A 57,671-nucleotide genomic window follows, 5' to 3' on the forward strand; every position below is an offset into this window, starting at 1 on the left:
ATCGACCAGAAGGCCAAGTTCACCTTGGACGTGCGGCGGATCAGCCTGTGCGACATGGAAGAGTGGGACCGCGGCGCCGCCATCCGCCACCGCGACGACCGCTTCTTCCGGATTATCGGCCTGTCGATCACGGCCACCAGCCGCGAGGTCGACGCTTGGTCGCAGCCGATGCTCGCGCCGACGGGCGCCAACGTGGTCGGACTGGTCTGCCAGCGCCGCGACGGGGTGCTGCGGGTCCTCGTCCAGGCGATGGTGCAGCCCGGGCTCACCGACCGGCTGGAGCTGGCCGCGACGGTGCAGCTGACCCCGAGCAGCTACGACGGCCCGGAGGACGTCCCGCCGCTCGCGGAGTACCTGGACGCGCCCGCGGCTTGGATGCGGCTGAACGCCGTGCAGTCCGAGGACGGCGGGCGGTTCGCACGCGCGGACACGACGCACGTCGTGGTCGAGGTCCCCGAGGGGCGCCCGGTCGAGGCCCCGGACAACTACCGGTGGATGACCTTGGGCCTGCTCAACCGCCTGATCCACTCTGGCTACTACGTCAACGTCGAGGCCCGCAGCCTGATCACCTGCCTGCTCTGAGGGCAATGACAGAAGGGAGAGGCACCATGTCGGCCTCCACTATTGATTGTTCGCCGTTCCGAGAAGAGTTGGCCGAGCTCGCCTCGGCGCTGCCCGGGGTGCCGCGCGCAGACCTGGACGTCTTCTTCCAGGAGTCGGTGCGCCTTGCCGAGCGCCTGCCGAGCGAGCTGCGCGACCGCGTCGACGAGTTCAACGACAATGGCAATGTCGACGGCTACCTGCTGTTGCGCGGGCTGCCGGTGGAACCGGACGAGGACCTGCCCGCGACCCCGACGGCCAGCCCGCCGCCGCAGGACCGGCCGCTGTTGTCGATGGAGGCCATGCTCTGCCTTATCGGCAGCCAACTGGGCCTGCTCACCGCCTACGACCAGGGCTATGGCAACCGCCGCTCGATCACCGTGCTGCATGAGCTGTACCCCACGCCCGAGGCCCACCACCTCTCCGGCGGGACGTCCACGATCCAGCTGGAGTTTCACACGGACCTGTCCCACCACGCTCACCAGCCCAACTACATCCTGCTGTCCTGCTCCCGCGGCGACCATGAGGGCAAGGCCGCCACTCTCGTCGGCTCGATCCGCAAGGCGCTGCCTCTACTGAGTCCCGAGGTCCGCAGCCATCTGTTCGATCGGGTTTTCACCCGGCAGTTCGACGCGGCGGACCCGGGTGCCACGGCCAACGTCAAACCGCTCTACGGCGACCCGGACGACCCGTTCGTGAGCTTCAACCGGTCGTTCCTCACCGCCGAGACCGAGGAGGACGTCGCCGCCTTGGACGCGCTGTCGGCCGCGCTCACCGCTGTCACCGAGCCGGTGCTGCTCACCCGGGGCGACCTGCTCGTCATCGACAACTTTCGGATTGCCCACGGGCGGGCGCCGTTCAGCGCGCGCTGGGACGGCCGGGACCGCTGGCTGCACCGTGCCTATGTCCGCACCAAGCGCAACGGCCAGTTCGAGGGCGGCGAGCGGCCGGGCGCGATCATTCCCTTCATCCCCCGCCGTTGATCCGCCGTATGGACTTCCTGCTGATCGGCCTATCGCGATTCGCCCGCCGCCGCGTGCTCCCCGCCGCCGACGCGCTGCCAGGGATCACGCGGATCGATGTCGCCAGCGCGCACGCGGACGCCAGGGACCTCGCGGACGTGGCGAAGCTCGGCCGTCTGCATCGCGACTGGCGGGACGCGGTGACGGCGGCTCGGCCCGGCCTCGTCTATGTCTCCTCGGCCAACGGCGACCACGCCGAGGCCGTCCGCCTCGCGCTGCGAGCCGGGCACCACGTGGTGGTCGACAAGCCCGCCCTGCCCGACTTGGCGACCGCCGTCGAACTGGTCGAGCTGGCCCGCTCGTCGTCGCTTGTCCTCGCCGAGGCGACCTGCTACCCGTGGCACCCGGCGTTCGCGGTGGTCGAGTCAACCCTGGCCGACTTCGGCGCGGAGATCACCAAGGCGGTGGCGGTATTCACCCCGCCGGTGCCGCCGGACGACTGGCGGCACGACCGACTCCGGGGCGGCGGCGCACTGGCGGATAACGGTCCCTACGCGGTGTCTCTTGGCCGGGTGCTATGGGGCGTGGAGCCGGAGAGCGTGAACGCCGTCGTGGGTGATCGGGCCGCCGACGGGCTTCCGACGTCGTTCAGCCTGCTGGCGGGCTACCCCGGCGGCCGGACCGTGGTCGGCCAGTTCGGCTTCACCACGGCCTACCAGAACACCGTCCGGCTGCTGGGGCGCGGCTTCGCGATCGAGGTCCAACGCCCGTTCTCCGCGCCGCCAGGGATGACGGTCGAGGTGGTGGTCCAGGTGGGCGGTGACCGGCGCGTGCACACGGTCGAGCCCGCCGACAGCATGGCCGCCTTCCTGTCGGACGTTCTCGCGGCCATCGCCGCGGGATCGGGGGATTTGATGGAACCCCTGCTCAGCGACGCCCGGGTACTCGCGCGCCTGACGCGGGCCGCCTCCGGGGCCGGGAGCACCTGAGCCTCACATCCGCTCGACCACCAAGCTCGCCAGAGGAGGCGACAGCGTGCAGCAGTTGCACACCGACTTCCGAGACCCGCAGTGCGGAGGGCGCATCGCATTCCCCGACCGCGACGCGCCTGCGGCACTCACCCGCGCCACCGAGGAGCGTGGGTTCGCCGTGGCCGCGCTCGCGCCGTCGCAGCCGCCCGACGACGCGCTCGCGGCCGTGGCCGCCGCGCTGGGGCTGGGTACCCCCTACATCCCCGCTCTCTACCGGTACCCCGAGACCCGGGCGTACTCGGCCGCCTACAGCCACATCCGCAGCGACCCGGGCGACCGGCACCCCGGGTTCAGCACCACCGCGGGCCAGGCCTGGCACGTCGACGGCCTGCTCGACGAAATCGGCACCATCAAGACCACGATTCTCTACTGCGTCCGGGCGGCGCACCGCGGCGGCGACACCCTGCTGTTCAACTCGCTGGCCGCTTTCGCCGAGCTGCGCGCCTTGGACCCCGACGCGGCGCTGGCGATGCAGTCGCCGAAGGCGCTCAACCGCCGGTCGACCATCCCGGCCATCGGCGTCGACGCCGACGGCCCGGTCTTCGCGCGCGACAGCTTCGGTGCCTGGACCACCCGCTACACCGATAACGACACATGCACCTGGAACTTCGCCGAGGGCCCGCCGGGGGGCCTGCGCCGCGGGCTGGAGTTCCTGCGCGCCGCCGCGCGCGAACCGAGGTACCGCCTGGCTGTGTCGCTGCGCCCCGGGGAGGCTCTGATCTTCCGCAACGACCGCCTCTCCCACGGCAGACAGCCTTACGAGGACACCCCAGCCGCTCCCCGTCACCTGATCAGGGCGCTTTACGCCGACGGCCCCACCCCGCAGTGAGGAGTAGGACGTGACCAGAGGCGGATTCTCGGAGAAGCGGCTCAGCCGTGTGCGCGACGTACTGGAGCGCCACGTCGACACCGGGGCGGGGCCGGGTGCGGTGGCCGTGGTCGCCCGGCGCGGCGAGGTCTACGTCGAGGCGACCGGCATGCTGGCCTTCGACGGCCCGGGGTCGACCACGGCGATGGGGCCCGACACCCTGGTCCGCATCGCGTCGATGACCAAGTCGGTCGTCGCGGCCTGCGCGATGGCGCTCATCGAGGACGGCACGCTGCGCCTCGACGACCCGGTCGACCCACTGCTGCCGGAGTTGGCGGACATGACCGTGCTCGCCGACCCGGACGGGCCGCTGGAGGACACCGTCCCCGCTGAGCGCCCGATCACCGTGCGCGACCTGCTCACCTGTCGCCTTGGCACCGGGACGATCGTTGCGGAGCCGGGCACCGTGCCGGTCTGCGACGCGATCGAGGCCCTTGGCCAGGTTGAGCGGCCGGGCGACCCCGACCCGACCCCGGACGAGTGGATCCGACGGGTCGGGGACCTGCCCCTGGTCTGCCAGCCGGGCAGGCGCTGGCTCTACAATACCGGCCCCACCGCGATGGGCGTGCTCATCTCCCGGGCGACGGGGATGTCGCTGGGCGATGTGCTGCGCGAGCGGATCTGCGAACCGCTCGGGATGCGCGACACCGCCCTGACCGTCGACGAGGACCAGGTAGGCAGGCTTGCCACCCCGTACATCCACGACGCCGCGGGCGAACTGGTGGTCGAGCCGGGATCGGCGGGGGTGTGGAGGCAGCCTGCGGCGTTCAAGGCGGCGGCCAGCGGGCTGGTCTCCACCGCCGAGGACTGCCTGGCGTTCGCCTCCGCGCTGCTCGCAGGCGGTGCCCACCGCGGCCAGCGGGTCCTGTCCCGGCCTGCGGTCTCGCTGATGACCAGCGACCAGCTCACCTCGGCGCAGAAGGCGGCGTCGCGCTGGTTTTGGCCGGTCGACCACCACGACGACTACGGCTGGGGCTTCGGAATGGAGGTCCACACCCGGCGCGCGAACCTGGGCCCCTCGGCGGGCAGCTACGGCTGGTACGGCAAGTACGGAACGGCGTGGGCCAACGACCCTGCCGAGGACATGACGCTGATCCTCATGCTGCAGCGGCCATTCGACGTGGCGTTCCAGCAGGACTTCTGGACCGCCGCCTACCAGGCGATCGACGACTGACCGCGAGTAGGCCATGACCCCGACCCCCGCCCTGCGGCGCTCGGCCGCGCGCACTCTGCTGCGGCTGTGGCCGCTGATCCGACCCGTACGCGTGCACATGATCACGGCGGTGTGCGCTGCCGTCTTTGCAACGGGGGCCAGCCTGACCATCCCGTTGGTGCTCAAGTGGATGGTCGATGGGCCGGTGTCCACCGGCGACCTCGCCGGCGTGTGGGCGGGCGGCGCGGTGTTGCTGCTGATGGGCGGTGCGGAAGCGGTACTGGCCGGGCTGCGGCGCTGGGTGCTGGCCCGGCCGCTCGCACGGGTCGAGGCCTCGTTCCGCGCCCTGCTGCACGCGCGCCTGCAACGGGTGCCCATGGCCTTCCACGACCGGTGGTCGTCGGGCCAGCTGCTGTCCCGGGTCACCAGCGACCTCAACCAAATCCGAATGTTCCTGTCGTTCCCGCTGATGTACCTGGTGGTCAACGGCACAACCATCCTGGGCGGCTACGCGATCCTGCTGGCCCAGCGGTGGACTCTGGGCATGGTGCTGCTGGCCCCGGTGGTCCCGCTGCTGGTGCTCTGCGCCGTGTTCGAGTCCCGGTACCTGGTGGCCTCGCTGCGGGCGCAGGACCAGAGCGGGGACTTGGCCACCGCCGTAGAGGAGTCGGTCCTGGGCATTCGGATCATCAAGGGCTTCGGCCGCCAGCGCCATCAGATCGACACCCTGGTCGGATTGGCCGGTCGGATCCGCGACACCGAACTGGACAAGGCGCGGCAGCTGGCGGTGGTCCGCGCCGCCAGCGCCCTGCTCCCCGAACTCGCGCTCGGTGCGGCACTGGTGATCGGCGTGGCGCAGGTCGCGGGCGGCGACCTGTCAGCGGGCACGCTTGTCGCCTTCTTGACCACGGCCCTGGCACTGCGCTGGCCCGTCGAGTCGATCGGATCGCTGCTGGCGATGGGCAACGAGGCCGCCGCCGCGACCCAGCGCTGCTTCGAGGTGCTGGACGAGCCCGAGGAAGGGGAGCGGGAGCCGAAGCCGACTGCCGTCACCACCACCCGGACCGGACCCGGCGAGCTGGTGTTCGAGGGCGTTGAGTTCCGCTACCCGGATGCCCTCGCCGGTTCCCCGCCCGTCCTGCGCGGAGTGGACCTGCGCGTCCGGGCGGGTGAGACGGTGGCAGTCGTGGGCGCGACCGGCTGCGGCAAGACGACCCTCACCGCGCTCGTCACCCGGATGCACGACCCGACCGGCGGGCGGATCCTGCTCGACGGCGTCGACATCACCGACATGCCGCGCGAGCGGCTGCGGACCGAGGTCGCCGTCGCCTTCGAGGAGGCCACCCTGTTCGCCACCACCGTCGCCGACAACGTCCTGCTCGGCGGCGACGGGCTCGGCGAGGCAGACATGTGGTCCGCGCTGGAGGTGGCGCAGGCCGCCGCGTTCGTCGCCGCCCTCCCGCAGGGCGCGCGGACCGAGGTCGGGGAGCGGGGGTCTCGCCTGTCGGGCGGCCAGCGGCAACGGCTGGCGCTCTCCCGCGCCATCATCGCCCGCCCGCGCTACCTGGTCCTCGACGACTTCCTCTCGGCGCTCGACATCCGCACCGAGGTACTGGTCGAGGCAGCCCTGCACGACGTGCTGGCCGACACCACGGCCCTGGTTATCGCCCACCGCCCCTCGACGGTGCTGTTGGCCGACCGCGTGGCACTGCTCTCGGGAGGCCGGATCGCTGCGGTCGGGACCCACCGGCAGCTGCTCCGCGAGAACACCGAGTACGCCGACCTGATGGGGAGCGGCCCGCAACTGCGGGGAGGAGGCGACGACCGATGACGTCCAGGACGACCACCGGGCAGGCCACGGACCGGCCCCGGCGCGCAGCCCCCGAGCAAGCCGCGGCCAGCACCCTGGCCGACGACCAAGAGGCCCCCTTCGACCAGGACCGGCTACCGACGCCCCCGGGGTCCTCGCGCGCGCTGCTCGCGTCGCTGCTGCGTCCGCACTCCCGCAGGCTGTGGGCCTCGGCCCTGCTTGTCCTGCTCCAGCAGGGCGCGGTGCAGTCGGGCCCGCTGCTGGTGGTCGTCGCCATCGACACCGCGGTCCCGGCCCTGCGGGGCGGCGACCCGGTTCCACTGCTGTCTGTCGCGGTGGCCTACCTGCTGACCGCAGTGCTGGCGGGTGGGGCCCAGTACGCTTTCGTCCGGCAGTCCGGGCGGGTCAGCCAGGATGTGCTGTTGGGCCTGCGCACCCGGATTTTCCGGCAGTTGCAGGACCTCAGCGTCGACTTCCACGACCGCTACACCTCCGGCCGGGTCATCTCCCGGTCCACCGCCGACGTGGAGAACCTGCGCGGGCTGGTGCACAACGGCCTTCAAGACCTGGTTGAGATCGCGCTGTCCACCCTCTACATCTCCGCGGTGCTGCTCTACCTCGACTGGCAGCTGGGTGTGGCGGCGCTGGCATCCACTCCGGTGCTGGTCCGCCTCGTCCGGTCGCTGCAGCGGCGCTCGATGCGCGCCTACCGCCGGAAGTCGACCGCCACCGCCTCGGTCGTGGTGAAGCTCGCCGAGACCCTCAACGGCATCCGCACTGTGCGCGCATTCCGCCGCGAACGGGCCAATGACGCGGCGTTCGACGTCGTGAACCGGCGCCATGAGCTGGCGAGCGGGGACGCCTCCCTGGAGATGACCCGCTACATCGTCTTCTCCCGCCTGGTCGCCGACACCGCCGTGGCCGTGCTCATGCTGTGGAGCGCCTACCGGGTGGCCACGGGGATGCTGGAGCTCGGCGTGCTCGCCGGGGCGGTGCTGTACCTGCGCAGGCTCTACGACCCGATCGACCGGTTGGGGATGCTGCTCAACTCCTACCAGGCTGCGGCGGCCTCCCTGGAGAAGATCGCCGGGTTGCTACTGCAACGCCCCGGTGTCCCCCCGCCCGCGACCCCGGTCGAGCTGCCCGTGCCGCGCGGACCGGGACCGGGGCGCGCCTTGGTCGTTGAGGCTGCCTCCTTCGCCTACCGCACCGGCGGCGAGGTCCTCCCGCGCACTGACCTCGCACTCCGGCCGGGCAGCACGGTCGCCGTGGTCGGGGCCACCGGCGCGGGCAAGTCCACCCTGGCCAAGCTGCTCGCCCGCTTCCACGACCCGACCACCGGCAGGGTCCTGCTCGACGGCATCGACCTGCGCGACCTGACCGACGCGGACCTGCGCCGCGCCGTGGTCATCGTCGCCCAAGAACCCTTCCTGTTCTCCGGCACCGTCAGCGACAACATCGAGATCGGTCGCCCGGGGGCCACGAGGGAGCAGGTTGTGCGCGCCGCCGAAGCTGTCGGCGCGCACGCCTTCATCACTGCCCTGCCCGACGGCTACGACACCGACCTCCGCGCCCGCGGCGGTCGCATCTCCGCAGGCCAGCGTCAACTGGTCTCCTTCGCCCGCGTCCTGCTGGCCGACCCCGCCGTCCTCATCCTCGACGAGGCGACCGGCTCCCTTGACCTTCCCGGCGAACGCGCCGTCCAGTACGCCATGCGCACAGCGCTGCACGGCCGCACCGCCGTCGTCATCGCCCACCGCCTCTCCACCGCCGAGACTGCCGACCGCGTCTTGGTCATGGCCGACGGCCGCATCGTCGAAGACGGCGCCCCTGCCGACCTCGTCGCTGCGGGCGGCCGCTTCGCCGACATGTACCGCGCCTGGAACGAAAGCCTCCGCTGAGATGGTTTTCGCCGGCGCTGTGAGGTCGGGGCGCGTGTGGTCGCGCGCGGAGGGTCGTGGTGGGATCCGGTGTGTGAGCGTGGTCCCGAACCGGTGCCATAGTGGGGTGATGGGCGCAAGCGGTGCGGAAACGGCGTGGGAGTTCGCGCTGTCCAACCTGGCAGGGATTGGGGCGGTGGCGGAGACGGGGGTGCCGGTGCGCAGCGACTGCTCGCCGCTCAGTCGCGCCTTTACACCGACGCCCAACGCATCCACGACGCGCGCCTGATTACCGTGCTGGCTCTGGCATCGATCCGCGGTCGCCTCGTTCAGCGAGTGCGGCGGGGGACATGCTGATCAGGCGAAGTCCAGGATGGCCTTGAGTCAGCCGTCCTTGCGGCGGTCGAAGGTCTCGTAGGCCCTGACCGCGGATCGGTTTCTCGTGCTGGGTGATGAAGGCGGTGGGGTTGACCATGCCGCTGACCACGAGGTCGAGCAGTTCGGGCAGGTAGCGGCCGTGGTTGTAGTTGCCCATCTTCACGGTGAGGTTGCTGTTCATGGCCTCACCGGTGGGAAAGCTGTCGTTTGAAGCGAACCACGATCGAACTGCAGGCCACGGGATCAACTGGTCCGCCGTAGCTGCCGGAGGGAGCGAGGAACATCCGGCGCAGGCGGTGCTCCGATCAACGGGATGGGCAGGTTGTCCGGCTGGAGGCCGGTGACGGTGAAGAGGGCGTCGTTCCAGCGGCGTTGCAGGGAGTCGAGAAGGCGGGTTTCGACTTCGGGGGCGACGTGGCTGTAGAGGTGCTCGATCTTATCGGGGATGCGGTGGCCGAGGCGTTTGGCTTGGGCGATTTCGGGGATAAGGTCGGCGATGAGCCAGGTTTTGTGGCTGTGGCGCAAGCCGTGGACGGTGAGGCCGGGTTGGACGGGTGGGAGGGTGGGCCAGTGGTCGGGGTGGTTGCGGGTGCCGTCGGCGGCGGGGCGCATGACGCGGCGGGAGAAGTTGGAGCGGCGGGGGTGATCACCGTTGGGGGTGAGGAAGACGAAGTCGTGGTCGTGGGTGGCGAGGTGGTGTTGCAAGAGGACGACCAGGAACGGAGGCAGGCTGATGGTGCGGGCGGACTCGTCGGTCTTCGGGGGTCCGAAGAAGAACCTGCCGTCGATTTCGAGGAGGTTGCCCTCGTCGAGGTCGATGACCATGTGCCCGGTGACGAGGTGAAGGTCGTGGCGTTGCAGGCCGAGTAGTTCGCCCCAGCGGGCGCCGGTCCAGGCGGCGGTGATGAGGAGGATGGCGGCCCAGGGGCCTGCGAGGGTGGCGGCGTGCAGGGCGATGCGCAGGGCGCGGTCGGGGGTGGTGTGGACGCGTTCGCGGGGTGTGGCGCGGCGGCGGCGTCCGCGCCGGTTGGGGCGGTAGGGGTTGGCGTGGATGAGGCGCTCGTCGGCGGCGTCGGAGAGCATCATGGACAGGAGTTTGACCATGGCGGCGACGGTGGTGGGGGCGTAGCCGTCGTGGTGTTTGGTCTTCATCCAAGCGCGGATGGACAGGTTGGTGATGGAGTCGAGGCTGTGCTGGCCCCAGTGGGGTGTGAGATGGTTGTTCCAGAAGCTGCGGTACTGCCGTTCGGTGTTCGGGCCGACGTCGAGGGCGTCGAACCACTCCGTGGCCCACGCGGTGAGGGTGGTCTTCCCGCCGTCGGGGTCGATGAACTGTGCGCGTCGTTGGTCGACGGTGATCTCTTGTGCTGTGTTCTCGGCTTCGGTTTTGGTGGTGAAGCCGGACAGGGAGCCGAGGCTGCCGTCGGGTTTGGGGTAGCGCACACGCCAGGAGTCGGGTCCGGCGGGTTCGACGTAGGCCATCGTCGTTCGTCGCCCTTCGGTTGGGTCGGTTCGGGGGTACGGGTGTATGGACCCGTGGTGGGGCCGAGGAGGGCAAGCGGTGTCACCGAAGGTTCCCTGATCAGGGGACGCGGTGCCCGCGGGTGCGAGGGTCTCCGGTGGTGCCCGCGGCGCTCTGCTCGGCGATCGCGGTGAGGTCGGCGTGGGTGAAGCGCAGGTGCTTGCCCAGGTACCGGCAGGGGATCGCGCGGGCGGCTGCTTTGCGTCGCAGCCAGGACGGGCGGACTTGCAGCAGTGCGGCGGCCTGTTCCGGGGTCAGCAGCATTTGGGAGTCCACGGGCGCTGCGTTCGGTCGCGGTGGTGGTGTCGCCCGGTTGTGGGGGTGCGCTTCGGTGGTGGGCGGCGCTTCGCCGGTGAGAGGCCGCCGGGGCGCGACGGGGTCGCCGATGCCGGGCCGGCGGGTGCCGGCGATCCGCCTGGTGGGTGTTTTGCCGTGCTGCATGGGTCACTCCGTTCAGCCTGCGGCACTGTGCTGGTGCTGCTCGTGTCGGTGTGTGGGCTGGAGTCCAGGCGTTGGGTGACGCGCCGGTACCAGGACAGGGCGAAGCCCAGACAGTTCGATTCGCTGCGGTGGGTGGGGGAGCAGCCGGGCACGTACCGTCCGCTGAAGCTCCAGGACATCGAGTCGCTGGAGGTGATGGTGTCGCCGTAGCGGTCGAGGCCGAGGATCTTGGCGCCGAAGGTATGCAGCCGGTACCCGCGGGCGGTGAGGGCGCGGACGATGGCTTCGACCTCGGCGGTGTGCTGGCGGCGACACACGCTCCCAACCCCCACCAAAGGAAGCGTCGCCAGGTCGACGCCGTGGCGTTCGTAGAGGTCGGCGCAGTGGTGGTAATCGGTGATCGACTGGCCTTGCAGGACCGGGATGAACGGCAGGTCCGGGGCGAGGTCGCGCAGCCGCAGGTAGTCGGTGACGGTGCGACGCTGGTGGCTGCTCAGGCTCAGCCCGGTGCGGGCCAGCACCGAGCCCTCGGTCATCCAGTCGCGGGGTGCGGCCCAGTCGAGGTTGCCGATCTCGGTGGCGTAGCGGCGCACCGCTGTGGCGTAGGCGACCGCGTCGGTGCGCCACCGGCCGTGCAGGGACAGTTCGGTGAAGCCGCCCGAGTCCAGTGCCCACGGGCCGCTCGCCCGCGGGAGGCTGCGGCGCCCGGCGAGGCGCCGATGGCTGACCAGCAAGGGGACGCCGAGGTCGCGGGCGAGCCAGGCGGGTTGATGGGTTCCCAGGTAGAACCTCACGGCCGCACCATCCGACCCGCGGCGTGCAGGGCGAGCAGGGTGCACGCCGTGGCGGCTGTCTTGCCCAGGATCTGACCGGGCACGGCGGCCACGTCACCGAAGGCCAACGGGACGAACACCGCGCTGTCGACCACGAGTCCGACCACGTTCGACACCGCGACAGCTCCCAAGCGCGTGCGGTGTCGAACCCGCGTGTAGATGACGGCGTCAAGGGCTTCGGAGAGGACGAAGGCCACGACGCTGGCCACCGCGATCTGCGACGAGGCCAGCACCGCGGACACCCCGGTCCCGGCCACAATGCCCGCGGCCACGCCACGCGGTCCGCACACCTCGTGCACCAGGTCCCGGGCGGTCAAGCTCACCCCGGCGAATAATGTTCCCGCCGGGATGAGCAACCCACCACCGGCCAACGGCGACCAGTGCACCGAGACGACGTTGGCGGCGACGACCGAAAGCAGGTATCCGATCATCGCCGCCACACCGAGCACCACCGACGGCCTCGATGCCGCCGGACACAACACCGGCGTGGACGCTGCAATAGGGGCCTGCGTCGTCGTGGTCGCGGTGCTCACGCCGCACGCTTCCCGGAGCCGGGTACCGGTTCACCGGAGCGGCACGACCACGGCGAGCAGCCGTCCGGGTCGCCGTCCTCCTCGGTGTCCGCGCCAAGTGCCGCTTCGGCGGTGATCAGCCGCAGGTGCTTCTTGGTTCTCGTGGGCGCGTCGAGGTCGACCTGGTCGAGTGGGACGCAGGAGCGGTGCAGGAAGTACTGCCCGCGCAACTGCTGTCCCTGGGTGGTGGCGCGCGGGTAGCCGTGGCGGATGGCCCGGTCGAACTCGATCGCTTCGGCCCACCCGAGTGGGTCGTGGTCGCGGATCCACCGCCACCCGGCGTTGCCGTGGAACGGACACCCCACGCAAGCTGACTTCACCGTCGCGCCGAATCCGCGTTCAGTGAGGTAGTCCACGCACCGGGTGCGGTCGAAGCCGAGGTCGATCAGGGGGAAGGTGTTGCGCAGGAACCGCAGACCGGAGTCCTTGGCGCGGGTGAACTCGTCGGTGCTGATGCCGATGGCCTGCTCGGCGTACACCCCGCGCGGCACCCGCCGCGGGTGCGGATACCCCAGCAGCTCCCGGGCGGCCTTCTTCAACGGGACGAGCTTGTACTCCTTGGTGCATTGGCGGCGGGCGAGCCCGCGTGACCCGTCGGGGTTGAGGGTGTGCAGCGGCATGGACACGAACCGGTGGCGGGGGTCGAGGGCGTCGGCGCGGATGTCCCCGGCGGAGACCTGCCGCACCGGGATGCCTCGCTTGCCAGCGTGGATGGCCAGGCGCCGGAGGTTGGCGTAGACCGCGCGGGGTTCCCAGCCGGTGTCGGCGAACAGGGCCACGTCGAACGGGGGGATCTCGCCTTCACAGGCCAGCAGCAGGACCGTGGTGCTCTGCACTCCGGCACCCAGGGACAGCAGCCGCAGCGCGGGCCCGGTGTCGGGCGCGGTCGAAGTTGGTGTGCTCATGCCGCTGCCCTTTCCTGCCCGGTGCGGGGCTGGTGGTCGGTGTGGATGAGTGCGTCGAGGTCGGTCAGCAGCAGCGACACCGCGTGGGCCGCTTGCTGGGGGAGAACGCCGTTGCCCAACGCCCGCAGTTGCGCGGTGCGGGGCAGGGGGAGGTCGGTGACCCACCCGCTCGGTAGGCCCATGAGGTGCTCGACGAAGGCGGGGGCGAGCACGGGGCGACCGTGGTTACCGGGCTGGGTCGGGTACGGCGCCGGGCGCCCGAGCACCGCCTCCCAGCGGCGGACCGCGGCCTCATACGGGCCCCAGTTCACCGGCCCCGCGGGCGGCGGGCCGACCGGCTCGACGACCGGTCCGGGAACCGCTGCGAGGTGGCGCCGTCCGGCGCGTCCGGTGGTGGGGTGAACAGGCTGATGACCGCGGAGGGCAGCATCAGGTCGCCCTTGGACCCTCGCTGCGCCGGGCAGCCCTTCGTGCCGTCGGTGGCCCGCGGTGTCGGCAGCAGTCGCACCGTGTCCGGCAGTGACGACCCACCGGCCTGGGTTCGGTGCGTGCAGTTCTTCGCGTCGGAGGCTGTCGGCGTCGGCAGCAGCCGGAGCCGGTCGGGCAGCGGCGGGCCGCTGCTCGGCTCGGCGGCGCAGACACTGTTCGACGAGTCGTCGGGTGCGGTCCTCGATGACGCTGTTCCCGTGTCCTCGACCTGTGTGGGGTGGGCGCGGCCAGGCGAGGAGGAACACGCGTTCGCGGCGGTGGGCGGCGCCGATGTCGGCGGCGCGGACGCTACGCCATGCCGCGTCATACCCCGCTTCGGCCAGGTCGCCGAGTACACGGTGCAACCCGCCGTTGCGCCAGCGGAGGGCGGCGACGTTCTCCACGACGACGAGTGCGGGTCGTAGAAGGCGAAGGCCCGCCACGATGTCGGACCACAACCCACTGCGGGCCCCTTTCTCGATGCCCGCCCGGGTGCCCGCGGCGGAGATGTCCTGACACGGGAACCCGGCGACGAGCACATCGACCGGGGTCAGGCTCGCCCAGTCGATGTGCCGCAGGTCCCCGAGGTTGGGGACGGCGGGCATCCGGGCGGTGAGGATGGTGGTGATGTGCGGGTCGGGGTCGGCGCACCAGGCGACGCGGCCCTCGCCGAGCGCGGCGAGCACACCGAGGTCGAGGCCACCGTGCCCGGTGCACAGCGACCCGACAATCGGCTCCCGGCTGTCGGTGAACGGCGACGCTGGTGCCGTGGCCGGCCCCGCCCCCGCCGCCGTGGCGGCGGCGGGGACGCGGGCGCACCCGGACCGGCGCGGTGCGGTGTGCGCTCGGGTGTTCATGCCGCCCGACTCTCCGGCGCACTCGGCCTGCCGCTGGGGTCTGCGGTGTGTCGCGCTCGGTCGCGGGGGCGGTGCGCCTGCCGGCGGTCGGTCGCGGTGTCCGAGGTGGCGGTGCGGCGCAGAGGGGTGCGGAAGATGAGCACGTCCTCGTGGGCGATCAGGTGCAGGGGCAGCCCGGCTTCGCGCTGTTTGCGGATGAAGTCGCGTTGGAAGAACGACCCGCGGGCGACGAGGTCGGTGTCCGCGGCGCGGGCGAGGAGCGCGACGTTGCGTTCGATGGGGATCAGACCGGCGTGCAGGCCGCAGGTGAGGATCTGCGAGGGCAGGTCGATCAGTTCGGCGTGTTCGCGCCAGGGGCGGATGGTGATGGCGATGTGCCCGCCCGGCCGCAGGTAGCCGGTGAGTCCGGCGAGGATGCGGGTGAACCCGGTCAGCAGTCGGTGGTGGCCGATGTTGGCGAGGTTGCCGCGGTCGAGGGTGTTGCCGTAGAGGTGGTGGTATTTCTGCACCCCCGCCCCGGGGGCGACCGACACCTGCCCGTGCGTGGAGGGCCCGTACGGGGGTGAGGTGACCACCAGCGCCGCCTGCCCGTAGTACTCCGCCGGCAGCAACGAGGAGAGCCTGCGGGCGTCCCCGTGGAACACCCGGCCCTCATGGGTTGCTCCGGTGTCGTGGGCGAGGGCGAGGTTGGCGCGGGCGACGTCGACCCAGTGCGGTTCGTACTCGACCCCGACCGCACGCCGCCCGGCGTGCAGGGCTTCGACGAGGGTGGTGCCGATCCCGCACATCGGGTCGAGCACCAGGTCCCCGGGGCGGGTGTAGTGGGCGATGGCATGAGCGGCGACGGCCGGGAGCATCTTGGCCGGGTGCGCGGTCGAGCCGGGCACGTAGCGGCCCTTGCGCTGGGACACCGGGGCACGTTGCGCGGTCGTCCACACCGACACCGCCACGTCCCCCACCGAACCCCCCGTCGTGTCCTCGACCGTGCCCGCGGGCAGGACGGCGGTGGTGGTGTCGAGGTGGTCGATGACGGCGCGCGGGATGCGCCGGGTGGGCCCGTCGACGGGCCCCGGACCGGGGTCGGGCACGGGGGAGAGCGGGGTGCGGTCGTCGGCCACGGGGGTGCCTTCCTGGCGGTGGTGTCCGGGGTGGGTGGGGCCGGGAACCCGGGCGCGGCTCATCGGATGACTCCGCTCTCGTCCGCCTGCTCGGCCGGGGCGGGGCGAGGCGGCTCGTGCTCGTGCGGCTGGGCGAAGACGAGGACGTCGGAGTGGATGCGCTGGTGCGGGGCGGGCAGCCCGCGCACAACCGCCCGGTGCCGGGCCCGGTCCTCGGCCTCGGTGTCGTCGGGGGCGGTGGGCGGTTCGGTGGTGAACCGGCCGCCGTGGACGGGGGCGTGTAGGGCGACGATGTGCTGCAGGTAGAGCAGGTCGGCGTTCTGCGCCGAGGCCACCACCGCCCCGGTCGGGTCGATCAGCTCACCCGAGGTCCAGTCACAGTGGGTGAGTACGACGAGGATCCCGCCGACCCGCAGCAGCCGGGCCGCGACTGCGGCCAGCAGGTCTGCGGACCGCTCGTCGCCGTCCTCGGAACGCAGACTGGTGATGACCAGGTCCGTGTCCGCCGGTGCGTCCTCACCCGGGTCGAGGACACCGTCGTCGACACCCAGGTGCGCCTGCGGGAAGCCTGTGAATGGCGGGTGCTCGCCATCGTCGACGAGGTCGACCCGCGACGACCGCACGCGAGCGCCGAGGGCGGTCGGATCGACCGCGACGCGCACCACGCGCGCGGTCCGGTCGAGGCTGGCGACGGTGGCGAGCGCGGCGGCGAGTTCGTCGTCCGGACCGGTCACCGGGGAACGGTCGATCACCCCGCCCGAGTCGACCAGGGCGAGCCGCGGGCGGGCAGGGGAGACCGGCCAGGGCAGGAGCGCGACGCGTGCGCCGGGCTCGCTGAACGAGCCGACGACCGTGGTGATGATCGGTGTCGGCCACGGGGTGTGCAGGTCGATCGGAACCGGACCGGCGGTCCAGACCGTGGCCGGGGTGGGCGTCGTGGCCGACCCGCGCGACCGGGAGCCGGTGCCCGCCGGATCGGGCTTGGCCGGGCTGATGCGGGTGGTGGCCGCCGCGGTCGGATAGGGGCGGCGGTCCCCGCCGCGGCGGGCACCGGATCGGGTGCTCGCCGGGCGGGTGGCATCGCCGCGCCGCTTCGGTCCGCGGGAGGCGGAGTGCTCGGACTGGGGCATGGAATCCTCACAGGAACCCGGTGGGATGCGCCCCGTGACGGGGGCGCTCTCGGACACCCCCCGACTCCGAAAAACGACCCACTTTTCCAGTCCTGTTATCCAATCTTTATCAACGATTTTCGTGGGCCCGTGATGGGAAAACACCGGGACAAGGCTCGCGCGTCCACTCGCGCGGAACATGGCCCGCACCGACAAGGGGTGCCCTCACCGAACGGTTCCGACGATGTCCGGCAACAGGGCGGCGAGTGAGGTGCGCCCGGCACCGAACCGCGTCCCGCGGCCACTCGGCCGGCGCCACCACACCGCCACCGGGGCGCCATCGGCACACCGTCACAGCAGGTGAACCACTGTGGCCGTCGCTCAACAGGTGATCTCGGCCGGTCACCGTGGCGGGCATCGCACCCGACCGCGAACGATCTCCGTGGCGCCCGGGTTGATCATCCACAGATGTCGGTGGCGCTGGGGAGGCGGCGCGGATGCGGTGTCGTGGCGTTGCGGTGGAGGTGATCGGTCTTCCTTGTCCAGTCGTTGTTTCCTCTGACCGGACAAGGAGCCGACATGGCCTCGGATTCCCTTTCCAGTAACACGTCTTTCGATGTCGATTCGCTGCCGTTGGATTCCGTGCGGGCGGCGTTCGAGTGGTTGGTCACCGGACCGCGCCCGCTGTCGATCGAGGGCCGTCACTTCCCCGGCCTGCCCCGGCGGCGGGTGCCCCTCGACGAGCTGCGCGCCCTGCTGCTGAGCGCCGACCTTCCGATGCCGACGGTGGACTCGGTGTGGGTGCACCTGGTCACCCGCTCCCGCGACGAGGGCGACGCCTGGACCGTGGCCTGCGTCGGGCTCGCGCTGCCCGCCCTGTTCGCCATCGCCGCGGGCCTGTGCGCGCGCTTCGCCGACGACCACCGCGACGTCCACGGCGCGATCCTCACCGAGTTCCTGGCCGAGTTGGCGGGCATGGACCTGGGCAAGCCGTGGGTGATGTGGCGGCTGCGCTGCGCGGCACTGCGCGCGGGACACCTGTTCATCCGCGATGCACTGGCCCGCCCAGTGCCCTCCGACGAGGACTTCCACGGCCGCAAACCGGCACCGCCGTGGGGGCACCCGGACTTCGTCCTCGCCCGCGCCGTCGCCGCCGGTGCGATCACCGGCGAAGAAGCCGAACTGATCGGCTCCACCCGACTCGAAGACCGCACCCTCACCGCCGCCGCGGCCCAGCGCGGCGTCGGTGTCACCACCCTGCACTGGGCCCGCAGCCACGCCGAGGCACGCCTGCTCGCCTGGCTCACCGAACAGGCACCGCACGACGACCCCGCCGACCGCCGCGACCGCGACGTGGAGATCCGCGCGGTGCACTCCACAACCATCACCGCCGCCGCCGACACCCCACCTCGACCCGCCCGGCTGTCACCCACGGTGAGCAAGGGCGACGGGGAAACGTTGGTCACGGTTCGGCATCGCCACTGGAAAAAGACCCCCGAAAACGGAGTCGAGGATCGCGAGGCAACGGCACCGACCCCTACGCCGACCCCCGCGTCCACCACCTCGCCCGACCATCCCACCGGGACATCCCGGCGGCCGTCGAGCACGACCGCGGAGGTGCCCCGATGCGCCTGACCCACTCACCCACCCACCACCGGCCCGACCGCCGCGCCCACAGCCACCTGCTTCACCGCGGGCACGCCAACGCGTCGCGCACGGCAGCCCGCCGAACCGACCCCCGCACCGCAGAGCCGAACACCATCCCCGCGACCTCCACCGTCTCGGCGAGCCGCAGCGGCAGCGCCCTGCGCGCGATCGCGGTGCTCACGGGCGTGGCCGTCCTCGTGCCCGTGCTGTGCGCCTCCACCGCGCACGCCGACACCACGGTCCTCGCGCTCGCCGGCAGCGTGGAGGAAGTCCTCAACAACATCCGCAACTGGCTCATGGGCATCCTGGCCACCCTCGCCACGGTGTTCCTCACCATCGGCGGCGTGCGCCGGGTCTTCGGCGGCGGAGACCCCGGCGAACAGGAGAAGTCCAAGGAGGCGTTCAAAGCCGCCGGGATCGGCTACGCCCTGGCCGCCCTGGCGCCGCTGGTCGTCACCGTGCTCAAGGGCATCGTGGGGGCCTGAACGATGACCCCCTCAATCAGCCCCATCACGTCCCGCCCACCGGCAGGCGCGGGCCTCGACGCGGTGTCCTCCGGGCCGACATCAACGCAGGGCGATGCGGCGTCGGCGGACCATCGGAAGATGCTCGCGCCCCCGACGGCGAGCCCCCACCGAGCCCGCCGGGTGGTGCGAGGTGTTGCCCGCGGTCGGGTGCTGGCGGCGTTGGCGGCGAGCGTGCTCGTCGTGCTGGGCGGGGCCCTCACCGCCGCGGCTCTAGGCTCCGGCGCGGGTTCGCCTGCCGTGTCCGCCGCCGCGGCGCAGCCACCGCTGCCGACCGTGGACCCTGGCCCGTGCGCCCCTGGGACGCCGCTGCCGGTCTGCACCCCGCCCACCCCGCCCACCACGCCCCCGGTGAACGGGGTGCCGCTGCCCACCGTGGTCCCGACGCTGCCGCCGTGCGACCCGAGCCTGCCGTTGCAGCCATGTGCGCCGACCGGCACCACGGCCCTGCCGGTGCCGTCGACACCGTGTTCCGGTGTGGGCTGTCTCCCGCAGCCCGGCGCCACCACCCCGCCGCCGACCGGCCCCGGAACCGGGGCACCCGACCAGGGCGAGGAGCCGCAGGACGAGTGCGGGATCACCGACATCGGGGCGTGCGTCACCGAGGCCATCGACACCTTCTTCCGGGGCTTCGTCATCGAGGCGCTCAACCCGTTGCTGGACTTGCTGTCGGCGACGTTGTTGACCACCCCGGTACCGGGGGCGCTGCCGCGGCTGGGGGAGTTGTGGGACAACTCCTGGCAGATCCTGCTCGTCTGCTATGGGCTGCTCGTGCTCATCGCCGGGATCATCGCCATGGGGTATCAGAGTGTCCAGACCCGACACTCGGTCAAGGAACTCGCCCCGCGCCTGGTGTTCGGGTTCCTGGCCGGGGCATTGTCGTTGTGGGTGGCGGGTACGGGCATCGAGATCGCCAACGCCCTCGTCGCGGCCATCATGGGTGGTGGTGTCGATGTGAGCACCGCCGGGCGGGCCCTGCGCGAACTCGTGCTCGGGTCGGTCCACGGCGGCCTCTGGATCGTCTTCACGGGCCTCGTCCTGGCCGGGATGCTCATCGCCCTGCTGCTGACCTACATGGTGCGGGTGGCACTGACCATCGTCCTGATCGCCGGTGCCCCGGTGGCGTTGATGTTCCACGCCCTGCCGCAGACCGAGGGCATCGCCTACTGGTGGTGGAAAGCCTACGGCGCCTGCCTGGGCATCCAACTCGGCCAATCGCTGACGCTGATCACCGCGATCAAGGTATTCCTGACCCCCGGCGGGTTCGCCCTCTTCGGCCCGACCACATCCGGGTCGACCAACCTGCTCGTCGCCCTCGCACTGGTCTACATCCTGTTCAAGATCCCCTCCTGGATGCTGTCCTCGATCTGGGGCGGGGGCAGCCGAGGCGTGATCGGATCGATGGTGCGCGCCTTCGTCGCCTACAAAACTTTCGGGCTGCTCGGTGGCCGAGGCGGCGGTAAGGGCTCCAAGCCTCGTCCGCCTGGTGGTGGTCGAGGTGGAGGCGGGCGTCCCGGCGGGGGGTCGTCGGACCCGTACGCGAGCCCGCGCACCGCCGCAGGCGGGCAGTACGTGTTGCCGCTGCCCGGGGTGCGCCGCGCCCGCCCCGCACCGAAGCCGAAGTCTGCTCCGTCCCCGAAGTCCTCGGCGCGGCAGGGCCGCCAGTTGGCGTTGCCGTTGAGGGAGGACTGGCCGGAGAACAAGCCGGTCCTCGGCCGCGACGGGCAGTATCAGCTGCCCCTGGACGTGCAGCGCACCACACCGCCACCGGCCTCGCCCGCCGCCGAGACCGGTGCCCGACGCCCGGCACGCAAGGGCAGGCAGCCGCAGTTGCCGTTCGACCCCTACCAAGGCAACCGGGCGACCCGGACCGGGCAATACCCGCTGCCGTTGGACGGCGTGCGCCGGATGCCGCCCCCGACCGCTCCGTCACCGCCCGCAGCACCGCGCCCGCGCGGACGCCGGGTGGTCCAGCCGGAGTTGCCATTCGACTCCTACCAAGGCAACCGTGCAACCCGCGACGGGCAATACCCGCTGCCGCTGGACGGGGTGCGACGAGTACCGCCACCCAAGCCCACCCCCGTCCCGCCGCCCGCGGCACCGCTGCCGTCCGTCCCGCGCACGGGACGGCAACTGCGGCTGCCACTGGACCTGCCCACACCACCCAAGGCGCCGCCGACACCGGCCTCCGCTCCACCACCGCCACCACCGCCGCCGCGGCGGTCACCACGGAAACCCAAGCCTGGAGGTAAGTCCTCATGACCGCGCCTGTGCGTATCCCGGCTGATGTGGACATGGCCGACCGGGTGCTCGGCCCGTTGACCGCACGTCAACTGGGCATCCTCACCGCCGCCGGGGCGATGCTCTACCTGGCCTGGCTCGCCACCCGCGCGTTCCTGCCGCTGCCGGTGTTCCTGGCCTTCGCAGCCCCCGTCGGTGCGGGTGCGGCGATGCTCGCCCTGGGCCGCCGCGACGGCGTGCCGATGGACGCGCTGCTCGTCGCCGCGATTCGCCAGCGCCTCGCCCCACGTCACCGCGTCGCCGCACCCGAGGGGGTGCGCCCGGCCCCGGTGTGGCTGACCCCAGGCGGCGAACAGACCGCAGGCGCGGGCGGCAGGGGCCGGGTAGGGCAACCGGAGCAGGTCTCGCCCTCGGCGCTGCGGCTGCCCGCCGAGGCTGTCACCGAGACCGGGGTCATCGACCTGGGCGGCGACGGCCTGGCGGTTGTCGCGGTCGCCTCCACGGTGAACTTCGCGCTGCGGACCGCGAACGAGCAGGAGGCACTGGTCGCCTCGTTCGGCCGGTACCTGCATTCGTTGACCGCACCGGTGCAGGTGCTGGTGCGCACCGAGCGCCTCGACCTGTCGGGCCAGATCGCCGAGTTGCGTGAGCGCGCCGGTGGGTTGCCGCACCCGGCGCTGGAGGCCGCCGCGGTCGAGCACGCCGACTATCTGGCCCACCTCGGCGCCCAGTCTGACCTGCTGCGCCGCCAGGTGCTGCTCGTGCTGCGCGAACCCCGCGCCGCGGCGGCACCGACCGACGGCCTCGGTGGGCCCGGCCCGTTGGCGGTGCTCGCCTGGATGGCGGGCAAGCGCCGCACCCAGACCGGACAGGTCGACGCCGGGATCCGGCGGGCCGCGGAGTCGCGCCTGGTGCGCCGCCTCGGCGAGGCGATCGAGCTGCTGGCTCCGGCCGGGATCGTGATCACCCCGCTTGATGCCGGGCAGGCCACGGGGGTGCTGGCCTCGGCGTGCAACCCCGACAGCCTGCTGCCCCCGTCCGCGGGGCTGGCCGGGGCGGAGGAGGTCATCACCACCACCGGCCCACACCCGTCCGAAGACGACTACCCCACCGACACCACGTTCTCCACCACTCCGTCGCCTGGAGGGGATGAGGACTTCGACGACTGGGACTACGAGGACGACTACGACGACGAGGAGAGGGCGCGATCCTGATGGCCACCCGCACACGCAAAACCCGCGGCAACCACCGCCCAGCCGCCTCGGCGTCCTCAGCTGCCGCGGCGTTCACCCCCGATGCTCTGTCGGTGGCCGCCCGGCACTTGGAGGTGGGCGGCGAGTGGGTCGCCTCCTTCGCCGTGGTCGGCTTCCCGCGCGAGGTGCACCCCGGGTGGCTCGCGCCGCTGCTGACCTACCCCGGCCGCTTGGACGTCTCGGTGCACATCGAGCCCATCGACCCGGCCACTGCCGCCTCCCGGCTCAAGAAGCAGCTGGCGAAGCTGGAGGCCGGGCGACGGCACACCGCCGAGCACGGCCGGTTGTTCGACCCGCACGTCGAGGCCGCCACCGAGGACGCCTACGATCTGTCCTCCCGGGTGGCCCGGGGGGAGGGCAAACTGTTCCGGGTCGGGCTGTACCTGACCATCCACGCCGCCACCGAGAAGACCCTCGCCGACGAAGTGGCCGCGCTGCGGGGGTTGTGCGCGTCGTTGTTGCTCGACGCCAAACACACCACCTACCGGTCACTGCAGGGTTGGGTGTCGACGCTGCCGATGGGCTTGGACCTCATCGGCATGAGGCGCACCTTCGACACCAGCGCCCTGGCGGCGGCGTTCCCCTTCACCAGCCCGGACCTGCCCGCTCCCGACCCGACCAGTGTGGCCGCCCCGTCGGGGGTCCTCTACGGCTACAACATCGGCTCCCAGGGGCTGGTGCACTGGGACCGCTTCGGCAAGGGAATGCACAACCACAACTCGGTCATCCTGGGCCGCTCCGGTGCGGGCAAGTCGTATCTGGTGAAGCTGGAGTTGCTGCGGTCGCTGTACCGGGGCATCGAGGTCGCCGTCATCGATCCCGAGGACGAATACGCCCGCCTGGCCGCCGCGGTGGGCGGGGTCTACGTCCACCTCGGCGCCGCGGGGGTGCGGCTCAACCCGTTCGACCTGCCGATCCACACCCGTCCCGATGGTCGTCGCACCGCCCCGAAGGACGCACTCGTGCGCCGCAGCCTGTTCCTGCACACCGTCATCGCCGTCCTCATCGGCGGCGAACCCGATGCCGCCGGGCGAGCGGCGTTGGACCGGGCCATCGCGGCGACGTACCAGTCCGTGGGCATCACCGCCGACGCCCGCACCTGGACGAGGCCATCGCCGACTCTGCGCGTTCTGCGCGACCGGCTCGCGGACGCCGGGCAGGCCGGCGACCGGGCCGCCGCCGAGTTGGCGGCGCGGCTGCACCCGTTCGTCGAGGGCGCCTTCAAGCAACTCTTCGACGGGCCCAGCAGCGTCAACCCCGAAGGGCACCTGGTCGTGTTCAGCCTCCGGGACCTGCCCGATGAACTGAAGGCGATTGGGACGCTGCTGACCTTGGACGCGGTGTGGCGGCGGGTGTCCAACCCGGCCATCCGCCGCCCGCGGCTGGTCGTGGTGGACGAGGCGTGGCTGCTGATGAAGGACAAGGCCGGCGCGGAGTTCCTGTTCCGCATGGCCAAGGCGTCCCGCAAGCACTGGGGTGGTTTGACCGTGGCCAGCCAGGACACCCCTGACTTCCTCAGTAGCGATCTGGGCAAGGCGGTCGTGGCGAACGCGGCCACCCAGATCCTGTTGCGCCAGGCCTCGCAGGCCATCGACGAGATCACCCGCGTGTTCGACCTGTCCGCAGGCGAGCGGGCGTTCCTGCTCTCCGCCGACCGAGGGCAAGGGCTGCTGTCGGCGGGCACGCAGCGGGTGGCGTTCCAGAGCGTCGCCTCCCCGACTGAGCACCACCTGGTCACCAGCGACCCGGCTGAACTCGCCACCTACACCGACACCGCCGAGACCGGTGACGACGCCGCGTTCGTCGACCTGGGTTTCGACAGCGGCGACCTCACCGAGGGTGTCGATGGTGACGAGTTCGACTCCGATGACCAGATCCACCTCGACGCCGCCTGACCCATCGCGTCGCGCGCCCGCGCATCACTCGAAGGAACCGTCATGCTGCCCGGAATAGGTGCCTGGGTACCGGCTGCCCTCGACCAGCAGCTCCCGCTCACCGACGCGTCCTTTCCCCACTCCGCTGCCCCGGCCACCGCCGGGTGGTTGGAGGACTACCTGCGTGACCCCGGCGGCGCCCTGCTGGGGCTGCTGGACCGGTTGCGCGACCTCGTGTTCGACTGGGGCCTGATCGCGGCCCCGGCCCTCGCCGTCCTCATCACGGGGATCGTGGCCAGCAGGCGGTGGTGGGCGCGGCGCTGCCACGAGGCGCTGCTCGCCGACGCCCGGCAGGTCACCGTCCTCGCCCCACCACAGGTCGACCCCGCGGGCGGGGCGGCGCTGTGGTCCAACCTCGTCGGCCTGCTGCGACCCGGGTGGCGGCGGGCGTTCACCGGCCAACCGCACGTGGTGTGCGAGTACGTGTTCTCCGAGGCCGGGGTTGCCATCCGGTGGTGGGTTCCCGGCGTCATCCCACCCGGGCTCATCGAACGGGCGGTCGAGGCCGCGTGGCCCGGCGCGCACACCCGCGTCAGTAAGGCCACCCCGCCCCTGCCCGCACCGGGGCAGGGGCAGCGGCGGCTCGTGGTCGGCGGGGAGTTGCGGCTGGCCCGCCCCGAGGCGCTGCCCATCCGGTCGGTGTTCGACGCCGACCCGATCCGGGCGTTGCTCGGCGCCCCGGTCGGGCTCGGGCGCGAGGAGTACGCGTGCGTGCAGGTGCTGGCCCGCCCGGTCACCGGCCGCCGCGTGCAGAAGGCGCGCCGCGCCGCCCGGCACGTGCACACCGGCGGCTCGACCCGCTTGGTCGGGCGCCTGCTGGACATGGTCACGCCAGGTCCGTCACGGTCCCGGCGCTCAGCCGTGGCGCGGACGGCGACGGGGGCGTTGCACAGCGACCCGCGAACCTCCCTGGAGTACTCGGCGCAGAACCGGGCCATCGTCGGCAAGCAGCGCGCTGCCCAGTTCGAGACCGTCGTCCGTTACGCCGTGGCGACCCTGCTGCCCGCCGACGTCGGTGACGGCGAGGTCCGCCAGGCCCGCGATGTCGCCCGCGGCCGGGCCCACGCCCTGGCCGCCAGCTTCGCCTCCTACACCGAGCACAACCACTACACCCGCCACCGCCTGCGCCACCCCGGCCCCGTGCTCGACTCCCGCCGCCTCGCCGACGGGGACCTGCTGTCGGTGTCGGAGTTGGCGGCGATCGCGCACCTGCCCACCGACGAGGCCATCCCCGGCATCCAACGCGCCGGTGCCCGCGCCATCGCACCCCCACCCGGCATCGCCACCCCCGGCCCCGAGGCCAAACCACTCGGGGTCACCGACACCGGCCACCCACGCCCCGTCGCCCTGCGCGTCCCCGACGCCCGGCATCACCTGCACGTCATGGGCGCGACCGGCTCGGGCAAGTCCACCCTGCTGGGCAACATCATCCTCGCCGACGCCGAAGCCGGACGCGGGATCGTGCTCATCGACCCCAAGGGCGACCTCGTCACCGACGTCCTGTCCCGGCTGCCCCGTAGCGCGGCGGACAGGGTGGTCCTCTTCGACGCCGACAGCAAAGCCCGCCCACCCTGCCTCAACCCCCTCGACGGCGGAGAGACCGACCTGACCGTCGACAACCTCGTCAGCGTGTTCCGCCGGGTCTACTCGGCGTTCTGGGGCCCACGCACCGACGACGTCATGCGCGCCGCCTGCCTCACCTTGCGCACCCAGGAAGGCGTCGCCACACTCGCCGACTTGCCCAAACTCCTCACCGACGCGGCGTTCCGCGACCGGGTCACCGCCGGGGTCACCGACCCGGTCCTGCGCGGATTCTGGACCTGGTACGACGAACTCACCGACTCCTCCCGCTCCCAGGTCATCAGCCCACTGATGAACAAACTCCGCGCGTTCCTGCTGCGCCCGTTCGTCCGCGACGCCATCGCCGCCGGGCACTCCACCGTCGACATGGGCCAAATCCTCGACGGCGGGATCTGCCTGGTCCGCATCCCCAAAGGCTCACTCGGGGAGGAGACCACCCGGCTGGTCGGGTCGCTGGTCGTCGCCCGCACCTGGCAGGCCACCACCGCCCGCGCCCGCACCCCACAACGACTGCGCCGCGACGCTTCGATAGAGATCGACGAGTGTCACAACTTCCTGAACCTGCCCTACCCCATCGAGGACATGCTCGCCGAATCCCGTGCCTTCCGCGTATCCATGATCCTCGCCCACCAACACCTCGGCCAACTCACCCGCGAACTCCGCGAGGGCCTGTCCACCAACGCCCGCAACAAAATGTTCTTCAACGCCAGCCCCGAAGACGCCCGCGAACTTTCACGCCACACCGCGCCCAGGTTGTCCGAGCACGACCTCGCCCACCTCGGCGCCTACCACACCGCGGTCCGCTTGGTGCTCAACGGCGAAGAAGCCCAACCGTTCACCATGCGCACCCAACCCCTCCCACCCGCCATCCCCGGCCGAGCCCGGGAAATCCGCCGCGCCGCCCGCCGCAACACACAAACGCGCGCCGCCGGGGCGGTCACCGGTGCTGGCACCCCGCAGCCCGGCGCACGGCCACCCCGTGCCCCGTCAACTCCATCGCGACCGGCAAACCGGACCGGGCCCGACATACGCCCGCGCAACCCGGACCCACGTCGACGGTGACCCCGATGGCAGCACAAACCATTCGGCCCACTGACATTCGGAGGTTCCGGCATGATCACCGATCCCACCCGGCAGCGCGCCCTGCGCGGCCACAAGCCCACCCGTCCGAACCCGCGCGCCGCGAACACCGCCGAGCACCAGGCCGTGCTGGCGTGGCGGCTGACCGCACGGGACAAGTGGATCGCCCGGATGCTCTGGGAGCACCGGGTGCTCACCGCCCACCAGCTCACCGCGCTGGCGTTCCCGTCCTTCCGGTCCGGGCGGATGCGGCTGCGTGAGCTCTACACCTGGGGTGTGCTTGACCGGTTCCAGCCGTTCGTCACCGTCGGCACCGCCCCCATGCACTACGTCCTCGCCCCCGCCGGGGCCGCGGTGCTCGCCGCCGAGGACGGTGTGGACGTCAAGGAGATGGGCTACCGGCACGACCGGGTCTTCGGTGTCGCCCACAGCCTGCGCCTGGCCCACACCGTCGGGGTCAACGAGTGGTTCACCGCCCTGGTCGACCGCGCCCGCCACCCCCAACCCGGTGAACAGGCGACGTTGGCGGTGTGGTGGTCGGAGACCCGCTGCGCCCGCCACTTCGGCGACCTGGTCAAACCTGATGGCTACGGCCGCTGGCAGCACCGCGACCAGCACGGGGACCGGCAGGTCGAGTGGTTCCTGGAGTACGACTTCGGCACCGAGGTCCTGGGCAAGCTCGCCGGGAAACTCACCGGCTACGCCGCCCTCGCCCAGGCCACCGGCATCACCACCCCGCTGCTGGTGTGGCTGCCGACCGCACGACGCGAGGCCACCGCGAGGCGGCTGCTGGTACGAGCCTGGCGTGAGCTGGACGACCCGCGCGTTGTTCCGGTCGCCACCGCCGCGGCCGACCTGCTCAACCCCGACGCCGCCCATCCCAGCCCCGCCGACGAGGTCTGGCTGCCCCTGGACACCCATGCCGGTGGAGGACGGCGGGCGCTGCCGGGGCTACTCGACGCCTGGCCGCACCTGCCACCGCCGGTCACCCCCGATGACCCCACCGCGCTCGGCTTCGAAACCCACCCGCTCTCGCCCCCACCCCCGCCGATGCCGCCCACCGCCCCACCACACGCGCCCGGCCGACACGGGCGGAGGTGACCCGGTGCTCGACAAGGCCGGCATCGGCGCCGCCGCACTGCTGCTGCTCATCCCCGTCCTGTTCGGCATCGGGGTGGCGGCGGTGGTGGACTCGGTGCTCGGCGGTTCGCCGGGCACCGTCGACTGCACCACCCCCATCGCCGACATCCCACCCGAGTACTGCCTGCTCTACCGCACCGCCGCCCCGGACTGCCCCGGTCTGGACTGGACCGTGCTCGCCGCCATCGGCAAGATCGAAACCGACCACGGCCGACTTCAGGCCCCCGGTGTCACCGAGGGGGAGAACTTCGCCGGGGCCGCCGGGCCGATGCAGTTCCTCGCCCCCACCTTCGACAGCGTCACCGCCACCCACCCGTTGCCACCCGGCGGGGCATCACCACCCTCGCGGTACAACCCGCACGACGCCATCCACGCCGCAGCCCACTACCTCTGCGACAGCGGAGCCCGGAACGGGGACCTGCGAGCGGCGATCTTCGCCTACAACCACGCCGACTGGTACGTCGACGACGTCCTCGACCACGCCGCCCGCTACGCCCACGCCGCCGCCGCCAGCGTGGGCACCGGGGACTGCAACGCCATCCAGGCGCCCAACGCCGCCGCGTTCGCAGCGATCAACTACGCCTGCGGACAACGAGGACTGCCCTATGTCTGGGGCGGCAACGGCCCCGACAATGGGCACACCGGCTTCGACTGCTCCGGGCTGACCACAGCCGCCTACGCCGCCGCCGGAATCACCCTGCCCCGCACCGCGCAAACACAGTTCAACGCGGGCCCCCGTGTCCCGGCCGGACAGTCGCTGCTGCCGGGCGACCTGGTCTTCTACGGCACTCCCGACCACATCCACCACGTTGGCCTCTACCTCGGCGGCGGACTCATGATCAACGCCCCGACCTTCGGACAACCAGTGCAGATCGACGCCTACCGGTACACCGGCGACGACTACGCCGGAGCGACCCGCCCGGCTGCCTCCACCATGGTTGCGGCCTCCGCACCAACCTGAGCACCTTCCGGGACAGTGGTTCGGCTGGATCATGAGGGTGCTCCGCAGAATCACGATCAGCCCGTGGAGTGAGAGCGGACAACGGTCCGACCTCACCCCACGGGCATCATGTGGTGATCATGTGACAGAAGCTTCGCGACCACGCGCGACATCAGCGACGACAATCCACCACGGTCAGTCAGGGTGTGAGTCGTTCGGGTTCGCCCATGCCGGCGCCGATCTTCGCGGCGAACGGGTATCCGTGGGGGTCGACGAGGACGATGTGTTGGGTGAACAGCGGCGGCGAGGTGGGGTCGAGGGTGATGATGTTGTGGTCGCTGGCCAGTTCGAACAGCGTGTTCATGACGTCGCGGATGGTGGTGCGGTCCGGGTCGGTCTCGACCGAGAGGCCCTCGACCTGGATGTGCAGGACGCGGTGTTGGGGCAGGACGGTGATGAGGGTGCGGACATGGTCGGGGAGGCCGCCGTCCTCGCGCAGTTCGGCGATGTCGTCGCACAAGTGCACGGCGACGGCCTCCAGCCGGTGACCGCGCTCGATGTCGACCCGGGCACCCCACATGACCCGCAGGTCCGCTGGAACATCGGGTTCAGCCATGACGGATCTCCCTGAGGCGTGTCTTCAGGTTGAGCGGTCGGTGCGAACGAACAACGGCGGGGTCACCGGTCCCGCTGGGTGCGCAGGTCGGCGCGCAGGTCGTGCAGGGTGCGGCCGTCGCTGGTGCGGCGCCACGCGGTCCAGCCGTGGTGGTGGATGCCGCTCAGCGCGGTCGCGGCGGCTGCGGGGGTGGCGTACACGCTTTCCCCGTCGGCGAGCATGAGGGTGCCGTCGATGCGCAGGCGCGCGGTGTGGCGAACCGCGCCCGCGCGGCGCTCCCACACCAGTTCCTCCCCGTACTCGACCAGCTTGGTGGCGAGCAGGTCGCTCAGGACGGTGCCCTCCCACCGCAGCGGGGAAGAACCGGGGCGTTCGGAGGCCAGCACGACGGTGCGGCTGAGGGTCTCGGCGGCGTCGACGTAGAGGCTCATCGTGGCGGCGGCGGTGGGGGCGAGGGTCCACGACCAGCGTTCGTCGAGCCCGTGCCAGCGGCCCAGGGGCATCCACCGGCCCCGGTGGGCCAGCAGCATCTCCACGTCGGCGACGTGGTCATCGACGAGCGCCCCGGGCGCTTGGGTGGGTGGGAGCGGTCGGATGACGAGGTCGCCGTCGTGCAGGTCGGCGGGCGGCTGATCAGCCAGCCACGTTCCGGCGAACAACGCCACCTTCCCGGCGGTGTCGGGATCGACGTCGCCGTGGACGTCCACGGCGAGCACGAGCATCGCCCAAGCGCCATCCGGGACGCGCATCGGTGTCGGCCCCAACGACGGCACGAGGACCACCGCGTCATCGGGCAGCCCTTCCTGACACAGCAACGTTGTCTCATCGTCGCGTGGCGGCGTCGCGGTATGCGCACCGGGCAATGATGCGGCAGCGGTCGCCTGGAGGGACGCAACGGCGTCGGCATGGGTATTCATGGTCGTGTCCTTGGTGATCGAGGTGTCGTGGTGGTGTTCGTCGCCGCAAGCCCGCGAAGCGCGGTCGGGCATCGCGGGCTTGCGGCGACGGTGACGGTGTGAGCCCGTTCGGGGCGGGCCTTGTCGGCGGGAAGGCACCCGTGTGCCCGCACACCCGGGGCGTGGGCGGTACTACGTCGGACCGAAGTCACTTTTTCCTGCTGACATCGGTCGGGAGACTGAGTCGTGTTCGGAGCGTGGCGCGCAGATCACTCAGGCTGACTCCATCGGACGTCCTTTGCCAGGTGACCCACCCGTTCTGATGGTTGCCGCCGAGGGCGGTGGTGGCTCCGGAGGGGGTGCGGTAGATCCGCCCGTCTTCCAGCCGCAGCCTGCCGTCGGGTTCGATGCGGGCGGTGTGGCAGATGTCCAGGGCGGGGCGGTTCCAGCGGAATTCGTCGCCGGGGTGGAGCAGACCGGCGGCGAGCAGGTCGACGAGGTCGCCGTTGCCCGCGTAGTCACGCAAACCTGACGGTGACGGTGATGTTGTCCCCGACGGGAACGTGTCGGCCTCGGCCGCGTCGGTGTGCAGCTCGATGATCGCCGCGACGGTCGAGGCTGTGGTCCACGGCCAACGGACATCCAGCGACGCCCAGAATCCGACGCGTCGCCAGCGGTGGTGATGGGCCAGCAACAGCTCCACGTCGACCACGTCACTGTCAGGTGATTCATCCTCGGGCGCGGTCAGGACGACGACCAGGTCACCTTCGCAGAGTTCGGCGGATGGCTGCTCGGCAACCCAGGCCCCGGCGAACAGGGCGATGTCGTCTTCCCGGTCCGGGTCGGTGTGGTTGACAACGTCCACCGCCACAACGAGCATCGCCCACGTGCCCTCGGGCAACCGCATCGGCGTGCCCGTCAGGGACGGGGCGAGGATCACGGTGTCCGAAGGAAGTCCTTGGCGGCGAAGCAATCGACTTTCGTTATCGTCCCGTGTGGTGCTGGCAGCCGTTGGAGTCGGATCGGGTGGGGAATCGTTTTCGGAGGTGTTGGCGGGTGCGTCAGGGCTGGGGCTCGGTGATGCCGTCGGTGTGGTGTTCACGGTCATGGTTGCTGTGTCCCTTCGGATTCAGTGGTCGGGGATGAACGTCTGACATGTATGGACGCTTCGTCTCGGGCACATTGTCAACCCCACGTGCGAACAGATTGATGAGAACAACCCTTGTGGTGTAATGTTTTCCGTTTCTCGGGGGGACCATAGAAGACAGTTGTTCATCTTCCGGTTCCCACTTGACTTCACGGGGCGAAGGAAGCGTCCATAGTCGTGTGACCCGACATCACCGGACACGCGGTGGAAGCCACACCCGCTCCGGCCGGGACACAACCACCCATCCGATACAGCACCCATGCGAGGCAATCATGGTCATCGCCAGCATCCCCACCTTGAGCGCTGTCCCTGCCCCAGTGACCGAACCGGTGACACCGCGCACGGACACCGAGGAGAAACTGTGGCAGGCACTGCTGGACAACCCCGGCAGCGCGGCCGGTGTCCTGTCAACCGCCGCCGGGATCGGCAAATCGACCGCGCCGAAGATCCTCAACCGCTGGGAGAAGGACGGCCTCGTCTCCCGCATCGCCGGAACCGCTGACGGAGGCCCACGCCCTGCCGACCGCTGGTCCATCACCGCCGATGACGAGCCCGGCGGTGATGAGCCGAGCGGCGAGCAGTCGGCCGCTGTCCAACCCATCGGTGTCGAGCCCACCGGTGTCGAGCCCGATGGTGTGGAGACCGGCGTTGATGAGCCGGGCGGCAAGCAACCCATCAACGCGGAAACGGTGGTTTCGGAGGGGCGGGCTACGGGGGAACGGTTGGCGCCAGGGGCGTTGCGGGGAATGGTCGAGGATCACCTACGCGAGCACCCCGGCGAGGAATTCAGCCCGAGCACAATCGGCAAGGCATTGAACCGGTCCTCCGGTGCGGTGCACAACGCGCTGGAGAAGTTGGTCGACAACGGCTGTGCCGTGCGCACCAGCGACAAGCCGAAGAAGTACTCCCTTGCCGCCGCCCAACGGGAAGACGCCACGACGAAGTAGGCATACCTCGCAGACAGGCGCTTGTGCGGCTGTGTCCCCACGGGTTCACCTCACCCTGGGGGCACAGCCACATTCGGCGGTCTGACACGTGGAACGGGGTACTGGCTCGGGAGGGACACCACGGGGTTTCCAAGATCGACGTGGTCGAGGCGACACGAACTCCAAGGTGATCAGGTGTTGCGATCACCCGTAGAACCCAAGCTGCCCGCGTGGGGCCACAGCGAACCGCCAGAGCCAGGGGTCGACCACCGCAGGCCAAAGCCTCAGTCAACGGTGCTGTCCGCGTCGATCACCAGAGCGGTCGTGCGGCGAACACGAGGCGTTCACGGGGCGGCGCGCCGCCTGACCAGGGCTTTTCATTGTCCGAGCAGGTGAAGCAGTCCGGATGGGTGCCCGGCGGAGACGCCTCCGGTCGATCTGCGCGTTGACCGTGCGGGTACAGGGCGGTCATGAGGCAGTGATGGGGCGACACCGGGCATACGCTGCGGAAACAGGTGAGTACTGTGCGCAACGGAGGGGCCGGGAGGAGGGACGCGCGATGGGAGTACGAGCGCTCACCCCGCTGGCCGCTGCTCGTGAAACCGCCGGGTACACCCAGGAAACCCTGGCAGTGGCGTTGAAGGTCGAGCGCACCACCATCGGACGGTGGGAGCGTGGCGTTCAGTCGCCACAGCCCTGGCAGCGGCGCGGCCTCGCCACTGTCCTGCGGGTCTCCCTCGACGAGCTGGACGACCTGCTGCGCCGCACCACCCGATGCCCCGACACAGCCATCGGTCCCACCGTGGCCGCGGGGCGAGCACCGGCCAACGTCGAACTCGTCCCGGCAACATCCACCTCGGAGGACGCCCGCGAACAGACACCAGCGGCGGAGGTCGACGTTATCCACGCCGCCATCCCACGCCTGCGCCGCGCCCTGGACCGGCTGGATCTACCCGACGACGGGCCCACCAGAACCCCGGCCAACCTGCATGGTGACATCATCAGCGCCAGCGACGACCGGTTGCAGTCGCGCTACGAAAGCCTGGCTCGCCGCCTGCCCGATCTCATCGCTGAACTCGCCCGTGCTGGCCAGCTCGGCGACGCCACCGACCGTCGCCATGCTGCCGCGCTGCTGACCCTCGCGCTGCGCGCCGCGGACGGGATCGCGTTCAAGTTCGGCTACCTGGACCTGTCCGCGCGGCTGATCGACCTGATGCGCTCGGTCGCCCAGTTCGCCGAGGACCCGCTCCTGTTGGCCGCGGTGGCCTATGTGCGCACCGAGACGTTCTTCGCCACCGGCGATCTCGACACCGCCGCCCGCGCCCTTGAGCTCGCCACCGACGACCTGCCCGCGCTGGGCACCGCCTCGTCCTCGGCAGCGTTCGGCGCCCTGCACATGCGGGCCGCGGTCGTCGCCGGGCGGGCGGGCAAGCCCGGCCGTGCCGCCGAGCACCTGCGCGAAGCCCGCCGTGCCGCAACCGTTGTGCCTGAAGGCATCTACCAGGGCACCGCGTTCGGCCCGGCCTCCCTGCGCATTCACGAGCTTGCCGTCGCCGTCGAGCTACGGGATCCCCTGGGCATCGAACGTGCGGCGGCCTGGCAGCCGCCCGCCGAATTGCCGGCCGAACGCCGCTCCCACTACTTCATCGACCTCGCCCGCGCCCAGCTCACGCTCGGCAGGCACGAGGACGCCTACCTGTGCTTGCAAGCTGCGCGCCGGACCGCGCCCGAACACACCCGCACGCATCCGCAGGTACGCCAGTCCCTCTCGACATTGCTCCGTACCCACACCACCCCCAGCACCGGACTGCTCGACCTCGCCGCCTGGGCCTGCGCCCGCTGAGCCATTCCACCGATCGGTCAGCATGAGCCCAGCAGCCCTGACAGGTCGCGCAAGGAGTCAATCACCCAGTCCGCGTCACGCCGGACCAGCGGGTCCTCAGCCCAGAGGTAGCCCCACGGACCGCGCCGGATCAACGCCGTACGAAACCCCGCCGCCTTCGCCGCCACGACGTCGTTGTCACGGTGATCGCCCACGTACACCGTCGCGTCCGGTCGCCCGCCGGGCACCATCGAAGCGACGCGAGCGAAGAACTCCGCTGAAGGCTTGGCGACACCCCATTCGCCCGAGGTGGCGATCTCGTCGACAGGCAGGCCCAACGCGCGCAACAACTCGGCCGCACGGGCGGTCTGATTCCCAGCCACCCCGACCCAGAGGCCCCGCTCGCGCAGGTCGGCCAGAGCAGGCCGGACATCCGGGTAGAGGTCGGACTCCTCGATCCGCTCGCCCAGACCGGCATCTTCGCGCAGTTGGCGTTCGTGCCCGAGGTCGAAGCCCGGTCGGAAGTACTGGAAGGTCTCGGCGTTGTCCCGGCCAGCGGCGGTGACCGCCCCCAGCACGGTGGAGAAGGTATGGCGGGGGACGCCGATCCAGTCCGCCCACGCACCCCACTCGCGCGAGTCGTCTAGCAACGTCTCGCCCACGTCGAACACCACTGCGGTCACCATGCCCTACTCCTACGTCACCAGTTGGCCCGGCGCGACACAGGGGCCTCGTCCGCCTTGTCGAGGTGTTTGATGACCTTGGTTCGTGAGTGATCGCGAACTCGGGCGGCCTGCTACGGCCAGCGTGCAGGGGGCGGTTTCGACGATCAGGAGAAGCGGTCGAACTGGGCAGAGGCTCTACAGGCCCGCCGATCGGGTGAAGGCGGTTCATACTCGCTGGCATTTGCCCAGATCACGGTATGCGCCGCCTCACGAACGCCTCATCCTCGCCTCGTCAGCGCACTGGACGATCTTGCTTGCGGGAAGTTGACTGACTCGGGTTGGCCGACGAAGCACCCTGCGCACTCGGCATAGCCCACCGCCACATTTCGTGACCGATCCGGTGGCATAGGATCGGCTGGCCTTGTCTGGGAGAGTAACTGAGTGAGCACACTCCGACACCGCACATCCCGTCCGTACGACGAGTCGGAGGAGGCCGGGCCGCTGCGTGAGGCGATGGTCCGTGACCTCCGCGACTTGGGCGCACTCGACACCGACGAGGTGATCGCCGCCTTCCTCGCCGTGCCGCGACACCTGTTCGCGAAGGACGAGCCGCTGGAGACCGTCTACGCCGCCAACACACCGCTGGTCACGAAGAAGAACTCCGAGGGACAGGCCATCAGCTCGGTCTCGGCCGCGCACATCCAGGCCACCATGCTGGAGCAGGCCGAGATCAAGCCGGGGATGCGCGTGCTGGAGATCGGCTCGGGCGGCTACAACGCCGCGCTGTTGGCCGAACTCGTCGGTGACTCTGGGCAGGTCACCTCGGTCGACATCGATCCCGACATCGTCGCTCGTGCGCAGCAGTGCCTCACGGCGGCAGGCTACGACGAGGTCAACGTGGTCCTGGCCGACGCTGAGGGAGGTGTCGCCGAGCACGCACCCTACGACCGGGTGATCGTCACCGTCGGCGCGTGGGACATCCCGCCGGTGTGGATCGAGCAGTTGTCCACCGACGGGCAGATCGTCGTGCCGTTCCGGTTCCGTGGTCTGACGCGGTCGGTGGCCTTCGGCCGCCAAGACGCTCGCCTGGTGAGCAGGGACTACCGGTTGTGCGGGTTCGTGCCGATGCAGGGCGCCGGGGAACACACCGAGCGCCTTATCCGGCTCGACGGTGACGACGTGGTCCTGCGCACCGACGAGAACGGCCCCTTCGACGAGGACCTGTTGCGGGCCGCCCTGCACGGACCCAAGGTCGAGCGCTGGTCCGGCGTGGTATTCGACCAGGTCGACCAGTTGGACTTGTGGCTCGGTACCTCGATCCCCGTATTTGGGCTGCTCAAGGCGACGAAGGCCGCGATCGAGAAGGGGCCTGTCGGCCGGTCGGCGTTGCTGCCGGTCCCGACCTCGGTCCGGGAAGGCAGCTTTGCGTACCGGATGAAGCGGCCGATCGAGGGCACGGACGAGTTCGAGACCGGCGTGTACGCCCACGGCCCGGACGCCGAGGCCCTCGTCGAGGAGTATGTCGAGCTGATCCGCACTTGGGACCGCGAGCACCGCGACGGTTCGCGCGCGCGGATCGAGGTGTTCTCCGCCGGGACGCCGGACGACAAGCTGCCGCACGGACGGCTCGTGGACAAGAAGCACACCCGCGTCGTCATCACCTGGCCCTGACGCCGGGGCACGCCTGACCGACACGGCCGGGCATTCGCAAGAAGCACCACCACCGAGGAGGAACCTTGACCGTTCAGCTGGAAGACAAGCCGGAAACGACCGCCACGGCAGTCGTGGATTCCGAGTTCGATCTCGACGTCAGCATCGTGGAATCCGGACCGGTCGTCGACGAGCTGCTGCGCCTGACCGACGACGGCTGCGGCGCCACCTGTGAGAGCGCCTGCAACAGCTGCCCTTGAGCGCAGCAGCTCCACGATCCACCATTCGACGACCGCGGCCCGGTGGGCGGGGACACCCCGCCCACCGGGCCGCGGTCGCTGGCAGAAAGGTATTGCCGTTGTACCGAGTGGTCGATGCCGCACTTCTGCGAGCAGTGGCGTATACCCCGAGCTGGATCGGCACCGCGTGGCCGGATGTGCCGGCGGACACCGACGAGCACTTGGCCCGGTGGCGCGAGTGGCTGGACCAGGTGTGGGCGGACGATCACATCGTGGCTGCCATCGAGATGGCCAGCCCGGTCCTCGCCGAGCAAGTCCGCCGAGTGTTCGACGGGAACTCCATTACGCCACGCGACCTGCGGCGGCTGGTGTTGTCGCTGGCACGCTACCTGGTGCGCGGCACCGGTCGGGCAACCCCGTTCGGCCTGTTCGCAGGAGTGGCACCGATCCACTTCGGTCCCGCGACCACCGCACGCTCGGGCGGGCGGCATAAGACGATCGCGCGGGTCGACGCGGAGTGGCTGGCGCGCGTTGTCGAGCGCTTGGAGGCGTCGGTCGAACTCCGGCGGAGTCTTACGGTCGTGGTGAACGATCTGGCGTTTGTCCGTGACGGTCGCTTGGTGGTGGGTTGTGAGCGGCACGCGGGCGCCTCAAGCAAGACCTCGGCGGCCGAGGTGTCGGTCAAGCTGACCAAAGCTGTGGACATCGTGGTGCGGGCCGCGAGGACGCCCATCGCGGTCGTGGACTTGGCTGACGCTCTCGCGGCCGAGTTTCCGGCAACGAGGGCTTCCGTGATCGAGGGCATGGTCGCCGAGTTGGTGACCCGGCGCATCCTCGTGACGAGTTTGCGTCCGCCCATGTCGGCCGCCGATCCGCTCGGTCAGGTGATCGAGCAAGCCACCGCCTGCGGTGGTGACGCCTTGCCGGATGTTGCCGATCTACTCGGTTTGCTTCGCGACGTCCGACGTGACCTGGCTGCCCACAACCAGAGCACCACCTCCCACACCCGGCAGCGCGTGCTGCGCGCCCAAGTGTCGGCGGCGATGAACAACATCGCGGCCACCGGCAAGCCGCTCGCCGTCGACTTGCGCGTTGACGACCGCGTGGTCTTGTCCGAGCAGGTTGCCCAGGAGGCGCAGGTTGCCGCTGACGCCTTGGCGCGCCTGGCCGTGCATCCTGCGGGCAGCCCGGCGTGGCGGGACTACCACTCGCGTTTCCTCGAACGGTACGGAATGGGCGCGATGGTCGCCGTGGCCGACCTCGTCAACGCTGATACGGGGTTGGGCTTCCCCGCTGGGTACCGCGACACCCGCCTGGCACCACCTGCCGCGCCGTCCCTGTCCGAGCGGGACGTGATGCTGCTGGCCTTGGCCCAGAAGGCCGCGTTGGACCGCAGTACCGAGGTCGTGCTCGACGACAATGCCATCGGGCGCCTGGCCGTCGACGACCTCACCGCCGTCCAACCACACACCGAGCTGCGGTTCCGCATTCAGGCACCGACCCGCGAGGCTCTCGACCGAGGCGAGTTCGAGCTGGTGGTCGCCAGCGTGTCCCGCGCGGCCGGAACCACCACCGGCCGGTTCCTGGACGTGCTGGACCTCGACGACCGCGAGCGTATGACCACCGCCTACCAGAGCCTGCCCACACTGCACGACGACGCCTTCGCGGCCCAAGTCAGCGGTCCCACCCTCTACCCGCGGGCGGAGAACGTCGCCCGCAGCCCACAGGTCTTGGCGACCCTCGTGTCCTTCGCCGAACACCGGGCGCCCGACGAGCAGACGGTGGTGGTGGACGACCTCGCCGTGACCGCGGACGCCCACCACCTGTACCTGGTCTCGCGGTCCCGCCACCGGCTCGTGGAGCCGACGGTCTTCAGCGCTGTGGAGTTCGCCCACGCCGCACATCCACTGCTGCGTTTCCTCTGCGAGATCACCACCGCGCGCGCCGCCGTGTGTGCCCCGTTTTCCTGGGGAGCGGCCAACCAGCTGCCCTACCTGCCGCGCATCCGCTACCGCCGCACGGTCCTGACCCCAGCCCGATGGACAGTGGACGCCTCCGACCTACCCGGCCCGACCTCCTCCTCGGCGGCCTGGATCGAGCAGCTGGCGGCCTGGCGACGTCGCTACGCGCTGCCCGAATCCGTCTATCTCGGCGAGGACGACCGACGGCTCCACCTGAACCTGAACCGTCCCGCGCACCTGCACCTGCTGCGGGTCGAGCTTGACCGCGCCGGCAAAGTCCAGCTCCGCGAAGCACCCGAGGGCGACGCCTTCGGGTGGTTCGACGGGCGCGCCCACGAGATCGTCGTTCCTCTCGCCGCCGACCAGCCCGCGCCTGCACGGAGACGGCGACGCCCCTGGTCGCTACCCACAGTCGAGCCTGCACTTGGCCACCTACCAGGCAGCGACGAATGGCTCTACCTGAAGCTCTACGGGCATCCGGACCGCCACGACGCCATCCTCACCGGTCACCTTCCACGCCTGGTCCGGACCGGCCACGAGCCGATGCAGTGGTGGTTCCTCCGTTACCAGGACCCCGAGCCACACCTTCGGCTGCGGTTCCGCCTGCCCGAAGGCGTCGACTACGTCGAGACCGCCCGCCAGGTGGCCACTTGGACGGCCGGCCTGCGCGAACGTGGCCTGATCGGACACGCGCAACTGGACACCTACTACCCCGAAGTCGGACGCTTCGGCCCCGGCCCGACGATGACGGCCGCCGAAGCGGTGTTCGCTGCCGACTCCGAGGCCGTGCTCGCGCAGCTCGCCTCACTGGCCGGCACCGGCGCCCCGCACAAGCAGGCGCTCATCGCCGCGAGCACGGTCGACCTCGCCATAGCCGCCACCGGAGACTCTGGCGCAGGACTGCGCTGGCTGCTCGACCATGTCGACCGGACCGCCATCGAGGCACCAGCCCGCCAAGTGCACGACCAGGCGATCACGCTGGCAGACCCGGACAACCAGCGCGCCGCCCTCCGCGCGATCCCCGGCGGCGACGCCATCGCCGACGCCTGGGAACACCGCCGTACCGTCCTGGCCGCTTATCGCGACAAGCTCGTTGCCACAGACATCACGGCACTGGACGTCCTGCCTGACCTCACCCACCTGCACTTCGTCCGCATGACGGGCCTGGACCCGCACGGCGAGCGAGCCTGTGCCCGCTTGGCTCGTACCGCCGCGTTGAGCTGGACCAGCCGCACCCGAGGAGCCCGGTGAACCGATATCCCCTGAACGCGATGGCCGCCTCGACCGAGCTGGCCGCCCGGCTCAACGATCCGCGCCTCGTCCGCTTCGTCAAGAACTCGACGACCGGCGGCCGTCCCCGTCCGCAGTCTCTTGGCGGTGGAGCTGCTGGCGTCGCCCTGCTGCACATCGAACGTGCCCGCGGCGGTGCAGGCCCTTGGGTCACCGCACACACCTGGCTCGCAGCCGCGACTGATGACGAACTCAGCGCCGGAGCCAACGCGGGGCTGTTCTTCGGCGCTCCGACCCTGGCCTTCCTGACGCACGCCGCCGCCGACCAGCCCGGCAAACTCGCCCGCGCGCTCGCCACCCTCGACACCGCTACCAGCAACCTCACCCGGACCCGCCTTGCCACCGCGCACACCCGCATCGACCGTGGCGGGCGACCGGCACTGGCCGAGTTCGACCTCATTCGCGGCCTCACCGGACTGGGCGCCTACCACCTGCGCCACGACCCGGCAGGCGAGCTCACGAAGGCGGTCTTGTCCTACCTCGTACGGCTCACCCAACCCTTACCCGATGCCAACGACGGCCTGCCCGGCTGGTGGACAGACCTGGCTCCCAACGGAGCACGGTCACCCGACTTCCCCGACGGGCACGGCAACCTCGGCATGTCCCACGGCATCGCCGCCTCACTCGCCTTGTTGTCACTGGCGATGCTGCGCGGCATCGTTGTGGACGACCACGCCGCCGCCATCGGCCGCATCTGCACGTGGATGGACACCTGGCAACAGGACACGCCCTCCGGCCCGTGGTGGCCGGGGTTCATCACCTGGGAGCAGGCCAACGCAGGCCGAGTCCCGTTTTCCAGCCGTCAACGTCCGTCCTGGTGCTACGGCACTCCTGGGATCGCCCGAGCACAGCAACTCGCGGCCCTGGCAACCGGAGACACGGACAGGCAACACATCGCCGAAGCCGCGATGCTGGGCTGCCTGCGCGACCTCGCCCAGCTCGACCGGCTCACCGACAGCGGGCTGTGCCACGGCCTGGCCGGCGTGCTGCAAGCCACCTGGCGCATGGCCGCCGCTTCACCAGAACCCGATCTCGCAGCCGAACTGCCGAACCTGGTCGACCGGCTACTCACCCGATCACCGCAGGACCCCGAGTTCCTCGACGGCCACGCCGGGATCGCCCTCGCCCTGCGCACCGTCGGCGCCGACACCGCCCCGCTCAGCCACTGGGACACCTGCCTCCTCCTCGGCTGACACCACCCACCACGGAACTGAAGGACATGGACCACGACGATCCGAACGCGCCCGAGCAGGCATGGCAGCAGGTGTTCGTCCACTTCGACGACTACACCACCGCCGAACGGATCGGCGCTGGCCACCTCGGGCCCGCGATGACCGACCTTGAGCGCTCCGGCGTGATCACGTCGTGGTTCTTCATCAGGAAGAACCCCTGCTGGCGACTGCGGTTCCTGCCTGCCCGTGCCGTCACCGGCTCCAACACGACGTCCGGAGTTCATCGTCGGCTCGAGGCCCTCACCGCAGGAGGACACATCAAGGGCTGGACCGGCACGATCTACGAGCCCGAGGTGCACGCCTTCGGCGGCCCCGAGGGGATGGCCACGGCCCACGACCTGTTCCACCTCGACAGCGTGCATGTCCTCGGCCATCTCGCCGAGTTGGCTGCGGCCTCACCGAAGAATCGCCGAGATCGACGTCGCGAGCTGTCGGTCCTGCTGTGCCGAAACCTCCTGCACGGCGCGCACCAGGACTGGTACGAACAGGGAGATATCTGGGCGCGCGTCGCCGACATGCGACCAGCACCACCCGCCACAGCAGGCGAGCGGGCGAACAACCTCCACGCTCAACTACGACGGCTCATGACCGTGGACGCCGACCCCGCCGGACCCCTTCTCGGCCCCACCGGCTCCCTCGCGAACCTCGGAGACTGGGCAGCCGGCTTCGCCGCCTGCGGCCAAGTCCTGGGCGATCTCGCCCATACCGGGGCCCTCCGCCGCGGCACCCGGGCTGTCCTCGCTCACCACGTGATCTTCCATTGGAACCGGCTCGGGCTCTCCCACACCACCCAAAGCGTGCTCGCCCACACCGCCAAGGCCGTCGTCTTCGACCCACAGGAGCCCGCCGAGTGAATGCAGCCACCGACCAGGCGCCTACCCCGGCGATCCCGGCGCGGCCCGCCGTTCCGGCGACGAGGTTCCCGCTCCTCCCACGCCCGAAGCCACCGGGACGTGCACTCATCCTCCGCGTTGCCGAAGTACACGACCTGGCACTCGCAGCCGTCGAAGAAAATCAAGACGACGAACGGTTGGCCAACGCCGCCGAAGCATTCAACAAAGCCGCACTGATCGCCAGCGACTGCGGCCTGCCCGACCTCGCCCGCCAGTTGTGCTGGCAACAGTTCGACCGGTTCGCCGCAGCGGCCCCGCTGACCGCCAAGGCCGCCAAGCTGGCGCTCCAGCCGATCGTCAACCTCGGACGCCTCGCCAGCCGCAACGGTGACGGTGACGGCGCCTACGGGATCTACGAAACCGCCTACCATGCTCTGAACAGTCAAGAATCGGTGATGATCAACGGCCGACAGGTCGACCTAGGACATCTCGCCACGACTACCCAAGACCGTCAAGTCCTGCGCAAATTCCTCTGGACGGTGCTGCTCGCCGACGGCACCCGCGCACTCACTCAAGCCGGTCGATGGCAGGACGCGCTCCAGCACATCAAGCACCACAAGGGCTTGGGACGGCGAATGCTGGACGGCCGTCAGGTCGTCATCCTGGCCCGATCCAACCTCGGGCAGACCGACACCGCCCTCGCCATGCTCGATGACAGCACGCCGGTCGAACCCTGGGAAGAAGCGGTCCTCACCTGCTTGCGCACCCTCTGCCTGCGCTCGGCGAACCGAACAGCGGATACCTCGTCGGCCATGATGGTCACGGCTTACCTGCGCCTTCCCGCGCAACCGGAGCACGCCGCGTTCCGGTCCCAGCTTGGCCTGGCGGTCGTTGACCTCGCGGTCACCCCCGCCCAGCGGGCACAGGTCGCTGGTGAAGTCATCCGCGAGGCGCTCAGCATCGCCGATGCCAATGTCGCTTCCGAGGTGCTCGGCTTCGCGCCATGCCGTTCGGCGATGACCACCGCCGACGCACGCGTCCTGACCTCTGTGATGCAGGAGTCCGGATTCAGGCAGGGAATGCCGGACGAATTGCTGCACAAGCTACAGGCATCAATAGCCACGAGCAGCGAACAACTCGACCTACTCCTCGCCGCGCAGTACAGGAGTCGATGTTCAATGGACGACTCGCACCGTGTTTGACCAGCAACGATAGCTCTATCGAGGTGGTAGTCCGAACGGGTGTAGCTCGTCAAGCGGGTGATCGGCCTTGACCGATGGCTGGTTATCGTGGCAGGCGACCGACGGGGGTGATGTTCATGGGTGATCGGCGAGACGCCTTCGCTGCGCGGCGTGAGCAGATGGGCTACACCCAGGAAAGCTTCGGGTCAACGGTGGGGGTGGAGTTCTCCACGGTTGGCCGCTGGGAGCGAGGCGACCTCACCCCACAGCCGTACCGCAGACCGCGCATCGCGAAGGCGCTCGGTGTGAGCTTGGACGAGCTGGGTGCGTTGCTCACGCCGACCCGGCAAGCTTCCACCGTTGCCGTTGCACGACCCGACCTTGCGGAGGCCGACGATATGAACCGTCGCGATCTGCTGCGCTTGTTCAGCGTGACGGGCGCGTTGCTCGCGCTGCCTGCTGGCGAGGCAGCTCTCGGTGATGCTGACCGGTTCGTCGCGGCAGCGCACACCGGTGTGGTGGACGCGGCGGGAGTGGCCGAGTTCGCCCAACTCAACTCCCACCTGTGGCGTGTGTTCGCGTTGTCGCCGAGCAAAGGCCACGTGCTGCCGCTGGTGCGGGCCCAGCTCGACGTGCTCACCGATTCCCTGCGACGGTCGCAGACACCGACCACTCGGCAGCGGCTCTGCGAGCTGACGGCCGACCTCTTCCAGTTATCGGGCGAGATCTTCTTCGACGGCGACCGGTACACCGACGCCGCCCACTGCTACGCGCTGGCAGGGACAGCAAGCAAAGAGGCCACGGCCTCGGATCTGTGGGCGTGCGCGTTGACAAGGCACGCCTTCATCGCCGTCTACGAACGCAGGTTCGCCGAGGCCGCGCCCATGCTCGATATGGCCGCCACCCTCGCCCGCCGCGGCGACCCCAGCCTGTCGACTCGGCACTGGATCGCGGTCGTGCAGGCCGAGACCTTCGCCGGCCTCGGCGACCTCGACTCCTGCCAACGCGCACTTGACACCGCCGCTGAGGTCCAGCACTTGCGGGGGCCGGTGCACAACGGCGGCTGGCTCCGGTTCGACGGCTCCCGCCTGGACGAGGAACGCGGCACCTGCTACATCACGCTGGGTCGCCCCGACCTCGCCGAAGTCGCTTTGATCGAAGCCTTGAGCGGCACGTTGACCGCCCGGCGAAAGGCGAGTGTCTTGACCGACCTGGCGATGATCGGTGTGCACCGGCGCGATCCGGACCAGGTCGTCGCCTACACCGATGCTGTCCTGGCCACCGCGCGCCAGACTGATTCCGGGGTTGTCGCCCGCAAGCTGCGCGGACTTCAACCGCACCTCGCCCCCCTACTCGCCGACCGGCAGATCCGGCGACTCGACGCCGAACTCACCGACCTCGTCGGTACCCGCGCCACGTGATGGAGGAGAACAAGATGCAGGACGACCGGGGCCGTGTGTTCCGTGAAGCGTGGATCGCCGGAGTCGGCAAGTACTACCCCGGTGAGCCCAAGCCCGGCTACGTCTCGCCGTGGGAGGACACGCCCGATTGGGAGCGCAGCGCCGCCGCCGCCGTCTACGGTCAGGTCCTCGATTTCGTCAAGGCCACCGACGGTGCCACCGCCAAGCTCACCCGCGACCAGAAGAGCCGGTTCGTGGCACTGTGCTGGACCGGTCAGATCTTCACGCACTTTCCCGAGCCGAAACCATCCTATGTGGCGGATTGGGACCAACTTCCCGACTGGCAGAAGGCCACCGACGCTGACATCTTCGAGCGCATCGAACACGACTTCCATGCGGCACGGCTGAACGACAGGAAAAGGCCTGGGGATTAGCGGCGCTGTGTATCCGTCAGTCGGAGGGCGGTTGCGGGGTGGGGCGGTGATGCCCCAATTCGTAGGCGACCATCGCGTCGATCATTGCGCCGATTCTGGTCATGGTGGCCGATGGGATGTTCCGCTCGCGGCTGATGTGGTCGATCGCTTTACGGACGTGCTTGCCGAGGTCTGTGCTGGCGTCATCGGTGGAGGTGAACATGGTGTCGGGCGGTACGCCGATGCTTTGACACATGATGTACATGGATGCGCGGAGGGCGGCCGAATGTGCGATGGCGGCGGTCAGGTCCAGGTCATTGGCGAGTGTACGGGGAGACATGTTTTCAGTGTTGTCCACTGTGGTCCTTTCCGCTAGTTTTGCATGATTTGGGGGATGGTCTGGAAATTTTTTCCTTGATCAGGTTCGGTCGCGGTGTCGACCGCTGGATCGTTCGATGGCGTGGCGCAGAGCGTCGTAAGTGGCTTTAGTCGTCAGTGAGAAAGTTTCGGCGTGCTGGAGGAACGCTGTGTGGGCTGTTGTTGTTGCCGTTTTCTCCAACAGAATGTCGATGTTGTGGTTTCTGATGTGGATAATCGGGTGGAAGTTTTCGACCTCCAGGCAGCGGAACCCTGGGTGAGGTGAGGTGGTGGCGGGCAGGAGTCGGATCTTGTTCAGATAGCCGCGCAGGTGTAGCAGTTGCTCGTGGATCACTTCCCTGGGAAGGCCGGGGTGTTGCAGTGCTTGGGGATGGATGAGGAACCGGCTGATGGGCAGGGAGAGTCGAGCGGCTTTCGATTCGGTGTCCGGGCTCTCCTCGGTGAAGTCGGTGATCGCTTGGTGATAGTTGTCGGTGCGGAGCGGGAGCGGGATCAGGGCAGGTTCGTAGTGAGTGATCTCAGCAGCGATCTTTTCGACGTCGCCGATCGGGTTGTCGGCGTCGTCGGGGTAGAGGACCCAGTCGGTGAGGTCGGCGTTCATGACGAGCCGGTAGAGGGTGTGACGGTGGTCGGTCGGAATGTCAAGCAAGGCGCAGAGTCCGCCGATCTCAAGGCGGTCGGGGACGCGGCGGCCGGTCATTGTGCGGTTGAGCATCGCCGGACTCATCGCCATGGCGGTGGCCAGGGCGCGGGTGGTGAATCCCCGGCGAATCCTGGCGGCATCGAGTGTTCGGGCGAGGATGAGTCCCCGGAGGGTCTTGGCGCGGACGGTGTCGGTGACGTCGGCGGTGTCGGGTTTTGTTGTGGGCGCGGACATGATCGTTTCCTCAGTGGTGTCGGATCGGGGTCAACCGGGGAAGGACCGACGGGCTGCTCCGACCACAGCGGTCCAAGGCGGTAGCGAGGACAACGGCAGGGGTGGTGTCACCCAGTGCGCCCCGTCCACGGGTGAAATCTGTTCAGGAAGGTCGAGAGGGCCGGGGGGCAGTGTGGTGATGTTCATGTTCGTGAGGGCGTTCATGGTTCGTGGGCTGGCGGTCTCCCGGCGACGGGTGAGGAAGATCCACTTGGTGGGAGCATCGGGAATGGTGAGGATCGAGGCGGTCAGCAGACAGAGCGTGAGGTGATGGTTGACCTGGGCGCCGAACCAAGCGGGCATGGACAGGGCATCCACGTTGTCACCGACCAGCAGTCGCGGACGGGCGCTGTTCGACGTGAACGTCACCGGCCACAGCAAGTCCTCGTACAGGGTGGGGGGTTTCTGGACGGTGGTCATGGGTGTCTCCCGGATCAAGATGCCCGTGGCGACGAGGGAATTCGTCATCGGGGTGCGGATGTCGGGTGCGTGGGGTGAGTCCGAGGCCTTGGCGACCGGCTCCGGCCAGGGCGCGAGCGAGCACGGCGCTGGGAGGGTGTGCGGTGTCGCGTATGTGTCTGCCATGCCCGGTGGGATGGTGGGCAAGGCGGACCAGCAGCACGACGGTGGCCACTCTCGCGATCGCGGTAAGCCACAGTCCGTTCATGGTCCCCGCCTTCGGGTTGTGGTGCCCGCAGAACCGTGGTGGTGATGAGTCGCGGCCCGTTCGTGTTCGCGAGCGACCAGCGTGAGGAGATCGATGCTCTCGGCCCTGCTGAGTGCGAGCGCGAGCAGTTCAGCGGTGGTCGTCTCGAACTCTTCTACGACCGTGGGATTGCTGAGCAGTCCGCAGATGTGGTGGTCGAGTGTGTGGACGACCTTGACCGTCGAGTCGACCATGTACAGGGTGAATGCCGTGACCGAGGGGTGGGCGCCCCGATGGAACGGGATCACACGCAGGCGAACCATTCCCCCGTGTACGAGGGTGAGCAGATGTCGCAACTGCTGAACCATCGTCAGCGCCCCACCCACCGCGCGTCGCACCACAGCTTCGTCCAGCACCACGGTGTACATCGGCCCCTGGCCGGTGATCAACCGCATCCGCCTATCCATCGTCGCGGGGCCCAGGGCGGTCCGTCTCCGCACGGCTGCGCTGTATGCGGGTGTTTGCAATAGATCCGGCAGCACCGTCGCGGTGTACTCCATGATCGACATCGCCATGTTCCGCAACGTCGACACTGCCTGTTCGCTGCCGCTGTCGGACTCGCTGGACAACTCGAACCAACCCGGGGGCTCGACCTCGCCCATCAGTCGTCGCAACCGTCCCCAGTCCTCCAGGGAAGCATTGCAGGTGGCCAGCAGCGCGCCGACCTCCTCTTGGTCGGGAATTCGCTTCGCGTTCTCCGCTCGATTCAACGACGCGGATGAGGTCGCCATTCGAAGCGCGGCCTGCCGAGTGGACAAGCCGCTGCGGTGACGCAGACGGGCCAACTCCATCCCGATGATCCGGTGCCGGGGCGCATCCGAGTTCATCGTCGACACGCCCCCACCTGCGAAACCCACCGCCAGGCGACCGCTGTCAGCATCTCCCCGTCAGCCCAGTCCAATTTGTCCGGCTTCGGTATCGTCACTCCGATCGCCAACGGCCCCTCCCGTACCGGTCCGGGAAACGGCACATCCGCCCGGATGAAGACCCGGTGTTGTTCGATGCACACACCCGGCCAGATGGCGATCCGGGTGTCTCCCTTGGCCAAGCGGAAGGTGAAACCGCCGACGAAGACCCGCGTGCAAGCGCGCATCGCGATCTGCGAGCTGGGTGTGACGCCCATCGTTATCACCGTTTTGTTCCACACTTGGCGGTGCTTTGAAAACCAGCTGTGAGAACAGCAGACTGACTCCGGTCACCGCCGCACTCGAAAGTCATGCCGTGGCGGGCACGGTGGGGTAGGTGGCGGCCACCAGTGCGATCGCGCATTCGGGACACACTGCGGCTCCTGCCGGGCGTGCGGGAGAACAAGCCTGCACCGGTGTGCCGCACATGGCGAACACCTGGAACCCTTCTCCTGATCGGTGAACGTCCAAGACGACGTGGGCGCGAAATCGCCAGTACTTGCTGATTCCCCAATGGACCTGCGGAAGCGCGTACATCGCTGTCACCTCGCGTCTTGGGCTCCGAACCAAAGATCACTGCCCCGGCATTCACCGGTCATCACCGCACGCGCACCACGCCGCCAGCAGTCGGGCACCGGCCGATGTCAAACGCGCCACCCGGCTCCCGTCCTTCGCCGCGGGCAACCCCATCGCCACACAGCGATCGCGACACAGAATCCCGAAAGCGGAAGCCAAACCGGCGGACAAGCGTTCAGATCGGTGCCGTACGGTGCCCCCGAAACCATCAGTGCAAATCTCGCCTCGCTCGACCTTCCGCAGCGCTGACAGCAACAAACCCTCCCGGAGAGGGAACTGTGGCTCTGACGGTTCCGGTGGCGCCCAACGGGATGCGAACTCGCGACTGCTCATCGGTGATCCCTTGAAGTGTGCAGTGAGGGGCCGGTCCGCGCCCGGGCGCAGGCGCGGGCGATTCGCACGGGCGCGGACCGGCCTTGGGAGGTGACCATCAATTGCCGGGTGCGCGACCGCCGGGAGGCGGGCGGTGCGCGACGTCCGGCTGACAGCCACCGAGCTGGTGAAAATGGAGCCCGGCAGGCGGGCGGTCTGTCCGTCGCACCCGCCTGCCGGGAGTTTGGAGTCGCCACGTTGAGAACCAGCGACGACGGGAAACCCGGCGAACGCAACCAGCGACTTCCAGGCTGACGGTGAGAAATTCGGTCGGCAGCCCAACAGCTCGATTTCCATGACAGTCCTCCTTGCCTGGTGGTATCGGCTGGTGGCTCGGATTTTGGGAATTCGTTGTTTCACCCGCAGATACATGGTTCAGTCTTGATATCAGATCCGGCTCCGTCACGAAGCGTGGGCGGAGCCCCCCGGCCGTCATGGTGATCGTTTTATCTGCGGTGATCGGGTGCTGCTGAGTTTGGGACGTGGCCTGCGGTTCTGTACACGACACGCACCCGACAGGCGACAGGCCACACGACTACCGTCCACAGAATCGCTCATTGCTGGCGACAACGCGGTTCCTATGGGTTACGGTGGATGTCTGATTGACAGCGAGAGGTGGTGGACCGCGTGGTCGGACTTGGAGATCTGCGCAATTCAGTCGGGATGCAGCAGCGCGACATCGCTGCCCTTCTCAAGGTCTCGGTCCGCACTGTGCAGCGATGGGAATCGGGAAAGTCCAGGCCAGCGGATTCAGCACGGGCGATGCTGGCGAAGATATTGAAGGTCACCGTGGGGCAACTCGCCGACGCGGTGGAAGGTCGGCTCGCTCTGCCTGCGGAATCCGCCGTCATGGCACCGGTCGACGTCCACGCCTTGGTCTCGGCAGCCGCCCGGCGTGCTGCGGACTTCGGGTCCACCCTGGTCAACGCCATAGTCGACGAACCCGAACTGGACTGGCTGGGTGTGTCGCTGATGAAGTTGGCCACCGCCTACGTCCATACACCAGTGATCAACTTGCTGCCTGACATGGTCTCGCTGTGCGACACCGCGTTCGCGTTGATCCGGCGAGGCGTACGTCCACGCCAAGTTCGCGACGCTTACCTCATCGCCGGTATCGGATCCCTGCTGCTGGCCGCGGCCTCGCAGAACCTGGGACACCCTGCGGACGCCCATATTCAACTGCTCAACGCGCAGCGGTGCGCCGAGGCCGCCGACAGCGAGGCGTTGCGCGTATGGGCGCGCGGCAGCGCCGCCCTCACCCTGGAGTGGAGTGCCACGCCCTCCGCCGCGGTGCGGTTCCTGGGTTCAGTTGCTCCGCACGCTGTCGGTCCTGAGACGGTGCGTCGTAACACGGCTCTGGAAGCCCGGATCTGTGCTCGGGTGGGCAACCCGGTTCGTGCCCGCGACGCCTTGCAGCGCCTCGACGGACTCAACTCCCTACCTGATCGGCCTGATGAGGTCAGCACGTTCGGGGGCATCTTCAGCTTCCCAGCAACCAAGCAGACCTATTACCAGGCGGGGGCACATGACCTACTCGGTGACCACGCCTCCGCCCGACACCATGCCCAGAACGCACTTGCCGCCTACGCCGCCGCACCCAAACAGGAACACTCCTACGGCGACATCTCACTGGCCAGGACAATTCTCGCGTACAACCACCTGCGCCTCGGTGACCTCGACGCCGCCGACGCTACCCTCGCGCACGTGCGGGCACTGCCCCCTGGGCAGCGCATCGCCCAACTCGCCCCCGCGGTCCACCGCATCCACCGCCTCCTGCTCGCCACTGGCACCGGCGCCCACCGCGCGACCACGCTTCTCGGTGATCTGGTCACCACCGCCGCCCCGACTCGATCACTAGAATCGCCTGGTGACCGTTCCACCCAGTGATTTCGCCTCCCACCACGCTGCTGTCGTCGTCCGCGCCGCGCATAAGCGCGGTCTCGACACCGGCAACTTGCGGTTGCTGCACCAGCACGCCACCGCGGTGTACTTGCTTCCCCATTGCGACGTCGTTGCTCGCCTGCACACCGGCGACCCCGCACCCGCACTGCGCGCGGTGGCCATCACTCGCTGGCTAAACGACCAGGACTTCCCCGCTGTTGCACCTCTGCCCGGCGTAGACCCAGTCATCGACGAGGAGCACGTCACGACCTTCTGGCACCACTACCCCGCATCCCACCCACCAGCACACGCGGACCCCGCCGACCTCGGGCGACTGTTGCGCCGACTACACGGCCTTCCACCAGCACCCCTGGAACTTCCTGCCTATCACCCGCTGGTTTCGCTGCGTGCGGCCCTCGCCAACTGCACTTGCCTGACGGACACGGACCGGACCTGGCTCACTGACACCGCCGCCACCCTTCTCGCCGACTTCGAGCGCCTCGACTTCCCTCTCGGTCGCGGCCAACTGCATGGCGACGCCTACCCCGGCAACATGCTTCACGACCCAAGCACCGGTACCTGGTTACTCAGCGATTGGGATGAAACAGCCACCGGCCCCCGCGAACTCGACCTCGCCAACACCTACCAGGGCGTTCGCGTCGGCCGCACCACCGCCGACCTCGACCGTTTCGCCACCGCCTACGGCCACGACCTGCGCACCTGGCCTGGACTGGCCACCCTGATACGCATTCGCGACCTCCATACCCTCGGCAGCTTCATTCACCGAGCCGACCAGGGCGACCAGGATGCGGCTACTGAACTGCGACACCGCCTGCACGTGCTGCGCCATGCGGGCTTTCTCATTCCATGGCATCACATCTGACCTGAGATACGACCACATCATCACCATGCCGGTGTTCGCTGCCGCCGACGACCTGGTTTCATTAGTTTGCCGAGCACGAATTGGCAAGATACGTCGAACGCAGTCGGATCTGGAGACTGCCCAAAAGGCGGAAGAACACCACCGGCAGCCGGGTACGTGGCAGCGCATACTGAGGGCTGGTTGGCGGAACCAGGGCTTCGCGTCCATCAGCCCGGCTGTTCGAGACCACGGTCACCAGGGCGCCGAGCTGCGGCTGGTCGAGTTGGCCACGGCACTCGATGACGCCCTGGAAACCCATCCCCTCAGCCCCGACCTGCTCCCCGGCCCGCAGCGCAGCCATCGGCTGCTGGGAGTGCGGCGCGCGTTGGTCGCCGACCGCGGATTCGGTGATCAGCCGCCGCTGTGGCAGCTGCTGGCCCAGTTCGTGTGCGGCTACCGGGACTTGGACCTGCGCGACGCCACCGGCCTGGGCCACGGCGGGCTCATCGCCCGCCACGGCGCCGACCGGACCCGCACTCGGTGGCTGCCGCGGCTGGCCGCCGGTGAGCTGGCCGGTGTCGCGATCACCGAACCGCACGGCGGCACCCGCGTCGGGCAGACCCGTACCCACGCCATCGTCTCCACGGATGGGACGTTGCTGCTCAGCGGCCGCAAGTGCTGGATCAGTCGCCTGAGCGAGGCCATGGTGTTCGTGGTGTTCTTCCGCAACCCGCACGGATGCCTCGCCGCGGCAACCGTCGATGCCGCCGCGACACGCCGATCGCGAAAACCCGCCGCGACCTGGCCGAGCTGCTGTTCGCCGACGGCATCCACGACAGCCTCTACCGCAGCGCGGGCCGCGCCCACACCTCGACACCGATCGCCATGCCCGTGCAGCGTGAGAACGCGCAGGTGGCCTCGGCCGCACGCGTCGAGGCCGCCGGGTAGGTCAGGCGACGCGGACCCCGTGCTCGCACAGGACGGTGACGCCTTGACGGGCCGCGTCCACCGCCACGGCGAGCCGGTCGGCCAGCAGCGGTTTGACCTTCTCCCGCGCCTGCTCGATCGTGTGGAACCCGGCGGAGAGGACCTCGCCGTCGGAGAAGGTCAATCCGGTCAGGTCGGCCTCGTCCAGGACACCGCCGTCGAAGACGAACACCACCCCTCGGGCCTGCTGTCCTGCGGGCGCACGTAGTCGACCACCAGCAGCCCACCCGACGACCGGTGCAGCCCCAACTCCTCGACCAGTTCCCGCGACGCCGTCGCCCACGGCGACTCATCCGCCTCCACCGCACCACCCGGGATCTCCCAGTTCGGCTTGTACGACGGCTCGACCAGCAACACCCGGTCATCCTGGTCACGCACCAGCACCCCGGCGGCCATCCGCTTGCGGGCCAGCCCGGCAACGTAGTCTTGGACCGGTAGAACCCCAGCAGGTCGCGGCGATACATCCATCCGCAGCACCCTAACCACCCGGCCCCACCCCGACTCATCGGGTGCGACCACGTCGGACCGGTGGAGCCCACACCTAACCGCCTGATCCGAGGACCGCGATCAGCGTCCCGGCCAGTAGGCTAGGTCCGGCTGGTACTTCTTCTCCGCGTTCCACTGCTCCCAGCCGGAACACCAGCAACAGCATCACCCATCCGAGCACCGTGCCCACCGCCAGCACTGGCCAGCCCACCCACGCCGAGGTCATCCCGAGCAACCCGCCGAGCTTGACATCTCCGCTCCCGAGCCCACCGGTGCACACTGCCAAACCGAGATACATCGCGGTCATCACCGCGCACCCGACGGCAGCCCGTCCCAACCCGGTGCATTCGTTACGTGCCACTGCGGCGGCGACCGCACAGGCCCCCACGCCCAGGTAACCGGCAGCCAGAAGGGGGTTTGGGAGTCTCATCTCGACCATGTCGATGACGGCCAGCGGGATTGCAACCACCACCAAGCAGCTCACGAGGACGAGGTTCTCGGTCGACGATGTCTGCCAGCCGAGCGCGCCGAAGAGGATCGCGGTCATCAGTGCGCCGATCCACGTCGAGAACAGCTCGGCGTCGTCGCTGCTCGCCGCCAGCATGCGGGTGCCGCGGCTGCCGACGGCCCCGGCCATGGCGCCCAGCAGGCCCCAGATCAGCGGGTGAGTCCAGTGGTCCATGCTCTTGCCACTAACGCGAACGCAGCCGATTGGTCGTATCCAAGAGCTTGTGCATGGCTTGGTGGTAGTGGGAACCGCCCTTTGTCTCGACCACCGCGCCGGGCGCAGGCGCGGTGGTCAGGAGCGGGGGAGTGGACCGAGGTAGATCGTGCCGTCGTTGTCGGTGACGACCCGGTCCAGGGTGTGGTTAATCTCGATCATGTCGGTTCCGGACACGGGTGCGGCGGGCACGGCGGTGCGCAGCAGGGCGAAGAGGTGGAAGACGGCACTCGTCGGCAGCTGCATCGCGGGGGTGCGCATGCGGTGGCGGGTGAAGGGGTAGGTGAGGACGGTGCCGCGTTCGCCGATCTGGTCGAGGGTGGTGGTGTCGAGGATCCGGTGAATGATGGTGTCTGTTGTGGATTCAGGGAGGAAGTAGTTCACCCAGGGGTGTGGGCACAGCCAGTCCCCGATTTCGCGCATCCGCCGCTCACCGTCGCGCAGGCGGGTGGCGAAGGCGTTGTAGTCGAGCTCTTCGTACTCCCGGTCGTCGAAGCTCAACGAGGTGAGATCCGCCGGAGCATCGGTTGCCTTCCCGGGGTACTGCACGAACTCCAGTTCGTAGCGCCAACCGTTGCCGGTCCACTTCGCCTGGCCTTCGAGGTAGTCGGCGTCCGGGAGGGTCATCGCGCGGCGCTGGTCGGCCAGGAACGCCGTCAGCGAGGTGTAGTGCAGGACGTGCCGCCGGATGGTGTCCGGGGTGGGTGTGAGGGGCAGGACGGCGGTGGTGATCACACCGTGGCGGCCACGGCCCGCGCGGATCGAGTCAAAGACCGCGCTGTTCCGTTGAGGTGAACACGTCACCAGGTCGGCGTCCGGCGTGACGGCGTCGAGCGCGGTCACGTTGTCGGTCTGGGCACCGTACTTGTGGCTTGCGCCGCCGATGCCGCCGACGGAGAGCGTGCCACCCACCGACAGGCCGAGGTAGTCGGTCAGGACGGGCGGTGTCATGCCGACGCTGAGCGCGGTGTCGAGCACGGTGTACCAGGTTGCCCCTGCCTCGACGACCATGCTGTTGCCGTCGACGTCGCGCACCTGCGACATCTTCTCCATGTCGAGGATGAAACCGCCCTCGACCTGTGCTTGTCCTGCGGTCGAGTGCCCCTGCCCTCGTGCCAGCAGCGGCAATCCGAGCTGGTGTGCCTCGCGTACCGCTTCGGTCACCTCGTGCTCATCGGTCGGGGTGAACACCGCCTCGGGGATGTCGTGGATCCTGTGCCCGAAGTCGTCTGCCGCCCGTGCGAACACCGGGCCGTCGGTGATCGGTTCCAGTGCCATTCAGCCACCCCCTGGGATCGACACCTGCTCCTCCCGCAGCCGTTCCAGCTTGCCACGGACAGTGCTCGCGCGGGGGTCCTGCAACTCCTCGAAAGCGTTTGCCGCGTCCTGCCACGCCGCACTCGCCAGGTCTGGGCTCCCTTTGCGCTGTTGGAGGTCGCCCAGCGTGGTCATCGTTTGGGCGTAGCCCCAGCGGTCGCCTATCTCGCCGAGGATGGTTCCCGCGTGGTGCAGGGATTCGATGGCGCTGGGCCAGTCCTCCAGGTCGGAGTACACCGCGCCCAGCTTCTCCAGCGAACATCCCTCGGCCTGTCGATCCCCGAGTTCGCGAAGCACCTCGACCGCTTGGTGGTGGTAGTCGATCGCCGTGCGGTGCTGACCGAGAAGGCGGCAGGTGTCGCCGAGGTAGGACAGGGCGATGGCCCACCCCCACCGGTCGCCGAGGTCGGCGAACCCGTGCATGGCGCGGGCGAAGTGGTGGGCTGCGTGCCGGGGCTCGGTCAAGGCGGCGTAGCACCGGCCCAGTCCTACCCTGCTCCACGCCTGTCCGCTCCGGTCGTCGATGGAGCGGCGGACCCGCAGCGCCTCGTCGTAGAACCGGATGGCGGTGCGGGGCTGTCCGAGGTCGATGTGGGCGTTGCCCAGGTTATTGAGGATCCACCCCTGCCTGGCCGCGTGGCCTTGGCGGCGGGCGACATCGAGGCTCAGCATGTGGGCCCGGGTCCACAGCGACCAGGGCTTGCGGCGGTAGAAGTAGTCGCACAGCACCGCGGGCATCGCCGTCGCGACCTGGACGAAACCCTGCTCGGCGGCGACCCGGGTGACCACGGCCAGGTTCTTGAGCTCGTCCTCGCACCACGTCGACGCGGCGTCGATGTCGTCGAAGGTGATCGGCGTGACCCCGGTGACCGGGTCGTCGAGAATAATCGGCTCACGCTGGGGGGACAGGCTGTGCATGGCGGCTGCTGCCGTGTGCAGGTACCAGTCCAGGACGCGACCGAGCGCGGCGCGTCGATCGCCCTCGGACTCCTCGATCTCGGCCCGTTCACTCGCGTAGAGGCGGATGAGGTCGTGGAAGCTGTACCGGCCGAGGTCGGGTTGCTCCAGCAGGTGGGCGTCGACAAGGCGGTCGAGCCACCGCTGGGTTTGCTGTGTCGTCGCCCCGGCGAGCGCCGCCGCGGCGTCGAGGCCGAAGGTCGGGCCCGGGTGCAGGCTGAGCATGCGGAACAGGCACGCCGCCTCGGCAGGCTGGGCCACGTAGGACCAGGAGAAGACGGCGCGGATGGTCGTGCTCTCGTCCCCACCGGCGGACAGCGCGTCGAGGCGCCGGGAGCGCGAGGACATGATGCCGGTCAGGCGGGGCAGGGCGAGGTGCTCGTGGTTGGTCACCCGTTCGGCGGCGATCCGCAGCGCCAGGGGCAGACCGCCGCACTGCCTGGCCAGCTCGTGGGCCGCCTCTTGGTCGTCTGTCACCCGGCGCCCCACCACCAGGGTCAGGAGCGCCACGCCCTCGGCGTCGGAAAGGGGGGCCAGGGTCAGCCTGACGGCGCCGTCCCGAGCGCAGAGCCCGCCGAGCCTTGTCCGGCTCGTCACCACCACCAGGCACCCGGACGACGACGGCAGGAGGGGGCGGACCTGGTCGGAATCCACCGCGTTGTCCAGCACGAGCAGCACCCGCTGGTTGCGCAGCATGGTCCGCAGGCTCGCCGCCCTCGCTTCCAGGTGCCCAGGGACTGCTTCGGGCGGCATTCCCAGGGCGAAGAGGAAGTCCTGCAGCACGTCTGCGGGGTCCGCGGGCTTGTTCGACGGGTCGTGACCGCGCAGGTTCGCGAACAGGGTGCCATCCGGGTAGCGATCCGCGATGTCGTGCGCCCAAGCGACCGCGAGGGCTGTCTTACCGATACCCGCCGGGCCGTCGATGCCGATCAGCGGCATCCACTTCCCGACCGTGGCTCTGCCCACCTCGTCGGTCATCTGCCGCATGCTGGTGTCCCGGCCCACGAGGAATCGGCTCCGCACCGGCAGTTGGGCCGGCCTGAGCCGGCTTCGGCGATCCCGCTTCCGTGCCGTCGACAGCATGCGGGTGAACAGCCCATCGGTTTGCAGCGCGTCGTCGCACGCCACCGCGAGAGCCTCATTCGGCTGGCGGACACCGTTCTCGACGTTGCCGAGATGGCTCCGGCTGAAGTTCGTCAGCCTCTGCAGGTCTGTCAACGACAGACCCTGCTCGGTCCGCACACGGCGGAGTGTCGAGCTGAATGACTCGCCCACTTCAACCCCCGATCGTCTTCTGCTGTCTTCCATTCACGTGAAGACAGCAGGCCTCTTCTGCTTCACCGCTCGGCCGTCGAAACTCGGATATGTGAAACGACGTTGCGGCGCTCCGCCCCAGGTCACAGTAGGTCGGCCAGCTGGCTTGAGGTCGGAATCAGGTCACATCCCAAAACACTTCACCTGTTCGGGTGACGGGGTGATCGGAGACGAT

General features: G+C 69.6%; 52 protein-coding genes and 1 pseudogene (1 of these 53 only partly in view). 28 read left to right on the forward strand and 25 right to left on the reverse strand.

The window, feature by feature from the left end; genetic code table 11:
• The 7 genes in view from UO65_RS00425 to UO65_RS00455 are tightly spaced (at most 46 nt apart) and all read left to right on the forward strand, a layout consistent with a single transcriptional unit that may run on beyond the window.
• Nucleotides 1–582 carry the final stretch of an NDP-hexose 2,3-dehydratase family protein gene (locus UO65_RS00425; protein WP_063935841.1) on the forward strand. 801 nt of this gene lie to the left of the window's left edge, so 582 of the gene's 1,383 nt are visible here — the last part of the coding sequence; its start codon lies beyond the left edge, outside the window; its stop codon occupies nt 580–582.
• Between the two features lie 26 nt (nt 583–608).
• Entirely contained in the window at nt 609–1,583 is a 975-nt protein-coding gene (cs1, locus tag UO65_RS00430) for a clavaminate synthase Cs1 (protein WP_035277631.1), read from the forward strand.
• Nucleotides 1,580–2,551 (forward strand): Gfo/Idh/MocA family protein, encoded by a 972-nt coding sequence (locus tag UO65_RS00435; RefSeq protein ID WP_152551902.1) that lies wholly within the window; start codon nt 1,580–1,582, stop codon nt 2,549–2,551. Before cs1 ends, UO65_RS00435 begins: the two co-directional genes overlap by 4 nt.
• A gap of 46 nt (nt 2,552–2,597) precedes the next feature.
• Complete coding sequence (locus tag UO65_RS32885; RefSeq protein WP_052020313.1) at nt 2,598–3,422, forward strand: TauD/TfdA family dioxygenase; 825 nt, start codon at nt 2,598–2,600, stop codon at nt 3,420–3,422.
• A 10-nt stretch (nt 3,423–3,432) separates the two neighbouring features.
• Complete coding sequence (locus UO65_RS00445; RefSeq protein WP_035277635.1) at nt 3,433–4,635, forward strand: serine hydrolase domain-containing protein; 1,203 nt, start codon at nt 3,433–3,435, stop codon at nt 4,633–4,635.
• Between the two features lie 13 nt (nt 4,636–4,648).
• Complete coding sequence (locus tag UO65_RS00450) at nt 4,649–6,445, forward strand: ABC transporter ATP-binding protein (protein ID WP_035277636.1); 1,797 nt, start codon at nt 4,649–4,651, stop codon at nt 6,443–6,445.
• A complete protein-coding gene (locus UO65_RS00455) occupies nt 6,442–8,325 on the forward strand; it encodes an ABC transporter ATP-binding protein (RefSeq protein WP_035277637.1) in 1,884 nt (627 codons plus the stop codon). The genes UO65_RS00450 and UO65_RS00455 overlap by 4 nt, the downstream gene beginning before the upstream one ends.
• Before the next feature lie 268 nt (nt 8,326–8,593).
• Here the strand turns inward: UO65_RS00455 and UO65_RS35310 are convergent, their stop codons facing one another.
• From UO65_RS35310 to UO65_RS00500, 9 genes are all read right to left on the reverse strand, one after another.
• Nucleotides 8,594–8,863, reverse strand: coding sequence for a hypothetical protein (locus UO65_RS35310; protein ID WP_152551903.1), 270 nt, complete (start codon nt 8,861–8,863; stop codon nt 8,594–8,596).
• A gap of 62 nt (nt 8,864–8,925) precedes the next feature.
• Complete coding sequence (locus tag UO65_RS00460) at nt 8,926–10,164, reverse strand: tyrosine-type recombinase/integrase (RefSeq protein WP_063935842.1); 1,239 nt, start codon at nt 10,162–10,164, stop codon at nt 8,926–8,928.
• A 100-nt stretch (nt 10,165–10,264) separates the two neighbouring features.
• Nucleotides 10,265–10,468 (reverse strand): helix-turn-helix domain-containing protein, encoded by a 204-nt coding sequence (locus tag UO65_RS37755; protein ID WP_052020315.1) that lies wholly within the window; start codon nt 10,466–10,468, stop codon nt 10,265–10,267.
• Nucleotides 10,459–11,439 (reverse strand): deazapurine DNA modification protein DpdA family protein, encoded by a 981-nt coding sequence (locus UO65_RS00470; protein WP_233427382.1) that lies wholly within the window; start codon nt 11,437–11,439, stop codon nt 10,459–10,461. Before UO65_RS00470 ends, UO65_RS37755 begins: the two co-directional genes overlap by 10 nt.
• The gene (locus tag UO65_RS00475; RefSeq protein ID WP_035277777.1) at nt 11,436–11,909 is read right to left on the reverse strand and encodes a VUT family protein; all 474 of its coding nucleotides are present in this window, start codon (nt 11,907–11,909) and stop codon (nt 11,436–11,438) included. The genes UO65_RS00470 and UO65_RS00475 overlap by 4 nt, the downstream gene beginning before the upstream one ends.
• 98 nt (nt 11,910–12,007) lie before the next feature.
• Nucleotides 12,008–12,955: a hypothetical protein gene (locus tag UO65_RS00480; RefSeq protein WP_035277640.1), complete on the reverse strand. Its 948-nt coding sequence runs from the start codon at nt 12,953–12,955 to the stop codon at nt 12,008–12,010.
• Entirely contained in the window at nt 12,952–14,280 is a 1,329-nt protein-coding gene (locus tag UO65_RS32890) for a DNA cytosine methyltransferase (protein ID WP_084175185.1), read from the reverse strand. Before UO65_RS32890 ends, UO65_RS00480 begins: the two co-directional genes overlap by 4 nt.
• The gene (locus tag UO65_RS00495; protein ID WP_052020317.1) at nt 14,277–15,461 is read right to left on the reverse strand and encodes a DNA methyltransferase; all 1,185 of its coding nucleotides are present in this window, start codon (nt 15,459–15,461) and stop codon (nt 14,277–14,279) included. Before UO65_RS00495 ends, UO65_RS32890 begins: the two co-directional genes overlap by 4 nt.
• Nucleotides 15,458–16,528 carry a hypothetical protein gene (locus UO65_RS00500; protein ID WP_035277642.1) on the reverse strand — a complete coding sequence of 357 codons (1,071 nt, stop codon included), beginning with the start codon at nt 16,526–16,528 and terminating at the stop codon, nt 15,458–15,460. Before UO65_RS00500 ends, UO65_RS00495 begins: the two co-directional genes overlap by 4 nt.
• A gap of 621 nt (nt 16,529–17,149) precedes the next feature.
• On the opposite strand from UO65_RS00500, the gene UO65_RS00505 reads away from it, so the two are divergent.
• The 8 genes from UO65_RS00505 (at nt 17,150) to UO65_RS00540 (ending at nt 28,868) form a co-directional block, all read left to right on the forward strand.
• Nucleotides 17,150–18,142, forward strand: a complete 993-nt coding sequence (locus tag UO65_RS00505; RefSeq protein ID WP_084175186.1) for a hypothetical protein — start codon at nt 17,150–17,152, stop codon at nt 18,140–18,142.
• Nucleotides 18,133–18,639 carry a pilin gene (locus UO65_RS38800; protein ID WP_324608946.1) on the forward strand — a complete coding sequence of 169 codons (507 nt, stop codon included), beginning with the start codon at nt 18,133–18,135 and terminating at the stop codon, nt 18,637–18,639. Before UO65_RS00505 ends, UO65_RS38800 begins: the two co-directional genes overlap by 10 nt.
• Nucleotides 18,640–18,759: 120 nt before the next feature.
• Entirely contained in the window at nt 18,760–20,940 is a 2,181-nt protein-coding gene (locus UO65_RS00515) for a hypothetical protein (protein WP_200873264.1), read from the forward strand.
• Nucleotides 20,937–22,133 (forward strand): PrgI family protein, encoded by a 1,197-nt coding sequence (locus UO65_RS00520; protein WP_035277645.1) that lies wholly within the window; start codon nt 20,937–20,939, stop codon nt 22,131–22,133. The genes UO65_RS00515 and UO65_RS00520 overlap by 4 nt, the downstream gene beginning before the upstream one ends.
• Nucleotides 22,133–24,067, forward strand: a complete 1,935-nt coding sequence (locus tag UO65_RS00525; protein ID WP_035277647.1) for a VirB4 family type IV secretion system protein — start codon at nt 22,133–22,135, stop codon at nt 24,065–24,067. The genes UO65_RS00520 and UO65_RS00525 overlap by 1 nt, the downstream gene beginning before the upstream one ends.
• 42 nt (nt 24,068–24,109) lie before the next feature.
• A complete protein-coding gene (locus UO65_RS00530) occupies nt 24,110–26,749 on the forward strand; it encodes a helicase HerA domain-containing protein (protein WP_084175187.1) in 2,640 nt (879 codons plus the stop codon).
• 51 nt (nt 26,750–26,800) lie between these two features.
• Nucleotides 26,801–27,868, forward strand: a complete 1,068-nt coding sequence (locus tag UO65_RS00535; RefSeq protein ID WP_035277648.1) for a replication-relaxation family protein — start codon at nt 26,801–26,803, stop codon at nt 27,866–27,868.
• Between the two features lie 4 nt (nt 27,869–27,872).
• Entirely contained in the window at nt 27,873–28,868 is a 996-nt protein-coding gene (locus UO65_RS00540) for a C40 family peptidase (RefSeq protein ID WP_035277650.1), read from the forward strand.
• 178 nt (nt 28,869–29,046) lie between these two features.
• Here UO65_RS00540 and UO65_RS00545 read toward each other — a convergent pair whose 3' ends face one another.
• The 3 genes from UO65_RS00545 to UO65_RS00555 form a co-directional block, all read right to left on the reverse strand.
• Nucleotides 29,047–29,463 carry a hypothetical protein gene (locus tag UO65_RS00545; protein ID WP_035277652.1) on the reverse strand — a complete coding sequence of 139 codons (417 nt, stop codon included), beginning with the start codon at nt 29,461–29,463 and terminating at the stop codon, nt 29,047–29,049.
• 62 nt (nt 29,464–29,525) lie between these two features.
• Nucleotides 29,526–30,278, reverse strand: a complete 753-nt coding sequence (locus UO65_RS00550) for a restriction system modified-DNA reader domain-containing protein (RefSeq protein ID WP_152551904.1) — start codon at nt 30,276–30,278, stop codon at nt 29,526–29,528.
• Between the two features lie 289 nt (nt 30,279–30,567).
• Nucleotides 30,568–31,299 carry a restriction system modified-DNA reader domain-containing protein gene (locus UO65_RS00555; protein ID WP_052020321.1) on the reverse strand — a complete coding sequence of 244 codons (732 nt, stop codon included), beginning with the start codon at nt 31,297–31,299 and terminating at the stop codon, nt 30,568–30,570.
• A 479-nt stretch (nt 31,300–31,778) separates the two neighbouring features.
• Between UO65_RS00555 and UO65_RS00560 the strand changes: the two genes are divergently transcribed.
• A complete protein-coding gene (locus UO65_RS00560) occupies nt 31,779–32,453 on the forward strand; it encodes a MarR family transcriptional regulator (protein WP_152551905.1) in 675 nt (224 codons plus the stop codon).
• Between the two features lie 538 nt (nt 32,454–32,991).
• On the forward strand, nt 32,992–34,275 hold the full coding sequence (locus UO65_RS00565) for a helix-turn-helix domain-containing protein (protein WP_161784398.1): 1,284 nt from the start codon (nt 32,992–32,994) through the stop codon (nt 34,273–34,275).
• A gap of 17 nt (nt 34,276–34,292) precedes the next feature.
• On the opposite strand, the gene UO65_RS00570 is transcribed toward UO65_RS00565, so the two are convergent.
• On the reverse strand, nt 34,293–34,940 hold the full coding sequence (locus UO65_RS00570; RefSeq protein ID WP_035277653.1) for an HAD family hydrolase: 648 nt from the start codon (nt 34,938–34,940) through the stop codon (nt 34,293–34,295).
• A 420-nt stretch (nt 34,941–35,360) separates the two neighbouring features.
• Here UO65_RS00570 and fxlM point away from each other — a divergent pair, with 420 nt between their 5' ends.
• The 8 genes from fxlM to UO65_RS00605 all read left to right on the forward strand — a co-directional run bounded on the left by fxlM (nt 35,361) and on the right by UO65_RS00605 (nt 45,139).
• A complete protein-coding gene (gene fxlM, locus UO65_RS00575) occupies nt 35,361–36,590 on the forward strand; it encodes a methyltransferase, FxLD system (RefSeq protein WP_084175191.1) in 1,230 nt (409 codons plus the stop codon).
• A gap of 65 nt (nt 36,591–36,655) precedes the next feature.
• Nucleotides 36,656–36,829 (forward strand): FxLD family lanthipeptide, encoded by a 174-nt coding sequence (locus UO65_RS34125; RefSeq protein WP_084175192.1) that lies wholly within the window; start codon nt 36,656–36,658, stop codon nt 36,827–36,829.
• Between the two features lie 107 nt (nt 36,830–36,936).
• Nucleotides 36,937–40,020, forward strand: a complete 3,084-nt coding sequence (locus UO65_RS00580) for a lantibiotic dehydratase (protein ID WP_233427392.1) — start codon at nt 36,937–36,939, stop codon at nt 40,018–40,020.
• Between the two features lie 20 nt (nt 40,021–40,040).
• The gene (locus tag UO65_RS00585) at nt 40,041–41,252 is read left to right on the forward strand and encodes a lanthionine synthetase C family protein (protein WP_035277656.1); all 1,212 of its coding nucleotides are present in this window, start codon (nt 40,041–40,043) and stop codon (nt 41,250–41,252) included.
• A 26-nt stretch (nt 41,253–41,278) separates the two neighbouring features.
• Nucleotides 41,279–42,145, forward strand: a complete 867-nt coding sequence (locus UO65_RS00590) for a thiopeptide-type bacteriocin biosynthesis protein (protein ID WP_035277658.1) — start codon at nt 41,279–41,281, stop codon at nt 42,143–42,145.
• Complete coding sequence (locus tag UO65_RS00595; RefSeq protein WP_152551906.1) at nt 42,142–43,326, forward strand: glycosyltransferase family protein; 1,185 nt, start codon at nt 42,142–42,144, stop codon at nt 43,324–43,326. The genes UO65_RS00590 and UO65_RS00595 overlap by 4 nt, the downstream gene beginning before the upstream one ends.
• 116 nt (nt 43,327–43,442) lie before the next feature.
• On the forward strand, nt 43,443–44,726 hold the full coding sequence (locus UO65_RS00600; protein WP_035277793.1) for a helix-turn-helix domain-containing protein: 1,284 nt from the start codon (nt 43,443–43,445) through the stop codon (nt 44,724–44,726).
• 14 nt (nt 44,727–44,740) lie between these two features.
• The gene (locus UO65_RS00605) at nt 44,741–45,139 is read left to right on the forward strand and encodes a hypothetical protein (RefSeq protein WP_035277794.1); all 399 of its coding nucleotides are present in this window, start codon (nt 44,741–44,743) and stop codon (nt 45,137–45,139) included.
• A 16-nt stretch (nt 45,140–45,155) separates the two neighbouring features.
• On the opposite strand, the gene UO65_RS00610 is transcribed toward UO65_RS00605, so the two are convergent.
• From UO65_RS00610 to UO65_RS00630, 5 genes are all read right to left on the reverse strand, one after another.
• Entirely contained in the window at nt 45,156–45,476 is a 321-nt protein-coding gene (locus UO65_RS00610) for a hypothetical protein (RefSeq protein ID WP_035277659.1), read from the reverse strand.
• Nucleotides 45,477–45,536: 60 nt separating this feature from the next.
• Complete coding sequence (locus UO65_RS00615) at nt 45,537–46,373, reverse strand: Scr1 family TA system antitoxin-like transcriptional regulator (protein ID WP_035277661.1); 837 nt, start codon at nt 46,371–46,373, stop codon at nt 45,537–45,539.
• Between the two features lie 30 nt (nt 46,374–46,403).
• Nucleotides 46,404–46,832 (reverse strand): hypothetical protein, encoded by a 429-nt coding sequence (locus tag UO65_RS35315; protein WP_152551907.1) that lies wholly within the window; start codon nt 46,830–46,832, stop codon nt 46,404–46,406.
• 243 nt (nt 46,833–47,075) lie between these two features.
• Nucleotides 47,076–47,945, reverse strand: a complete 870-nt coding sequence (locus tag UO65_RS00625; protein ID WP_233427393.1) for a helix-turn-helix domain-containing protein — start codon at nt 47,943–47,945, stop codon at nt 47,076–47,078.
• Nucleotides 47,942–48,241: a hypothetical protein gene (locus UO65_RS00630; RefSeq protein ID WP_152551908.1), complete on the reverse strand. Its 300-nt coding sequence runs from the start codon at nt 48,239–48,241 to the stop codon at nt 47,942–47,944. The genes UO65_RS00625 and UO65_RS00630 overlap by 4 nt, the downstream gene beginning before the upstream one ends.
• A 1,348-nt stretch (nt 48,242–49,589) precedes the next feature.
• Here UO65_RS00630 and UO65_RS00635 point away from each other — a divergent pair.
• Both UO65_RS00635 and UO65_RS00640 read left to right on the forward strand, forming a co-directional pair.
• Nucleotides 49,590–50,858: a helix-turn-helix domain-containing protein gene (locus UO65_RS00635; RefSeq protein WP_152551909.1), complete on the forward strand. Its 1,269-nt coding sequence runs from the start codon at nt 49,590–49,592 to the stop codon at nt 50,856–50,858.
• Nucleotides 50,839–51,735, forward strand: a complete 897-nt coding sequence (locus UO65_RS00640) for a phosphotransferase (RefSeq protein ID WP_200873265.1) — start codon at nt 50,839–50,841, stop codon at nt 51,733–51,735. Before UO65_RS00635 ends, UO65_RS00640 begins: the two co-directional genes overlap by 20 nt.
• A gap of 61 nt (nt 51,736–51,796) precedes the next feature.
• On the opposite strand, the gene UO65_RS37760 is transcribed toward UO65_RS00640, so the two are convergent.
• A complete protein-coding gene (locus tag UO65_RS37760) occupies nt 51,797–52,345 on the reverse strand; it encodes a hypothetical protein (protein ID WP_052020334.1) in 549 nt (182 codons plus the stop codon).
• 107 nt (nt 52,346–52,452) lie between these two features.
• On the opposite strand from UO65_RS37760, the gene UO65_RS00650 reads away from it, so the two are divergent.
• A complete protein-coding gene (locus UO65_RS00650) occupies nt 52,453–52,662 on the forward strand; it encodes a hypothetical protein (RefSeq protein ID WP_035277669.1) in 210 nt (69 codons plus the stop codon).
• Nucleotide 52,663: 1 nt separating this feature from the next.
• On the opposite strand, the gene UO65_RS37765 is transcribed toward UO65_RS00650, so the two are convergent.
• The 6 genes and pseudogenes from UO65_RS37765 to UO65_RS38890 all read right to left on the reverse strand — a co-directional run.
• Nucleotides 52,664–52,873 (reverse strand): NUDIX hydrolase, encoded by a 210-nt coding sequence (locus tag UO65_RS37765; protein WP_233427383.1) that lies wholly within the window; start codon nt 52,871–52,873, stop codon nt 52,664–52,666.
• Nucleotides 52,831–53,169: an NUDIX domain-containing protein gene (locus tag UO65_RS32900; RefSeq protein WP_233427384.1), complete on the reverse strand. Its 339-nt coding sequence runs from the start codon at nt 53,167–53,169 to the stop codon at nt 52,831–52,833. The genes UO65_RS37765 and UO65_RS32900 overlap by 43 nt, the downstream gene beginning before the upstream one ends.
• Nucleotides 53,170–53,242: 73 nt before the next feature.
• Nucleotides 53,243–53,869 carry an A24 family peptidase gene (locus UO65_RS00660; RefSeq protein WP_052020337.1) on the reverse strand — a complete coding sequence of 209 codons (627 nt, stop codon included), beginning with the start codon at nt 53,867–53,869 and terminating at the stop codon, nt 53,243–53,245.
• A 117-nt stretch (nt 53,870–53,986) separates the two neighbouring features.
• Nucleotides 53,987–55,156, reverse strand: coding sequence for an FAD-binding protein (locus tag UO65_RS00665; protein WP_161784399.1), 1,170 nt, complete (start codon nt 55,154–55,156; stop codon nt 53,987–53,989).
• A 30-nt stretch (nt 55,157–55,186) separates the two neighbouring features.
• A complete protein-coding gene (locus UO65_RS00670) occupies nt 55,187–57,160 on the reverse strand; it encodes an ATP-binding protein (RefSeq protein WP_233427385.1) in 1,974 nt (657 codons plus the stop codon).
• A gap of 129 nt (nt 57,161–57,289) precedes the next feature.
• A pseudogene (locus UO65_RS38890) lies at nt 57,290–57,490 on the reverse strand (helix-turn-helix domain-containing protein); the annotation flags it as partial.
• Between the last annotated feature and the right edge of the window lie 181 nt (nt 57,491–57,671).

The organism is Actinokineospora spheciospongiae (assembly GCF_000564855.1).
Lineage (GTDB): Bacteria > Actinomycetota > Actinomycetes > Mycobacteriales > Pseudonocardiaceae > Actinokineospora > Actinokineospora spheciospongiae.

Coding starts and splice junctions, on each gene's coding strand:
- cs1 (WP_035277631.1), top strand. CDS start 609: ATGTCGGCCTCCACTATTGATTGTTCGCCGTTCCGAGAAGAGTTGGCC.
- UO65_RS00450 (WP_035277636.1), top strand. CDS start 4,649: ATGACCCCGACCCCCGCCCTGCGGCGCTCGGCCGCGCGCACTCTGCTG.
- UO65_RS00455 (WP_035277637.1), top strand. CDS start 6,442: ATGACGTCCAGGACGACCACCGGGCAGGCCACGGACCGGCCCCGGCGC.
- UO65_RS35310 (WP_152551903.1), bottom strand. CDS start 8,863: ATGAACAGCAACCTCACCGTGAAGATGGGCAACTACAACCACGGCCGC.
- UO65_RS00460 (WP_063935842.1), bottom strand. CDS start 10,164: ATGGCCTACGTCGAACCCGCCGGACCCGACTCCTGGCGTGTGCGCTAC.
- UO65_RS37755 (WP_052020315.1), bottom strand. CDS start 10,468: ATGCTGCTGACCCCGGAACAGGCCGCCGCACTGCTGCAAGTCCGCCCG.
- UO65_RS00475 (WP_035277777.1), bottom strand. CDS start 11,909: ATGATCGGATACCTGCTTTCGGTCGTCGCCGCCAACGTCGTCTCGGTG.
- UO65_RS00480 (WP_035277640.1), bottom strand. CDS start 12,955: ATGAGCACACCAACTTCGACCGCGCCCGACACCGGGCCCGCGCTGCGG.
- UO65_RS32890 (WP_084175185.1), bottom strand. CDS start 14,280: ATGAACACCCGAGCGCACACCGCACCGCGCCGGTCCGGGTGCGCCCGC.
- UO65_RS00495 (WP_052020317.1), bottom strand. CDS start 15,461: ATGAGCCGCGCCCGGGTTCCCGGCCCCACCCACCCCGGACACCACCGC.
- UO65_RS00500 (WP_035277642.1), bottom strand. CDS start 16,528: ATGCCCCAGTCCGAGCACTCCGCCTCCCGCGGACCGAAGCGGCGCGGC.
- UO65_RS38800 (WP_324608946.1), top strand. CDS start 18,133: ATGCGCCTGACCCACTCACCCACCCACCACCGGCCCGACCGCCGCGCC.
- UO65_RS00515 (WP_200873264.1), top strand. CDS start 18,760: ATGCTCGCGCCCCCGACGGCGAGCCCCCACCGAGCCCGCCGGGTGGTG.
- UO65_RS00520 (WP_035277645.1), top strand. CDS start 20,937: ATGACCGCGCCTGTGCGTATCCCGGCTGATGTGGACATGGCCGACCGG.
- UO65_RS00525 (WP_035277647.1), top strand. CDS start 22,133: ATGGCCACCCGCACACGCAAAACCCGCGGCAACCACCGCCCAGCCGCC.
- UO65_RS00530 (WP_084175187.1), top strand. CDS start 24,110: ATGCTGCCCGGAATAGGTGCCTGGGTACCGGCTGCCCTCGACCAGCAG.
- UO65_RS00535 (WP_035277648.1), top strand. CDS start 26,801: ATGATCACCGATCCCACCCGGCAGCGCGCCCTGCGCGGCCACAAGCCC.
- UO65_RS00545 (WP_035277652.1), bottom strand. CDS start 29,463: ATGGCTGAACCCGATGTTCCAGCGGACCTGCGGGTCATGTGGGGTGCC.
- UO65_RS00560 (WP_152551905.1), top strand. CDS start 31,779: ATGGTCATCGCCAGCATCCCCACCTTGAGCGCTGTCCCTGCCCCAGTG.
- UO65_RS00565 (WP_161784398.1), top strand. CDS start 32,992: ATGGGAGTACGAGCGCTCACCCCGCTGGCCGCTGCTCGTGAAACCGCC.
- UO65_RS00570 (WP_035277653.1), bottom strand. CDS start 34,940: ATGGTGACCGCAGTGGTGTTCGACGTGGGCGAGACGTTGCTAGACGAC.
- UO65_RS00585 (WP_035277656.1), top strand. CDS start 40,041: ATGGCCGCCTCGACCGAGCTGGCCGCCCGGCTCAACGATCCGCGCCTC.
- UO65_RS00590 (WP_035277658.1), top strand. CDS start 41,279: ATGGACCACGACGATCCGAACGCGCCCGAGCAGGCATGGCAGCAGGTG.
- UO65_RS00600 (WP_035277793.1), top strand. CDS start 43,443: ATGGGTGATCGGCGAGACGCCTTCGCTGCGCGGCGTGAGCAGATGGGC.
- UO65_RS00605 (WP_035277794.1), top strand. CDS start 44,741: ATGCAGGACGACCGGGGCCGTGTGTTCCGTGAAGCGTGGATCGCCGGA.
- UO65_RS00615 (WP_035277661.1), bottom strand. CDS start 46,373: ATGTCCGCGCCCACAACAAAACCCGACACCGCCGACGTCACCGACACC.
- UO65_RS35315 (WP_152551907.1), bottom strand. CDS start 46,832: ATGACCACCGTCCAGAAACCCCCCACCCTGTACGAGGACTTGCTGTGG.
- UO65_RS00625 (WP_233427393.1), bottom strand. CDS start 47,945: ATGAACTCGGATGCGCCCCGGCACCGGATCATCGGGATGGAGTTGGCC.
- UO65_RS00630 (WP_152551908.1), bottom strand. CDS start 48,241: ATGGGCGTCACACCCAGCTCGCAGATCGCGATGCGCGCTTGCACGCGG.
- UO65_RS00650 (WP_035277669.1), top strand. CDS start 52,453: ATGCCTCGCCGCGGCAACCGTCGATGCCGCCGCGACACGCCGATCGCG.
- UO65_RS32900 (WP_233427384.1), bottom strand. CDS start 53,169: ATGGATGTATCGCCGCGACCTGCTGGGGTTCTACCGGTCCAAGACTAC.
- UO65_RS00660 (WP_052020337.1), bottom strand. CDS start 53,869: ATGGACCACTGGACTCACCCGCTGATCTGGGGCCTGCTGGGCGCCATG.
- UO65_RS00670 (WP_233427385.1), bottom strand. CDS start 57,160: ATGACCGACGAGGTGGGCAGAGCCACGGTCGGGAAGTGGATGCCGCTG.